Annotated in this window: 63 protein-coding genes, 1 tRNA gene and 1 riboswitch (1 of these 65 running past the window's edge); of the genes, 31 read left to right on the top strand and 33 right to left on the bottom strand. The window is 56.3% G+C overall.

All coding sequences use genetic code 11. From position 1 onward, the window contains the following. The 4 genes from MWU60_RS18695 to MWU60_RS18680 form a co-directional block, all read right to left on the bottom strand. Positions 1–1,060 carry the 5' portion of an ATP-binding protein gene (locus MWU60_RS18695; protein WP_247228946.1) on the bottom strand. It extends 1,637 nt beyond the left edge of the window, so only the first 1,060 of its 2,697 coding nucleotides appear in the window; it begins with the start codon at positions 1,058–1,060; the stop codon falls past the left edge of the window. Beyond that, entirely contained in the window at positions 1,057–1,332 is a 276-nt protein-coding gene (locus MWU60_RS18690) for a hypothetical protein (RefSeq protein ID WP_247228945.1), read from the bottom strand. The genes MWU60_RS18695 and MWU60_RS18690 overlap by 4 nt, the downstream gene beginning before the upstream one ends. After that, complete coding sequence (locus MWU60_RS18685) at positions 1,329–1,697, bottom strand: response regulator (protein WP_247228944.1); 369 nt, start codon at positions 1,695–1,697, stop codon at positions 1,329–1,331. Before MWU60_RS18685 ends, MWU60_RS18690 begins: the two co-directional genes overlap by 4 nt. An 81-nt stretch (positions 1,698–1,778) precedes the next feature. After that, complete coding sequence (locus MWU60_RS18680) at positions 1,779–3,083, bottom strand: XRE family transcriptional regulator (protein ID WP_247228943.1); 1,305 nt, start codon at positions 3,081–3,083, stop codon at positions 1,779–1,781. 217 nt (positions 3,084–3,300) lie between these two features. Between MWU60_RS18680 and MWU60_RS18675 the strand changes: the two genes are divergently transcribed. The 9 genes from MWU60_RS18675 (at position 3,301) to aat (ending at position 11,696) form a co-directional block, all read left to right on the top strand. Beyond that, entirely contained in the window at positions 3,301–4,647 is a 1,347-nt protein-coding gene (locus MWU60_RS18675) for a substrate-binding protein (RefSeq protein WP_247228942.1), read from the top strand. A 134-nt stretch (positions 4,648–4,781) separates the two neighbouring features. Then, a complete protein-coding gene (locus MWU60_RS18670; protein ID WP_247228941.1) occupies positions 4,782–5,813 on the top strand; it encodes a branched-chain amino acid ABC transporter permease in 1,032 nt (343 codons plus the stop codon). Between the two features lie 3 nt (positions 5,814–5,816). Then, positions 5,817–7,016, top strand: coding sequence for a branched-chain amino acid ABC transporter permease (locus tag MWU60_RS18665; RefSeq protein ID WP_247228940.1), 1,200 nt, complete (start codon positions 5,817–5,819; stop codon positions 7,014–7,016). A 12-nt stretch (positions 7,017–7,028) separates the two neighbouring features. Then, on the top strand, positions 7,029–7,787 hold the full coding sequence (locus MWU60_RS18660; RefSeq protein WP_247228938.1) for an ABC transporter ATP-binding protein: 759 nt from the start codon (positions 7,029–7,031) through the stop codon (positions 7,785–7,787). A gap of 72 nt (positions 7,788–7,859) precedes the next feature. Further along, positions 7,860–8,609, top strand: coding sequence for an ABC transporter ATP-binding protein (locus tag MWU60_RS18655; protein ID WP_247228937.1), 750 nt, complete (start codon positions 7,860–7,862; stop codon positions 8,607–8,609). A gap of 116 nt (positions 8,610–8,725) precedes the next feature. After that, positions 8,726–9,073, top strand: a complete 348-nt coding sequence (locus MWU60_RS18650; RefSeq protein WP_247228936.1) for a hypothetical protein — start codon at positions 8,726–8,728, stop codon at positions 9,071–9,073. Between the two features lie 116 nt (positions 9,074–9,189). Next, positions 9,190–9,684, top strand: a complete 495-nt coding sequence (gene accB, locus MWU60_RS18645; RefSeq protein WP_247228935.1) for an acetyl-CoA carboxylase biotin carboxyl carrier protein — start codon at positions 9,190–9,192, stop codon at positions 9,682–9,684. 10 nt (positions 9,685–9,694) lie between these two features. Beyond that, positions 9,695–11,041, top strand: a complete 1,347-nt coding sequence (accC, locus tag MWU60_RS18640) for an acetyl-CoA carboxylase biotin carboxylase subunit (protein ID WP_247228934.1) — start codon at positions 9,695–9,697, stop codon at positions 11,039–11,041. A gap of 4 nt (positions 11,042–11,045) precedes the next feature. Beyond that, complete coding sequence (aat, locus tag MWU60_RS18635; protein ID WP_247228933.1) at positions 11,046–11,696, top strand: leucyl/phenylalanyl-tRNA--protein transferase; 651 nt, start codon at positions 11,046–11,048, stop codon at positions 11,694–11,696. Here the strand turns inward: aat and MWU60_RS18630 are convergent. The 5 genes from MWU60_RS18630 to MWU60_RS18610 all read right to left on the bottom strand — a co-directional run bounded on the left by MWU60_RS18630 (position 11,660) and on the right by MWU60_RS18610 (position 15,091). Next, positions 11,660–12,142: a DUF2155 domain-containing protein gene (locus MWU60_RS18630; protein ID WP_348644709.1), complete on the bottom strand. Its 483-nt coding sequence runs from the start codon at positions 12,140–12,142 to the stop codon at positions 11,660–11,662. The genes aat and MWU60_RS18630 overlap by 37 nt on opposite strands. 9 nt (positions 12,143–12,151) lie before the next feature. Beyond that, positions 12,152–12,535, bottom strand: a complete 384-nt coding sequence (locus MWU60_RS18625) for an NADH:ubiquinone oxidoreductase subunit NDUFA12 (RefSeq protein ID WP_247228971.1) — start codon at positions 12,533–12,535, stop codon at positions 12,152–12,154. 60 nt (positions 12,536–12,595) lie between these two features. After that, entirely contained in the window at positions 12,596–12,979 is a 384-nt protein-coding gene (locus MWU60_RS18620; RefSeq protein WP_247228931.1) for a RidA family protein, read from the bottom strand. Between the two features lie 4 nt (positions 12,980–12,983). Then, entirely contained in the window at positions 12,984–14,249 is a 1,266-nt protein-coding gene (clpX, locus tag MWU60_RS18615) for an ATP-dependent Clp protease ATP-binding subunit ClpX (protein WP_247228930.1), read from the bottom strand. A 221-nt stretch (positions 14,250–14,470) separates the two neighbouring features. Then, on the bottom strand, positions 14,471–15,091 hold the full coding sequence (locus MWU60_RS18610) for an ATP-dependent Clp protease proteolytic subunit (RefSeq protein ID WP_247228928.1): 621 nt from the start codon (positions 15,089–15,091) through the stop codon (positions 14,471–14,473). Between the two features lie 131 nt (positions 15,092–15,222). Here MWU60_RS18610 and MWU60_RS18605 point away from each other — a divergent pair, with 131 nt between their 5' ends. From MWU60_RS18605 to MWU60_RS18595, 3 genes are all read left to right on the top strand, one after another. Beyond that, positions 15,223–15,543 carry a metalloregulator ArsR/SmtB family transcription factor gene (locus MWU60_RS18605; RefSeq protein WP_247228927.1) on the top strand — a complete coding sequence of 107 codons (321 nt, stop codon included), beginning with the start codon at positions 15,223–15,225 and terminating at the stop codon, positions 15,541–15,543. Continuing rightward, positions 15,536–15,985 carry an SRPBCC family protein gene (locus MWU60_RS18600; protein WP_247228925.1) on the top strand — a complete coding sequence of 150 codons (450 nt, stop codon included), beginning with the start codon at positions 15,536–15,538 and terminating at the stop codon, positions 15,983–15,985. The genes MWU60_RS18605 and MWU60_RS18600 overlap by 8 nt, the downstream gene beginning before the upstream one ends. Positions 15,986–16,053: 68 nt before the next feature. Then, the gene (locus MWU60_RS18595) at positions 16,054–16,827 is read left to right on the top strand and encodes a fumarylacetoacetate hydrolase family protein (RefSeq protein ID WP_247228924.1); all 774 of its coding nucleotides are present in this window, start codon (positions 16,054–16,056) and stop codon (positions 16,825–16,827) included. On the opposite strand, the gene folE2 is transcribed toward MWU60_RS18595, so the two are convergent. Together folE2 and metZ are read right to left on the bottom strand one after the other, a co-directional pair. After that, positions 16,824–17,927: a GTP cyclohydrolase FolE2 gene (gene folE2, locus MWU60_RS18590; RefSeq protein ID WP_247228970.1), complete on the bottom strand. Its 1,104-nt coding sequence runs from the start codon at positions 17,925–17,927 to the stop codon at positions 16,824–16,826. The two genes, MWU60_RS18595 and folE2, sit on opposite strands and share 4 nt — an antisense overlap. A 264-nt stretch (positions 17,928–18,191) precedes the next feature. Then, the gene (gene metZ / locus MWU60_RS18585; protein ID WP_247228923.1) at positions 18,192–19,367 is read right to left on the bottom strand and encodes an O-succinylhomoserine sulfhydrylase; all 1,176 of its coding nucleotides are present in this window, start codon (positions 19,365–19,367) and stop codon (positions 18,192–18,194) included. 61 nt (positions 19,368–19,428) lie between these two features. Next, positions 19,429–19,506: riboswitch (SAM riboswitch) on the bottom strand. Between the two features lie 89 nt (positions 19,507–19,595). Here metZ and MWU60_RS18580 point away from each other — a divergent pair. Beyond that, positions 19,596–20,303, top strand: a complete 708-nt coding sequence (locus MWU60_RS18580) for a glutathione S-transferase N-terminal domain-containing protein (RefSeq protein ID WP_247228922.1) — start codon at positions 19,596–19,598, stop codon at positions 20,301–20,303. A 59-nt stretch (positions 20,304–20,362) separates the two neighbouring features. After that, positions 20,363–20,692 carry a PilZ domain-containing protein gene (locus MWU60_RS18575; RefSeq protein WP_247228921.1) on the top strand — a complete coding sequence of 110 codons (330 nt, stop codon included), beginning with the start codon at positions 20,363–20,365 and terminating at the stop codon, positions 20,690–20,692. Positions 20,693–20,694: 2 nt separating this feature from the next. Here MWU60_RS18575 and MWU60_RS18570 read toward each other — a convergent pair whose 3' ends face one another. The 5 genes from MWU60_RS18570 to MWU60_RS18550 all read right to left on the bottom strand — a co-directional run bounded on the left by MWU60_RS18570 (position 20,695) and on the right by MWU60_RS18550 (position 26,116). Next, complete coding sequence (locus MWU60_RS18570; protein WP_247228920.1) at positions 20,695–21,315, bottom strand: inner membrane-spanning protein YciB; 621 nt, start codon at positions 21,313–21,315, stop codon at positions 20,695–20,697. Between the two features lie 11 nt (positions 21,316–21,326). Further along, positions 21,327–22,256 (bottom strand): DMT family transporter, encoded by a 930-nt coding sequence (locus MWU60_RS18565; RefSeq protein ID WP_247228917.1) that lies wholly within the window; start codon positions 22,254–22,256, stop codon positions 21,327–21,329. Beyond that, positions 22,235–23,047, bottom strand: a complete 813-nt coding sequence (locus MWU60_RS18560) for a hypothetical protein (RefSeq protein ID WP_247228916.1) — start codon at positions 23,045–23,047, stop codon at positions 22,235–22,237. The genes MWU60_RS18565 and MWU60_RS18560 overlap by 22 nt, the downstream gene beginning before the upstream one ends. Continuing rightward, the gene (gene ftsY / locus MWU60_RS18555; RefSeq protein ID WP_247228914.1) at positions 23,044–24,354 is read right to left on the bottom strand and encodes a signal recognition particle-docking protein FtsY; all 1,311 of its coding nucleotides are present in this window, start codon (positions 24,352–24,354) and stop codon (positions 23,044–23,046) included. Before ftsY ends, MWU60_RS18560 begins: the two co-directional genes overlap by 4 nt. Positions 24,355–24,424: 70 nt before the next feature. After that, a complete protein-coding gene (locus MWU60_RS18550) occupies positions 24,425–26,116 on the bottom strand; it encodes an NAD(P)H-dependent oxidoreductase subunit E (RefSeq protein ID WP_247228913.1) in 1,692 nt (563 codons plus the stop codon). 143 nt (positions 26,117–26,259) lie between these two features. On the opposite strand from MWU60_RS18550, the gene MWU60_RS18545 reads away from it, so the two are divergent. Both MWU60_RS18545 and MWU60_RS18540 read left to right on the top strand, forming a co-directional pair. Continuing rightward, positions 26,260–27,276 carry an alkane 1-monooxygenase gene (locus MWU60_RS18545; RefSeq protein ID WP_247228912.1) on the top strand — a complete coding sequence of 339 codons (1,017 nt, stop codon included), beginning with the start codon at positions 26,260–26,262 and terminating at the stop codon, positions 27,274–27,276. Between the two features lie 49 nt (positions 27,277–27,325). Then, complete coding sequence (locus tag MWU60_RS18540) at positions 27,326–27,655, top strand: hypothetical protein (RefSeq protein WP_247228911.1); 330 nt, start codon at positions 27,326–27,328, stop codon at positions 27,653–27,655. On the opposite strand, the gene xseA is transcribed toward MWU60_RS18540, so the two are convergent. Together xseA and MWU60_RS18530 are read right to left on the bottom strand one after the other, a co-directional pair. Then, complete coding sequence (gene xseA, locus MWU60_RS18535) at positions 27,652–29,145, bottom strand: exodeoxyribonuclease VII large subunit (protein WP_247228909.1); 1,494 nt, start codon at positions 29,143–29,145, stop codon at positions 27,652–27,654. The two genes, MWU60_RS18540 and xseA, sit on opposite strands and share 4 nt — an antisense overlap. Beyond that, positions 29,142–29,735: a hypothetical protein gene (locus tag MWU60_RS18530; protein ID WP_247228907.1), complete on the bottom strand. Its 594-nt coding sequence runs from the start codon at positions 29,733–29,735 to the stop codon at positions 29,142–29,144. Before MWU60_RS18530 ends, xseA begins: the two co-directional genes overlap by 4 nt. A gap of 163 nt (positions 29,736–29,898) precedes the next feature. Between MWU60_RS18530 and purD the strand changes: the two genes are divergently transcribed. After that, positions 29,899–31,161: a phosphoribosylamine--glycine ligase gene (gene purD, locus MWU60_RS18525; RefSeq protein ID WP_247228906.1), complete on the top strand. Its 1,263-nt coding sequence runs from the start codon at positions 29,899–29,901 to the stop codon at positions 31,159–31,161. A gap of 73 nt (positions 31,162–31,234) precedes the next feature. Here the strand turns inward: purD and MWU60_RS18520 are convergent, their stop codons facing one another. Both MWU60_RS18520 and fdxA read right to left on the bottom strand, forming a co-directional pair. Continuing rightward, complete coding sequence (locus MWU60_RS18520; RefSeq protein ID WP_247228905.1) at positions 31,235–31,741, bottom strand: CarD family transcriptional regulator; 507 nt, start codon at positions 31,739–31,741, stop codon at positions 31,235–31,237. Positions 31,742–31,955: 214 nt separating this feature from the next. Further along, on the bottom strand, positions 31,956–32,291 hold the full coding sequence (gene fdxA / locus MWU60_RS18515) for a ferredoxin FdxA (RefSeq protein WP_247228904.1): 336 nt from the start codon (positions 32,289–32,291) through the stop codon (positions 31,956–31,958). A 222-nt stretch (positions 32,292–32,513) separates the two neighbouring features. Here fdxA and MWU60_RS18510 point away from each other — a divergent pair, with 222 nt between their 5' ends. After that, positions 32,514–33,287: a DUF533 domain-containing protein gene (locus MWU60_RS18510; RefSeq protein WP_247228902.1), complete on the top strand. Its 774-nt coding sequence runs from the start codon at positions 32,514–32,516 to the stop codon at positions 33,285–33,287. On the opposite strand, the gene MWU60_RS18505 is transcribed toward MWU60_RS18510, so the two are convergent. The 3 genes from MWU60_RS18505 to MWU60_RS18495 are packed head-to-tail and all read right to left on the bottom strand — an operon-like array spanning position 33,284 to position 36,994. Further along, positions 33,284–33,655 (bottom strand): RNA-binding S4 domain-containing protein, encoded by a 372-nt coding sequence (locus tag MWU60_RS18505; protein WP_247228901.1) that lies wholly within the window; start codon positions 33,653–33,655, stop codon positions 33,284–33,286. The two genes, MWU60_RS18510 and MWU60_RS18505, sit on opposite strands and share 4 nt — an antisense overlap. Further along, positions 33,652–36,402 carry a helicase-related protein gene (locus MWU60_RS18500; protein WP_247228900.1) on the bottom strand — a complete coding sequence of 917 codons (2,751 nt, stop codon included), beginning with the start codon at positions 36,400–36,402 and terminating at the stop codon, positions 33,652–33,654. The genes MWU60_RS18505 and MWU60_RS18500 overlap by 4 nt, the downstream gene beginning before the upstream one ends. A 31-nt stretch (positions 36,403–36,433) precedes the next feature. Next, complete coding sequence (locus MWU60_RS18495; protein WP_247228899.1) at positions 36,434–36,994, bottom strand: tetratricopeptide repeat protein; 561 nt, start codon at positions 36,992–36,994, stop codon at positions 36,434–36,436. Between the two features lie 73 nt (positions 36,995–37,067). Here MWU60_RS18495 and MWU60_RS18490 point away from each other — a divergent pair, with 73 nt between their 5' ends. Together MWU60_RS18490 and MWU60_RS18485 are read left to right on the top strand one after the other, a co-directional pair. Further along, complete coding sequence (locus MWU60_RS18490; RefSeq protein WP_247228897.1) at positions 37,068–37,358, top strand: SCP2 sterol-binding domain-containing protein; 291 nt, start codon at positions 37,068–37,070, stop codon at positions 37,356–37,358. A gap of 2 nt (positions 37,359–37,360) precedes the next feature. After that, complete coding sequence (locus tag MWU60_RS18485) at positions 37,361–38,308, top strand: alpha/beta hydrolase (RefSeq protein ID WP_247228896.1); 948 nt, start codon at positions 37,361–37,363, stop codon at positions 38,306–38,308. Here the strand turns inward: MWU60_RS18485 and MWU60_RS18480 are convergent. Then, positions 38,305–39,519 (bottom strand): threonine ammonia-lyase, encoded by a 1,215-nt coding sequence (locus MWU60_RS18480; RefSeq protein WP_281493356.1) that lies wholly within the window; start codon positions 39,517–39,519, stop codon positions 38,305–38,307. The genes MWU60_RS18485 and MWU60_RS18480 overlap by 4 nt on opposite strands. Positions 39,520–39,622: 103 nt before the next feature. Between MWU60_RS18480 and MWU60_RS18475 the strand changes: the two genes are divergently transcribed. The 4 genes from MWU60_RS18475 to MWU60_RS18460 all read left to right on the top strand — a co-directional run bounded on the left by MWU60_RS18475 (position 39,623) and on the right by MWU60_RS18460 (position 44,570). Further along, positions 39,623–40,636, top strand: a complete 1,014-nt coding sequence (locus tag MWU60_RS18475; RefSeq protein WP_247228892.1) for a ligase-associated DNA damage response exonuclease — start codon at positions 39,623–39,625, stop codon at positions 40,634–40,636. Then, positions 40,633–42,222, top strand: a complete 1,590-nt coding sequence (locus tag MWU60_RS18470; protein WP_247228890.1) for an ATP-dependent DNA ligase — start codon at positions 40,633–40,635, stop codon at positions 42,220–42,222. The genes MWU60_RS18475 and MWU60_RS18470 overlap by 4 nt, the downstream gene beginning before the upstream one ends. Before the next feature lie 63 nt (positions 42,223–42,285). Continuing rightward, on the top strand, positions 42,286–44,103 hold the full coding sequence (locus MWU60_RS18465; RefSeq protein ID WP_247228889.1) for a M3 family oligoendopeptidase: 1,818 nt from the start codon (positions 42,286–42,288) through the stop codon (positions 44,101–44,103). Between the two features lie 38 nt (positions 44,104–44,141). Then, positions 44,142–44,570 (top strand): GNAT family protein, encoded by a 429-nt coding sequence (locus MWU60_RS18460; protein WP_247228888.1) that lies wholly within the window; start codon positions 44,142–44,144, stop codon positions 44,568–44,570. Between the two features lie 27 nt (positions 44,571–44,597). Here MWU60_RS18460 and MWU60_RS18455 read toward each other — a convergent pair whose 3' ends face one another. The 6 genes from MWU60_RS18455 to MWU60_RS18430 all read right to left on the bottom strand — a co-directional run bounded on the left by MWU60_RS18455 (position 44,598) and on the right by MWU60_RS18430 (position 48,717). Continuing rightward, positions 44,598–44,885, bottom strand: a complete 288-nt coding sequence (locus tag MWU60_RS18455) for a DUF4389 domain-containing protein (protein WP_247228887.1) — start codon at positions 44,883–44,885, stop codon at positions 44,598–44,600. Positions 44,886–44,894: 9 nt separating this feature from the next. After that, the gene (locus tag MWU60_RS18450; protein WP_247228886.1) at positions 44,895–45,869 is read right to left on the bottom strand and encodes a Gfo/Idh/MocA family oxidoreductase; all 975 of its coding nucleotides are present in this window, start codon (positions 45,867–45,869) and stop codon (positions 44,895–44,897) included. Positions 45,870–45,998: 129 nt separating this feature from the next. Further along, positions 45,999–46,895 carry an RNA polymerase sigma factor RpoH gene (gene rpoH / locus MWU60_RS18445; RefSeq protein ID WP_247228885.1) on the bottom strand — a complete coding sequence of 299 codons (897 nt, stop codon included), beginning with the start codon at positions 46,893–46,895 and terminating at the stop codon, positions 45,999–46,001. Positions 46,896–47,057: 162 nt separating this feature from the next. Beyond that, positions 47,058–48,089, bottom strand: coding sequence for an RluA family pseudouridine synthase (locus MWU60_RS18440; protein ID WP_247228883.1), 1,032 nt, complete (start codon positions 48,087–48,089; stop codon positions 47,058–47,060). Between the two features lie 28 nt (positions 48,090–48,117). After that, positions 48,118–48,194 (bottom strand) — tRNA-His (locus tag MWU60_RS18435). A gap of 43 nt (positions 48,195–48,237) precedes the next feature. Continuing rightward, positions 48,238–48,717 (bottom strand): GNAT family N-acetyltransferase, encoded by a 480-nt coding sequence (locus MWU60_RS18430; protein ID WP_247228881.1) that lies wholly within the window; start codon positions 48,715–48,717, stop codon positions 48,238–48,240. 81 nt (positions 48,718–48,798) lie between these two features. On the opposite strand from MWU60_RS18430, the gene MWU60_RS18425 reads away from it, so the two are divergent. Together MWU60_RS18425 and MWU60_RS18420 are read left to right on the top strand one after the other, a co-directional pair. Next, complete coding sequence (locus MWU60_RS18425) at positions 48,799–48,990, top strand: DUF6324 family protein (protein ID WP_247228880.1); 192 nt, start codon at positions 48,799–48,801, stop codon at positions 48,988–48,990. A 26-nt stretch (positions 48,991–49,016) separates the two neighbouring features. Then, positions 49,017–49,862, top strand: a complete 846-nt coding sequence (locus tag MWU60_RS18420; protein ID WP_247228879.1) for an MBL fold metallo-hydrolase — start codon at positions 49,017–49,019, stop codon at positions 49,860–49,862. Positions 49,863–49,899: 37 nt separating this feature from the next. On the opposite strand, the gene MWU60_RS18415 is transcribed toward MWU60_RS18420, so the two are convergent. Then, a complete protein-coding gene (locus MWU60_RS18415) occupies positions 49,900–50,364 on the bottom strand; it encodes an MmcB family DNA repair protein (RefSeq protein ID WP_247228878.1) in 465 nt (154 codons plus the stop codon). A 113-nt stretch (positions 50,365–50,477) separates the two neighbouring features. Here MWU60_RS18415 and MWU60_RS18410 point away from each other — a divergent pair, with 113 nt between their 5' ends. The 4 genes from MWU60_RS18410 to MWU60_RS18395 all read left to right on the top strand — a co-directional run bounded on the left by MWU60_RS18410 (position 50,478) and on the right by MWU60_RS18395 (position 52,392). Beyond that, positions 50,478–50,792, top strand: a complete 315-nt coding sequence (locus tag MWU60_RS18410; RefSeq protein ID WP_247228877.1) for a metalloregulator ArsR/SmtB family transcription factor — start codon at positions 50,478–50,480, stop codon at positions 50,790–50,792. Further along, positions 50,789–51,196, top strand: a complete 408-nt coding sequence (locus MWU60_RS18405) for an SRPBCC domain-containing protein (RefSeq protein ID WP_247228876.1) — start codon at positions 50,789–50,791, stop codon at positions 51,194–51,196. The genes MWU60_RS18410 and MWU60_RS18405 overlap by 4 nt, the downstream gene beginning before the upstream one ends. A gap of 284 nt (positions 51,197–51,480) precedes the next feature. Next, entirely contained in the window at positions 51,481–51,627 is a 147-nt protein-coding gene (locus MWU60_RS18400) for a hypothetical protein (protein WP_247228875.1), read from the top strand. A gap of 261 nt (positions 51,628–51,888) precedes the next feature. After that, positions 51,889–52,392 carry an aggregation factor core gene (locus MWU60_RS18395; RefSeq protein WP_247228874.1) on the top strand — a complete coding sequence of 168 codons (504 nt, stop codon included), beginning with the start codon at positions 51,889–51,891 and terminating at the stop codon, positions 52,390–52,392. Here MWU60_RS18395 and MWU60_RS18390 read toward each other — a convergent pair. Then, positions 52,385–52,714 (bottom strand): hypothetical protein, encoded by a 330-nt coding sequence (locus MWU60_RS18390; protein WP_247228873.1) that lies wholly within the window; start codon positions 52,712–52,714, stop codon positions 52,385–52,387. The genes MWU60_RS18395 and MWU60_RS18390 overlap by 8 nt on opposite strands. 53 nt (positions 52,715–52,767) lie before the next feature. Next, positions 52,768–53,241, bottom strand: a complete 474-nt coding sequence (nusB, locus tag MWU60_RS18385) for a transcription antitermination factor NusB (protein ID WP_247228871.1) — start codon at positions 53,239–53,241, stop codon at positions 52,768–52,770. Positions 53,242–53,847: 606 nt separating this feature from the next. On the opposite strand from nusB, the gene MWU60_RS18380 reads away from it, so the two are divergent. Next, positions 53,848–54,543, top strand: coding sequence for a hypothetical protein (locus tag MWU60_RS18380; protein ID WP_247228870.1), 696 nt, complete (start codon positions 53,848–53,850; stop codon positions 54,541–54,543). Positions 54,544–54,872: the final 329 nt, after the last annotated feature.

Raw genomic sequence — 54,872 nt, 5'->3', positions numbered from 1 at the left:
ACACCATCGTGGCCAAGGCAATCGTTGCAACAATCACCATAGACGTGGCTGATGAAAACCCGCCCAGGAATGACAACACCGCCAAACCGCCGCGTCCTTCGTTCAGTGGGACGGTCAGAACGAACAGGTCGGGGTTGCTGCCCGCTGGCAAAAGATCAAGCCCGACGACCGCGATGGGCACCACAAAAAGGCTCATCGCGAACAGGTAAAGCGGAAAGGCCCAGCTTGCGATATGCAGATGGCGTTCGTCCGCATTTTCAACCACCAGCACCTGAAACATGCGCGGCAGGCACAGGAATGCGGCGCCTGACAGAAAAATCAGGCTGATCCAGCGACCGCTGTCTTCGTTCCAAAGGACAATATCGGACTGGTCAATGCGTGTCAGCATCTGCCCCGGACCCCCGGCAATACCCCAGACGACAAAGACACCAACGGCGATCAGTGCGAGCAGTTTCACAATCGCCTCAACCGCGATAGCCATGACCACACCGTGATGACGCTCATTGGCGTCCAGATTGCGGGTGCCAAAAATCACGGTAAAGACCGCCAGCCCGATCGCAACCCACATTGCAGTTACATTAAAACCGGCGCGATCCCATGCCACCCCTTCGGCTTGTGCAAAAACGGCAAAAGACAAGGTCACGGATTGCAGTTGCAAGGCAATATAGGGTGTTGCCGCGATAACAGAGATGATCGTCACGATCATACCCAACTGGGTCGATTTACCAAACCGCGATGAGATCAAATCGGCAATGGACGTAATCCGTTGCGCGCGCCCGATCCTGACCAAACGGCGCAAGACCCACCACCAACCGATCATCACCAATGTTGGCCCAAGATAGATGGTGACAAACTCCAACCCTGAACGCGCCGCATAGCCCACGGCCCCGTAAAACGTCCAAGCGGTACAATAGATGCTGAGTGATAGCGTGTAGATCAATGGCGATGACAGCCAGTTGGAATGCCCGGCAGCCGCCCGGCGCTCTGCCACAAAGGCAATCGCGAACAGCAAAACCACATAGCCCAAAGCAATCACAATCAGGGCGTTGAAGGACATCATGTGTCTGACGAATCCGTGGCATCCGCAGACACATCAGGCCGGATAAAGCTTGACAGGATGGCCGTCAGCACGATGAGCAGGACCCACACGCCGAAGATATAAATCAGCCCGGATGATCCAATTTTTTCGTCAGGCCCATCGCTGGACCACGCCAGCGGGATTGCCAGCAGTACGACACCCACGAAGGGCAAAAGTTTTGCGCCATCCCGCACCCGCCGTTGCCGATAATTGGCCCGCTGCAAAAAGACCGGCGGGTTCTGCTTCTGGCTCATGCCTCCATCAGGTTGCGGACGTGGTCGCGCACTTCTGTGTTGGAAAATGGCTTGGTCATAAACAGGTTCGCCCCAAGCCGCATGGCAAGTTCACGATCTTTTTCCTGGCCGCGCGCCGTGAGCATCATCACCGGCGTCAGCCGTGTGGTGTCATGACCCCGCAATTCCCGCAGAATATCAAAACCGCTGCGCCCCGGTAGCATCACGTCAAGGATGATCATATCGGGCGGCAAGCCCAACACCTTATCCATAGCCGTGGTGCCATCCTCATGCGTGTGTACGGTCCATCCGTCCCGAGACAGGATGAAACTGATCGCCTCGATGATGTTTGGCTCATCCTCGATCAGAAGGACACGTTTGCCCATCTCATCGCCTCCCTTTTTACGTCTTCTCCTCCGAAGACGCCTCCCCATTGGTTCTAACTATCACGGTAATCCGCACGCGTGTCAAAGCACAGATGCAGGGCCAATCCCCAGCAACGCTGGCTCACGACGGCTGGTGCAGTTCTGGCGTGGGCAAATACGGCAGGACATACCAACAGGATGCGGCGCGTGCGCAGTTTCGGGCGGGTCGGGCATGACAAGCATGATCGTCTGCAAAGCCGGTGGCGCATCAAACGCCAAAGCGCCCATCGGTTCTGCAATGGCGTAGCACAAAAACCGAGTGGCATTGGGAGCTGGCATTTCCACGTGCTGGCACAAAGGTTGCGACGGTCTGCTCAACGCACCGAAAATCGGCCATAACGGGCAAGCCCCGCCCTTCCGTGGTATGGAAAATCCGGGTACAGATTTGATGAAAGTCAACGCCCCTGCCGCATCACCGACAACCAGCCCTATCGGTGGATGACCTTTGCCGGGCGGCAGTTGCGCCATGCGGCGCAGCACTGTTGAAAATGGTACATCAAATACACGTGCGATGGCAGCGGGGTCATAGGCGTTGTCCTTGCACGCCTTCTGAAAAGCGGCCAACGGCAAAGAAGCCGCATCGGATACGTATCGCTTAAGCACCGCGCGCAATACTGTTGCAGCCGCATCGCCCAAATCCGCGTCTTGCAGAACGTCATCGGGGTTTGCACCCTCTTCCAAAGCGGCAAGGTGAAAACCGGTTGTAGCCAAGTAGTCTTCGACCTGCTCAAAAGGTGACCCGGATTGCTCCAGAACGGCCTCTGGCGCTTCAAGATACGTGATCAGCGCCTCGCTGCTCGCGGCCAAACGCACGCTGTCATTGTGAATGTTTTCGTGAAACCGGCGTTGCCAGTCACGATCAAGGTCTTCGGGACCAACCAGAATGGATGCGGACGACCGGATCGCACTCACGGCCGAGATGACCTCGTGCAGCGATCCGGCCAAAAGCGGGTCATAGGCCAGTCGATCCGTCAACATCTGGCTTTTCTCTTCAAGCGCGGCAATCCTGCGGGCCTGAGCCGCGATCAGCGCACCCCAACCGGGATAGCGCGCAGCAAGTTCTTCGGCGCGATCAACCTCTACCGTATCGCCAAGTGTCGCAGCAGCACTGCGTATCTGATCCAACGTCTCGGCATCGACCCCGTCCGCAAGCAATGACATGTCCACATTCAGCACGCGCGCGAGGTCTGCCAGTAGTTTACCACCGATTCTGCGCCGATTGTGCTCAATCAAGTTGAGGTAAGAAGGTGAAATTCCTACCTTTTCCGCAACTTTAGCTTGTCTTAACCCCCGGTCCAGACGCTTTTCGCGAATGCGCGACCCTGCCAGTCTTTGGGTGGGTGCCATGAATTCCTCTATTCATTTCAGTGGCTTTCTGCAGTTGCAAGAAAACCGATTTACTACAATTCAAAACTATTTGTTCATGAATTTACAAATTAGTCCAGTGCGTCCAATGGGTTGTTGGTGAAACAACGTTTCGTCAATGACAGTGACACAGTGCTGTAAAGTGCCAACTGATTGCGCGAGGAGGCGTAGTTAGTGTTAACTTCTAGGGAGGATAATAATGTCCAAATCGAATTTCTCGCGTCGTGGCGTGCTTAAGACTGGTATGGTTGCCAGTGCTGGCCTCGCTTTGCCGCAGTATCTGCGCGCTGACGCACATGCCGGTTTCACCAACGCGCCCGGCGACAGCGAAGTCATCCTTGGCTTCAATGTCCCACAGACCGGTCCTTACGCAGACGAAGGCGCGGACGAGCTGCGCGCATATGAGCTGGCGGTTGAGCACCTGAACGGTGGCGGCGACGGCGGCATGATGCCAACGTTTTCATCACAAGCACTCGACGGCACGGGTATTCTGGGTCGCGAAGTGAAGTATGTCACTGGTGATACGCAGACAAAATCTGATGCGGCGCGCGCTTCTGCACGTTCCATGATCGAAAAAGACGGCGCGGTTATGATCACTGGTGGATCATCCTCTGGTGTGGCCGTTGCTGTGCAAGCGCTCTGCCAAGAGGCGGGCATCATCTTCATGGCCGGTCTGACCCACTCCAACGACACAACGGGTAAAGACAAGCGGGCCAATGGCTTCCGTCACTTCTTTAACTCTTACATGTCTGGTGCGGCTCTGGCGCCCGTGCTTGAAGCCGCTTACGGCAACAACCGGAAAGCCTATCACCTTACCGCAGACTACAACTGGGGTTACACCACACAGGAAGCTGTGCAGTCATCCACGGAAGCCATGGGTTGGGAAACTGTGAACACGGTGCTGACACCGCTGACACAGACGGACTTCTCGTCCTATATCGCGCCTGTTCTGAACTCTGGTGCTGACGTTCTGGTTCTGAACCACTACGGCGGTAACATGGTGAACTCGCTGACCAACGCGGTTCAGTTTGGTCTGCGTGAAGCACAAGCCAACGGTCAGAACTTTGAAATCGTTGTTCCACTGTACTCTCGCCTGATGGCGAAAGGTGCGGGTGCCAACGTGAAAGGCATCTTCGGTTCAACAAACTGGCACTGGTCGCTGCAAGACGCGGGTTCGCAAGCCTTTGTGCGTTCGTTCGGCACCAAGTACGGCTTCCCGCCGTCACAGGCTGCGCACACATGCTACGTGCAGACACTGCTTTATGCAGATGCGGTCACACGCGCCGGTTCGTTCAACCCTTGCGCGGTCGTCGAAGCGCTCGAAGACTTTGAGTTCGACGGTCTGGGCAACGGTCCAACACTCTACCGTGGCGAAGACCACCAGTGCTTCAAGGACGTGCTGGTTGTGAAGGGTAAAGAAAACCCAGACAACGAGTTCGACCTTCTTGAAATCGTTGAAGTCACGCCTGCCGCACAGGTCACATACCCAGCCGATCACCCGCAGTTTGCAGGTGGTGCTTTGGGTACATGTAACCCGGGCGCGTAAGCTTTCTAAAATATCAGGTCACCCAAATCGGGTGACCTGAACCCTATTCAAAGGGTCATGCGACACCAGTTTTTGGCTGTTGCGTGATTTTGAGCACCTAACGCGCATTCCTACAACTGATCAGAGGTCACCACATGGACCAGTTCATTCTTCAGATTCTCAACGGGCTTGATAAGGGCTCCGCATATGCGCTGATCGCGCTGGGTCTGACACTTATCTTTGGTACGCTGGGCGTGGTGAACTTCGCCCATGGTGCTTTGTTCATGCTGGGTGCCTTCGTTGCCGTCACCGTAAGCAACATTCTGACGCTCAGCCATAAAGTCGTTGATGAAACGCGGACCGATTTCCTTGGCAATCCTTTGCAGGTCGATGTCCCCTACCTGTATGACTGGTTCGGTCAGACGGCGGGCGATGCGATCATCGACTGGGCTGTTCCAATCTCAATCATCATTGCGATCCCGATTATGGTCGCCATCGGCTTCATCATGGAGCGTGGGTTGATCAAGCACTTCTACAAGCGTCCCCATGCGGACCAGATCCTTGTGACCTTTGGCCTCGCCATCGTGATCCAAGAGATCGTCAAGTATTTCTATGGCGCGAACCCCATTCCAACACCCGCACCAGAGGCCTTTGTTGGCAGCTTTGATTTCGGCGTCGCCTTTGGGTTTGACCCCAATGCGATCATCTATCCCTACTGGCGGCTTGTGTACTTCTTCTTCTCGATCTTCATCATTGGTGCAGTCTTTGCTTTCCTGCAATTCACGACCTTTGGCATGGTCGTGCGGGCCGGTATGGCTGATCGGGAAACGGTTGGCATCCTTGGCATCGACATCGACAAGCGGTTCACGATCATGTTCGGCATCGCGGCGGCCGTCGCGGGCTTGGCGGGCGTGATGTATGCGCCCATCAACTCACCCAATTACCACATGGGAATGGATTTCCTTGTACTCAGCTTTGTTGTGGTTGTTGTTGGCGGGATGGGTTCATTACCCGGTGCTGTCGCCGCAGGGTTCCTGCTGGGTATTCTGGAAAGCTTTGCGTCCATGTCGGCAGTCATCGACATTTTGCCCGGCATCAACCAGATCATCATCTACCTTGTCGCAATCATCATTTTGTTGACGCGTCCGCGTGGCCTGATGGGCCGCAAAGGCGTGATGGAGGAATAAGCCATGCTCGGATTAGAGAAAAAAGACTTCCGGCTACTGCTGATCGTGATCGGTCTGACCATGCTGGCACCCTTCCTTCTGAACCCCTTCCCTGAAGGCTCAGAGATGGCGCAGTTCAATGCGGGCTATCCCGATCTGATGCAGCGTTTCGTGATCTTTGGCATCTTCGCCATTGGGTTCAACATCCTGTTCGGTTTGACGGGCTACCTGTCATTTGGGCACGCAGCCTTCCTGGGGGCAGGATCTTACGGTGCGGTGTGGATGTTCAAACTGCTCAGCATGAACGTGCTTCCAGCGATTGCCATTAGCGTTGTCATTGCGGGCTTGTTCTCGCTTCTCATCGGATACATCTCGTTGCGGCGGTCGGGCATCTATTTCTCGATCCTGACGCTGGCTTTTGCGCAAATGTCGTTTGCTTTGGCCTATTCGGTTTTGACACCGATCACCGGCGGTGAGACGGGGCTGCAACTGGCCCTCGATGATCCGCGCATCTTTGGTGTCTCGCAGACAGCGACCGGAAACATCCCCGTTCCGGCCCTTTTCGGGCTTGAGATGCGATCAAGCTTTGAGTGGGAAGTCGGCGCGTGGCTGTTCACCTTCAACACAGGCTACTACCTTGCGGCCCTGTTTATGATCTTGGCATTCTACATGTCGATCCGCATCTTCCGCTCACCTTTCGGGATGATGCTGCGGGCGATCAAATCCAACCAGACACGGATGAGCTATACCGGCCTGAACGCAAAACCCTACACGCTGGCGGCCTTTGTAATCTCGGGCATGTATGCTGGTCTTGCTGGCGGTCTGATGGCCTCAATGGATCCGCTGGCCGGGGCAGAGCGGATGCAGTGGACTGCATCAGGTGAGGTTGTCCTGATGACGATCCTTGGTGGTGCCGGTACGCTGATCGGTCCTGTTCTTGGTGCAGGTATGATCAAGTACTTCGAAAATATCTTCTCAAAGATCAACGAGACTATCCTGCACGGCTGGTTTGCTTTCCTGCCCGATGGTCTTGAGAATTTCGTGGTTGCCATGATCTATCCGTTCATCGGGAAAGGCTGGCACCTGACACTGGGTATCGTGTTCATGCTGGTCGTGATCTTCCTGCCCGGTGGTCTTGTCCAAGGTGGTCAGAAAATCGCAGCACTCTTCAAGCGTAGCAAGCCAGAAGACGCCAAGCCAAACGCCACTGAACCGGCCGAATAAGGAGACAGACAGATGGGTTTGTTAGAAGTAAAAGGCATCAATAAGCGGTTCGGCGGCCTGCAAGCATTGGGTGACGTGAACCTGAGTGTTGCAGAAGGGTCGCTGCACGCCATTATCGGCCCCAACGGCGCGGGCAAGTCCACCTTGCTGAACGTACTGGTGGGCAAACTTATCCCTGACAGCGGATCGGTCAGCTTTGACGGACAGTCCGTGCTGGGGCGCAAACCGCATGAGATCAACCAGATGGGGATCAGCCGGGTGTTCCAAACGCCCGAGATTTTCAGCGATTTGAGCGTGTTTGAAAACGTCATGATCCCCTGCTTTGCCAAACGCGATGGCGCGTTTCGGATGCATGCGATTGAAAGCATTTTTGCCGAAAAAGGCATTCAAGCGCAGGCAGACGCGATCCTTGACGACGTGAACATGCTGGAAAAGAAAGATATGCTCGCCTCTAGCCTGTCACGCGGTGACAAACGCCGCCTAGAAATGGCGATGTGTCTGGTACAGGATCCCAAGCTGTTGTTGCTTGATGAACCAACGGCAGGCATGGCACGCGCAGACACCGAAAACACGATCAACCTTTTGAAGGATATTCGGGAAAAGCGCGGGATCACGATGGCCATCATCGAGCATGACATGAACGTTGTCTTCTCATTGGCTGAACGGATCACTGTGCTGGCGCAAGGCACGCCCTTGGTTGAAGATACACCCGACAACATCAAAGGGCACCCAAAGGTCCGCGAAGCCTACCTTGGCGAAGCGCAGGTTTAACCACTCTGAATTTCTAGAAATTCAGAAAGCTCGTCATTTTTCCAGAAAAATGATTTGGCAGGAGACAGAAAAATGAACGCACCATTCAACAAACACGCCAACAACGCGGCCACCCACCCTGCCTACCTCAGCGTATGGGAAATTGAGGCGTATTACGGCGAAAGCTACATCGTTCAAAACGTCAGCTTCAACATTCACGAAGGCGAGATTCTGGCCCTGTTGGGTCGGAATGGTGCTGGTAAAACATCTACGCTGCGCACGATCGCCCGTCTGGATGACCCTGCACTGACACACGGTGAGATTTGGCTGGACCACAAACCACTGCACGAGATGAAAAGCCACGAGGCCGCTGCCAATGGCATTTCGTTGGTACCAGAGGACCGGCGCATCATCCCCGGCCTGACGGTCGAGGAAAACCTGCAATTGGCCCAAATCGCGCCGCCGAAAGGCTGGTCACTGGACCGCATCTATGACCTGTTCCCCCGCCTCAAGGAGCGTCGCAAGCAAGATGGCGTCACCTTATCAGGCGGCGAACAACAGATGCTGTCCATCGCACGCGCATTGGCACGTGACATCAAAGTGCTGCTGCTTGACGAACCTTACGAGGGTCTTGCGCCGGTCATCGTGCAGGAAATCGCCAAAACGCTTGGTGTGATCCGCGATCAGGGCATCACGACCGTGATTGTCGAACAAAACGCGGTTGCCGCGCTGAAACTGGCGGACCGCGCAGTGATCCTCGACATCGGCAAGGTTGTGTTTGACGGCTCCGCGAAAGAGGTGCTGGAGAATGAGAAACTGCGCGCGCAATACCTTGCGATCTGATCTCAGAGGACCGTTAATCTAAAATCCCAGAGAAATCGCAGCCTGCGATTAAACACTTGGTAACCCGAAGCGGCGATTCTGCGGTCATCAGGTCACAGTTTTTCGGAGCCCCTGCAATGGAAACAACGCTCAATCTTCCCTCAACCGCTGCCTCAGCACCATCCATGACGCCAGTTTTACCCCGCGCAATGACCAGCAAGGTGCAAGAGGTTGAAAGCGCGGACGGCAGCGCGACACTTCCAGCGAACAAACCGTTCGTCGCACAGGTTGTTACCGCGCGATTGTCGGGAACAGAATTTCCCGAAAACCCATCAGAAATTGCGCCGCCTGACCGCACCTTGCGGCCTTACGGCGTGCCAATGCTGCCTTATGAAAACGGAGAAGCGCCGACCGTGGAACCCGCAGCAGTTGCGTCTGATCCTTCGGCGACGGTGCCGGACGAAACAGCACAAAGCACCATCTGATCTTTTTCCCACGCCCTGCGCTTTCCACCTTCGCAGGCTTGCCCTATAAGCGTCGTGATGCTTTGTGACGTAACGTCGCGACAGCGCCAATAATATGGGCAACGGCCGAGGAAAACATGGGCAACAAAACCTCTCACGATAGCGACGTCAGTTTTATTGCGGCTTTGGCCGAACTGCTGCGCGACAATGATTTGACAGAACTGCAAGTCAAGCGGGACTATGGTGAAAATGACAGCCTGAACGTGCGTGTCAGCCGTCAGACGCAAACGATTGTGCAAGCAAGTGCTCCTGCAGCAGCGGCCCCGGCCGCCGCACCCAGCGCACCAGCAATGCCTGCGGCAGCACCCGCGTCAGACACCACAGATCCTGCCAACCACCCCGGTGCTGTGACCTCGCCGATGGTGGGCACCGTTTATATGGCCGCTGAACCAGGTGCTGCACCTTTTGCGACTGTTGGTGCAACCGTCGCTGAAGGCGACACGATACTGATCATCGAAGCAATGAAGACGATGAACCACATCCCCGCACCTCGCGCGGGCACAATCAAGCGGATCTTGGTCGAAGATGGTGGCCCTGTCGAATTCGGCGCGCCCCTTGTGATCATCGAATAAGGGCGGACCCATGTTCGATAAAATTCTTATCGCGAACCGCGGCGAAATCGCCCTTCGGGTCGTGCGCGCATGTCGCGAAATGGGCGTGAAATCGGTGGCTGTCCACTCAACCGCTGACGCTGACGCGATGCATGTGCGCATGGCGGATGAGGCGATTTGCATCGGCCCTCCTTCCTCGACCCAAAGTTACCTGTCGTTCCCTGCGATCATCTCAGCTTGTGAAATCACGGGCGCGCAGGCAATCCACCCCGGCTACGGGTTCTTGTCCGAAAATGCTGCCTTTGTGCAGGCGGTCGAAGATCACGATCTGACCTTTATCGGCCCAACGGCTGAACATATCCGCGTCATGGGCGACAAAATCACTGCCAAGGACACGATGAAAGACCTCGGCGTGCCTTGCGTGCCCGGTTCAGCCGGCGGTGTACCGACGTTGGAAGATGCCAAGCGGATCGGCGACGAAGTCGGCTATCCCGTGATCATCAAGGCAACGGCTGGCGGTGGTGGCCGTGGGATGAAAGTGGCGCAAACGGCCGCCGACATGGAGCAGGCTTTTCATTCAGCCCGCGCCGAAGGCAAAGCGGCCTTTGGCAATGATGAAGTCTACATTGAGAAGTACCTGACCACACCGCGCCACATCGAAATTCAGGTTTTTGGCGACGGTAAAGGCAACGCGGTGCATTTGGGCGAGCGTGACTGCTCGCTTCAACGCAGGCATCAAAAAGTCTTTGAAGAGGCCCCCGGCCCCTGCATCACGCCCGAACTGCGCGACCGGATCGGCAAGGTTTGCGCAGATGCGGTTGCGAAAATCAACTATATCGGCGCAGGCACGATTGAGTTCCTGTTCGAAAATGATGAATTCTATTTCATCGAAATGAACACGCGCCTGCAAGTCGAACACCCTGTCACAGAAGCCATCTTTGGTGTTGATCTGGTGCGCGAACAGTTGCGCGTTGCATCCGGCATGCCGATGTCATTCGGGCAGGACGATCTGAAGATCAACGGCCACGCCATCGAGGTGCGGATCAACGCCGAAAAACTGCCAAACTTTGCACCCTGCCCAGGCACCATCACGCAATATCATGCGCCCGGCGGTCTGGGTGTTCGCATGGACTCGGCCCTTTATGATGGCTATCGCATCCCGCCTTACTACGACAGTTTGATCGGCAAACTGATCGTTCATGGACGGGATCGACCCGAAGCGCTCGCGCGACTGGAACGGGCTTTGGGTGAGCTGATCGTTGATGGTGTCGACACAACGATCCCGCTGTTCCATGCGCTTTTGGCCGAACAAGCCGTTCAAACCGGTGAGTATAACATCCACTGGCTTGAACATTGGCTTGAAGAAAACCTGACCTGAGGCGGTGAAGGACAGCGGCCCCACCCTGACAGCGGACCTGCTCTTGCAGGCCTATCAGGCGGGGGTGTTTCCGATGTCAGAAGGACGCGACGACCCGGAAGTGTTTTGGGTCGACCCGCGCCTGCGAGGCGTGTTCCCGTTGGATGGCTTTCGCATATCGCGCAGTCTGGCGCGAACACTGCGCAGAGGCAGGTTCACGATCACCTATGATCACGCGTTTGAAGACGTCGTGCGCGGCTGCGCGGACCGGGACGAGACCTGGATCAACGATACAATTTTCGGGCTGTATTGCACGCTTCACCAAGCCGGTTTTGCCCATTCGATCGAGGTTTGGGAAGATACCCGCCTTGTGGGCGGCGTTTACGGTGTGACCATTGGCGCTGCCTTCTTTGGCGAAAGCATGTTCAGTCGGGCGACCGATGCGTCAAAAGTTGCGCTCGCCTATCTGGTCGACAGGTTACGGCTGGGGGGCTTTCAGCTCTTTGATACGCAGTTCATCACACCGCATCTGGAAAGCCTTGGTGCGGTCGAAATCCCGCGCGCGCAGTATAGGGCCATGTTGGCAGAGGCATTGAACAAGGACGCATCCTTTGACGCGCCGGGTGCGATCCCGCCCGCTCAGGATGTGATACAGCGCAACGCCCAGACGTCATAGCGCGGGTGATCCATCGCATTCAGCGCCGGGGCAGAGGCAAGCATCCAGCCTGAAAACAAGGTGCCATCAGTGTCACGCACAACGATCTGCGCAAATGCATCACCTGACGGGTTGTCGATAGGATAGCGGCACTCATTCAACTTGACCTCCAGAAAGCCCAGGCGCGCGGTCTGCCCGTTTTCCAGCGACAAATCCGTTACCTGACCCGTCAGCTTATCAAGGATACGTAATTCTCCGGCCGTTGCGGTTGCGACGTCCTGCACAACAGCCTCTGATGAGGTGGACAGATAGTCATCGCCTTGCGGTTCGTTGGGTGTCGTCGTCAACTGCCCGATCAATTCGTCCAGCGGCACATCTTCGATGGGTGTCGTGACAATCTCCTGCGCGGCAAGCGGTGCCACCGTCAGTAGGATACTGGCAATGAGTGGTACAGTGAGCGATCGCATTGCTTGCTCCTACTCCGGTGTCCACGCCTCATAGTCGGACCGTTCAGCCGGGGCGCCGCGTCGGATAGAACCAGCGGGCGCATAAGCAGCCACCGTTCCGGTCAAGTTCTCCTGATGCGGTTTTTCCCAGTCCTTACGGGCCAACGCCAGCTCAGTTGGTGGCTGATCCCATGTGCGGTGCAACCAACCGTGCCATTCTGGCGCGACACGAGACGCTTCGTTTTCACCGTTATAAATCACCCAGCGGCGGCTATCGTCACTATTGCGGTAAAACACATTGCCTTCAGAATCTTCGCCTACCTTGGTGCCATTGCGGCTGGTCCACAGCTGCGTGCCAAACGACTGGCCATCCCACCATGTAAAGATGCGTTTAATGTTGTGACCAAGGCCCATGTCGCGTCTCCGATTGCGTCGGCTATCCATGCACCAATAGCCGCAAAAGGTCCAGTAGGTTCAGGCGGGGACCCGCGCAGTCACCTCGATTTCAATCTTCATTTCTGGGTTCTGTAGCTGCGCAGAAATCATCGTTGCCGCCGGCTTCGCCTTTGCGAAAGCCTTGGATGTAATGGGCCAGCAATCCGGCCATTCGGCTGTGTTTGGAACAATGTAGTTGACCCGCACCACATGATCGAGCCCGCTGCCCGCAATCTCCAACGCCTTTGATATTGTCGCCAGCGCGTTGATGCATTGTGCTTCAACACTTTCCGGCATGACCATGCTTTCATAGTCATAGCCCGTCGTGCCGGCTACAAATACCCAGCCGTCTGCGACGACCGCACGGCTGTAACCGATCTGTTCCTCAAAGGGTGATCCGGTGCTGATGTGACGGACGGACAAGTGACTAGCTCGCTGTTGCAGGCTCTTTCTTCTTGCCATCGTCGTGGATCATCAATGGCGCGACATCCGATGTCACTGCCTCTTCATTCACCACGACCTCGGTGACCGTATCCATACCCGGCAGATCAAACATGGTATCCAACAGGATATCTTCCATGATCGACCGCAGGCCACGAGCACCGGTTTTCCGCTCAATCGCACGTTTTGCAATGGCGCTCAGCGCATCTTCGGTAAAGCTCAGCTTTGTGTTCTCAAGATCGAACAGACGCTGATACTGCTTGACCAAAGCGTTCTTTGGCTGCGTCAGGATCGTGATCAGCGCGTCTTCGTCCAGATCAGTCAATGTGGCGATCACAGGCAAACGGCCCACAAATTCAGGGATAAGACCGAACTTCAACAGATCCTCAGGTTCCAGGTCTGTAAAGATTTCACCGATGCCGCGGTCATCGTCTTCGCGCACATCGGCACCAAAGCCCATCGCTGAACCTTTGCCACGTTGTGCGATAATCTTATCAAGACCCGCAAATGCACCACCGCAGATAAACAGGATGTTCGTTGTGTCTACTTGCAGGAATTCCTGCTGCGGATGCTTGCGCCCACCTTGTGGCGGCACAGAGGCCACGGTGCCTTCCATGATCTTCAGCAGCGCCTGCTGCACACCTTCGCCCGACACATCGCGGGTGATCGAAGGGTTGTCAGACTTGCGGGTGATCTTATCGACCTCGTCGATGTAGACAATGCCGCGCTGCGCGCGTTCCACGTTGTATTCGGACGCCTGCAACAGCTTGAGGATGATGTTTTCAACGTCTTCACCAACATAACCTGCTTCGGTCAGTGTCGTCGCATCGGCCATTGTAAATGGAACATCCAGAATACGCGCCAAGGTTTGCGCCAGCAGGGTCTTACCGCAGCCGGTGGGGCCGATCAGCATGATATTGGATTTCGCCAGCTCGATATCAGACTTATCAGCATGGTTTAGGCGTTTGTAATGGTTATGCACGGCCACGGACAGCACGCGTTTGGCATGAATCTGCCCAATGACATAGTCATCCAGAACGCCACAGATTTCAGACGGGGTTGGCACACCATCGCCTGCTTTCAGCCCGGCAGTCTTGGTCTCTTCACGGATGATATCCATGCAAAGTTCGACACATTCGTCACAGATAAAGACGGTGGGTCCGGCGATCAGCTTGCGCACCTCGTGCTGGCTTTTGCCGCAAAAGCTGCAGTATAGCGTGTTTTTGCTGTCGGTGCCGCTCGTATTCGCCATCTCAAACCTCTTGGCCCTCTGGCCGTTCAAACTTAAATCGGACTGCTTTAGCCACAACACTAGGACAGCCCGCCGAGGTCCACAATGTCAAAATGACCTTGCGCACATCGTCGTTAACAACCCAATAACGCAGTCGCCCGACGGCTTAAAACCACATTGGGTCAGAAAAAAGACAAACGCGGCCAAAGCCGCGTTTGATCCAGGCAACGTTGCGTCGTTGCTTAGTCTTCTGCTTTGGTCCGGTTCTCGACGATTTCGTCGATCAGACCCCATTCTTTCGCCTCTTCCGGCGACATGAAATTGTCTCGCTCCAATGCCGCTTCCACCTTTTTCAGCGTATTGCCGGTGTGCTTGACGTAGATTTCGTTCAAACGCGTCTTCAGCTTCTGCGTCTCGGCTGCGTGGATCATGATATCGGTCGCCTGACCCTGATAACCGCCTGACGGCTGGTGTACCATGACACGGCTGTTGGGCAGCGAGAAACGCATGCCTTCGGAACCGGCCGTCAAAAGCAGTGATCCCATTGAAGCCGCCTGCCCGATCACAAGCGTGCTGACCTTGGGACGGATGTATTGCATCGTGTCGTAGATCGACAAACCAGATGTCACCACGCCACCGGGGCTGTTGATGTACATGCTGATTTCTTTCTTGGGGTTCTCGGATTCCAGATGCAGCAACTGGGCCACGATCAACTGGCTCATGCCGTCATGCACCGGACCGTTCACAAAAATGATCCGCTCTTTCAGCAGACGTGAGAAAATATCGTAGGCGCGCTCACCCCGTGCGGTCTGTTCGACCACCATTGGAACAAGGTTCATATAAGTCTCGGTGGGGTCTTGCATATTTACTGCCTCATGTTTGGACGTGACCGTCCTAGTTCAAATATCCTGACAGAGTCTTAGTGTTCGGGGTCAGGGGCTTCAAGGGCGCACGAAAGGTTTGACGAATCGTAAGTGATGACTTACGGTAAGTCATGCCCTACCAAGATGCAATCACTGCCCTCGCCGATCCGACACGCCGCGTGATCATTGACCGTCTGCGCGCCGGTGCGCTGCCAGTCGGTGCCATTGCTGCTGGCATGACGATCAGCCGGCCTGCCGTCAGCCAACACCTGCGTGTGCTTTCGGATGCGGGCCTTTTGAAAGTAACACCGCAAGGCAATCGCAGGCTTTATGCCATCGCACCCGAGGGCGTCGACGAACTGCGCCGTTACCTTGATACCCTTTGGGACGATGCACTTGCTGCCTTTGCCCAAGCCGCCACCGAAAAAGCGAGGGAGAAAGACAATGCATGATCCAATCAAGAAGAGTCTTGTGGTTCCGCTTAGTCCAGATGAGGCTTTCACGCTTTTCACCGCAAACATGGATACATGGTGGCCGACCAAGACGTTTTCCGTGTTTGGCGAAAAGGCTAAGATCGCGTTCCCGGATCACAAAGGCGGCGACATCATCGAAACTGGCGAGAATGGCGAGGTCGATGTCTGGGGGACCCTGATCGCCTATGATCCCGGCGTGTTTTTGTCCTTCACCTGGCACCCCGGGCGTCCAGCCTCTGAGGCGACCGTTGTCACGGTCACGTTTACCCAAACCGAGGACGGCACCCGGTGCGACCTGACCCACGGCGGCTTTGACATCCTTGGCGATACCGCCGACGCAGTCAGCACAAGCTACCTGACCGGTTGGGATATGGTGCTGGGCTGCTATGCGAGCGCCGTAAAGATAACCACCCTCGCCTAACTCCTTGCGATAGAACACTTAGAGTTGCATCCTGTCTGTGATTAATCCGTCAAGGCAGGAGACAAACGATGGAATGGGCGCGTATTGAGACCGCGGGCGGTGATGTCATCACCGGTGTCATCAAAGATGATATGTTGCACCCGCGCATATCACTCGGCTCGGACACCGCTGCGGGGGACCCCGTCGCCCTTGCGGGCGCAACATTTCTTCCCCCGTGCGTGCCGGGCAAGTTCATCGGGCTTTGGAACAACTTTCACGCCGCCGCCGAGCGCAATGGGCAAAGTATCCCCGAACATCCGCTGTTCTTTCTCAAACCGCTGTCATCTCTTGCCGGCCCGGGTGCGACGGTCAATCTGCCTGCGGATATTGGTCGGGTGGTCTATGAGGGCGAATTGGGGATTGTCATTGGTCGGACATGCAGCAACGTCAGCGCCGCAGATGCCGAAAAGGCAATCCTCGGCTACACCTGCGTCAATGATATCACCGCATTGGATATTCTATTCGAAGACCTCTCTTTTCCACAATGGACACGGTCCAAGGGGTTTGATGGCTTTGGGGTCATTGGCCCTGTGATCCAAACCGATGTCGATTGGCGTGAGTTGACGGTGAAAGTGATGGTAAACGACCGCGAACGGCAATCCTACCCCGCATCCGACATGATCATGACCCCTGCTGAAATCGTCAGTCAATTATCCGCAGATATGACGCTTGAACCGGGCGATGTGATCGCCTGTGGCACATCCGTCGGCGCGCGGCCCATCAAGGCCGGTATGGAGGTCGGAGTGGTCATCGAAGGGATCGGTGAGTTGCCGGTCACCATTGCGGCGACCGGCAACGCTTAACCCGTGTGGAACAGCGATTGGAACAGGCGCGGGTCCATGCTTTCGGCGGCGAATGTTTCGCCTTCCGTCAGTACCGAAACCGCATCATGGCTGTGCAGGCTTTCTTGATGGCTTGCGATCACACGGAAGTCCGAAATGCGCGCATCCAACTGTAATTGCTCGGTAAACAGCCGGGCTGCATCCTCGACAAAGATCGGGTTGGCAGCGTTCAGTTCCGCGAACGCCTGCTCATCCTCGCGCTTGACCATCACCTGAGTTTCGGTCGGCACGGCGGCACGCGCCCGGTCGATCAGGTCTTCGAACCAGAGCACATCTGCACCCTCTTCCAACAACACGGAAATCCGCGCAACAGAACGTTGCGAATGTGGCGTCGCAAGCTGGCCGCGAAACTGCCGGGCATGCTCGGATAGTTCCAGTGAACATGGGCAAGTCGATGAATAGACATAATCCAGATGCACGATCTTTTTGCGGATGCCGGCACTTTCCACCAGCTCCAAAGCGATATCATAGTATTGATATCCAGACAGACCCGACCGCAAGCTTTCAACCTTCATCGGAAAGCTGAAGCGCATCTGAATACGTGCATCAAAACTGTCCAGATCGGTCTTATAGGCATCCAGCGCGCGTTCGATCACTTCAAAGCTGAACGTCTCTTCGGCATGTTTGTAGAATGTCCGCATAATGCGGGACATGTTGATGCCCTTCTTTTCGGCCTCCAGCGAAACGGTCCCGGTGACGGATGTTTCAAGCGTCAGGTCGCCGTTGTCACGGGTATGAAAGCGGATTGGCAGGCGGAAATTGGAAATCCCCACGTGCTGAATTTGCTGCTGCGCACCCCGGATCAGGCTGGAGGGGCCATTCTGTAGGTCAGGCATGGACGCTTTGTAGGCGTCATCAACCTCGAAATCCTCTGGATAGGCCCGCGCCAAGGCAGGGTAGTTGGACAGCTCTTGGCCGGGGATCAGGCGCGACACGAGCGGATCAAGCGTTGCGACTTCTTCGGCGGTGACATCAATGGCCCAGCGACGCAGCAATGCCAGCGCGGCCTCTGCCTCGGCCCGCGTTGGTTCACGATCCATATCAGGTGAGTGGATATTCATGTCGTTGCCCCCTATCGGTGCGTTAGACACCCCAAGATGGGGCCGCTCATCGGAATTTCCAATGATTTCTTTATAGATACGTCGTAATTCCGCGCGTGGATCAGTCATAGAAACCGTCTTCCATCAGGGTAAACCTGCATAACTTAACCACTTTTTAAGGCGCGCGTCACCGTGTCAGATCAGCCAAAAAAGGCCGACATCAAAGGTTTTGACCTAGCGGGTCAATCTGCGTCGCGCCGGTCAGTCGCAGCATGGAAAGCCGGATCAGGCGGCTGCTATTGCGCCACGCAGATCATTCAGCAGATCATCAGGATCTTCCAGCCCTACACTCAACCGGATCAGACCCGGCGTGATCCCCAGCATCGCTTTCGTCTCATCCGACAACCGCTGATGGGTTGTTGTGGCGGGATGTGTGCCGATTGATTTCGCATCCCCCAGGTTGTTGGAAATCGTCCAGATATCGAGCGCATTCAACAGCTTGAACGCGCGCTCTTGTGACCCAGCATCAATGGCCAGAACCGTACCACCTGCCCCCATTTGCGCTTGTGTCAATGCATGCTGTGGATGGGTGTCCAACCCCGGATAAATCACTTGGGTTAACGCACCATCAGCTGCCAAATGCTCTGCCAGAAACTGCGCAGTTGCAGTTTGCGCACGCACCCGCAGATCAATCGTCTCTAACCCCTTGAGCATCATCCAGGCAGTGAAAGGTGACATCGAACCGCCCGTGTGTTTCATATAGGGCTCAACCGTGCCGCGGATGAATTCTTTGGTGCCCAGGATCACGCCGCCCAGCGCACGGCCTTGCCCGTCGATATGTTTGGTGGCGGAATAAACCACCACGTCAGCACCTTGCGCGATGGCATCCGAAAAGACCGGTGTTGCAAAGACGTTATCCACGATAACCGTAGCGTCCACCGCATGCGCCAGCTTTGAGACAGCAGTGATATCAATCACTTCCAGAGTCGGGTTTGAGATACTTTCAAAAAAGACAGCCTTGGTATCAGGTCGGATCGCATTCTTCCACGCAACCAGATCGGTGCCATCAACCAAGGTCACCTCGACGCCATAGCGGGTCAGGATTTCTTCCAGAATATACAGACACGACCCAAAGAGTGCCCGCGCCGATACCACGTGATCGCCCGAACGCAACATAGACGTCAGCGCCCCATTAACCGCTGCCATACCAGAGGCCGTGGCAAAGCCATCCTCGGCCCCTTCCAGCGCGGCAATGCGGTCTTCGAACATCGCGACCGTGGGGTTGCCGTAGCGCGCATAGATGAACTCATCATCGCCCGCCTTGATGAACCGGGCTTCGGCATCTTCGGCGGTGTCATAGACAAAACCCTGGGTCAGAAAGATCGCTTCACTGACTTCGTTGTACTGGCTACGCCGGATACCTTCATGCACCGCCTTGGTGCGTTTTTTCCACGTTTTCATTGTCCGTCCTCGCGCGTGCCGCGCAATAAAAAAACCCCGACACCGGGAAAAGGTATCGAGGTATGAACACCTGCAATCCTCTTTAGCGGCATGTTTAACGTGGCCCGCAATCCGGTAACAAATCGCCACAACGACAGCCATACGCCCGGACCAGCCGTCCGTCAAGCAGCCGACACTTGTCCTCGGCCTGCAAAATGCGATGGTGGGTCAGGCAAGTGAGGACACCGTATGACCCAACCCATTGATCTTTATTTTTGGCCCACGCCGAACGGCTGGAAAATCTCAATTGCGCTAGAAGAAATGGGCCTGCCCTACACCCTGCACCTGATTGACATCGGCGCCGGCGATCAGTTCGCACCTGAATTCCTGAAAATCGCGCCTAACAATCGGATGCCAGCCATTACGGATCATGACGGCCCGGATGGCGCACCGATTTCGATTTTTGAGTCCGGTGCGATCCTGCAATATCTGGCCCGGAAGACAGGACTGTTTTACGGACAAACCGAGCGCGACCGGATCAGCGTGGATCAATGGTTGATGTGGCAGATGGGCGGGCTTGGGCCGATGGCCGGGCAAGCGCATCATTTCCTCAAATATGCCCCCGCTATGGACCCACCCAATGACTTGCCCTACGCGAAAGATCGGTATCGGAATGAAACAGCAAGGCTTTATGGTGTGCTGGACCGGCAGCTAGCCCAGAACGCATTTGTGGCAGGTGATTTCTATTCGATTGCCGATATGTCGATCTGGGGATGGGCGTCGCTTTGGGAGGGGCAGCAGCAAACGCTTGAGGATAAACCTCATATGGCGCGATGGCTTGACGCGATGGGGGCAAGACCGGGCGTACAAGCGGGGCGCGCGCTGGCCGCCGAAAAGCGCGCGGATTTTCGCAAGGACAGCGCTGCGCAAAATCTGCTTTTCAAAAAACCGTCGTAACGAATTGTTAGCAATGGGGGGATAAAAATGGGTCAATTCACAAAGGAGTTGGTCCCGCCATGCAGTACCGCCCACATCGCTATCAAACGGAGTTTCCGATCGACCTGCACACACCTGCAGGACCTCAAAAGTGCAAAGTAATTGACGTGAACAACACGGGCGCACGCATCCGCGGGCCGCAAAACCTGCAGCGTGGTCATAAGATACAATTCAATGTTCTTGGCCATCAGGTTGAAGCGATTGTCTGCTGGACATCGGGCGACAGGATCGGGATCAGATTTCGCCCACTTATCAATGACACACAGGTCGATACGCTACGCTACCGACGTGACGCTCGCGCAGGCCACGCTCGTGGCTCTGTCGGCTTTTCATTCGCCGAAATGCGTTAACGCTACTTGGCCTCGTCTTTGGGTGCTTCCGGCGGTTCAATCAAATATCGCTGTAGCTGGTATATCTGGACCCATAGAAACACCATCAAAACGGCCGGAAACGCGAATGTTTCCAGCTTGACCCACAAATCGGTGGACTGCGTCCGCCAGATAATCTCGTTGGCGATACCCAAACCCGCAAACATATAGCAAAGACGGCGAGTGAAGATCATCCAGCCTTCTTTCTCCATAGGCAGGACTTCTTCCATGACATACTGCAAATAGCTTTGGCCGCGCAGCAGACCAATCCCCAGCAAACCGGCCATCACACCATAGACAATCGTGGTCTTCATCTTGAAGAAACGTTCGTCATTGAAATAGGCCGTCAGGCCGCCAAAGAAAATCACCATGAAGGCCGTGAAAACCTGCATCCGGCTTAACTTGCCCGTCAGCATCCAAAGGATACCCATTGCAACCAGCAAGATGGGAACAAAGATCAAAGCCGCAACAATAAAGCCAGTATAGTCGGTCCCGGCAATTGTGTAAGTTTCATCCCTGATACGCAGATAGATCAGAAAAAACGCAAGCGTCGGCCCCAACTCCAAGACCTGTTTTAACACCGGATTGATCGTCTTTTCAGCCATCGCGTGCTCCTTCAGCCCCCCATTTCCACGATGATCGCGCCAAGTGCAACCAGCGTCATCAAAAAGAGCCTGCGTGGCCCCACCTTTTCGCCCAGAATAAACCAGCCAATCAGCGCTGCGAAAACCACGGACGTTTCACGCAAAACAGCCGCTTCACCTACACTGTCCAACCGCGTTGCCAGCAAAATGCCGCCAAAACTGATCCAGGCGATCAGTGCCCCGACAAAACCGCGCCAGACCAGCGGCCCCAAAACCGGCGGGTCCACCAACCTGCGGTAGTGCCACGTTGCAAGCAGGGGAAAATCAATCGCGGTGACAAAGAAAAACCATGCAAGGAATGTAAATGGATCAGGTGACTGACGAATGCCATAAGCGTCGTAAGTCGTATAAAGCGCCACAAGGACGCCGCCCAACAGCGCCCATAGCAAGCCAAGTTTGAGCGCGCGTGGATCAATCACCTCTTCGGCGATATTGCGCACCGCAAGCAACAGGATCCCACCCGAAAGGCACGCCACCCCGACCCATTGTACAGTGGTAAAATGCTCTCCAAAGAACAGTGATGCCGCGATGACGGTGACCAACGGCCCGGTGCCGCGCACGACCGGGTACACAACCGTATAGGCCGCGCGTTCATAGGCCAAAGCCATCGTTACCTTATAGGCGAAATGCACGATGATCGCGCCCACAAGGATCAACGCTGTCGTCTGATTGGGCCAAGGCACCACGAATAAAGCGATGGGTGCCGACAGCACGCAAAGCCAGCCATCAATCGCACCGCGCGTCAGCCAAGGGTCGTAACGCCCTTTTTGCATTGCACCAAATATGGCGTGAGCCAGCGCCGAGATAAGTGCGAGAATTGTCGCCAGCCGTGCGCCCTCGGCAGTGCCCGAGATCGTGACCAGCCATGCGCCAAGATCGTTCACATGCGTCCCGGTTTCCATGCCAGATCAAGTGTCGCATCCGTCAATGCAGCGCCAAGCGCCGCGGCGATAGCAGCATCATCATCCGCCTTATCGAGCCTGACAAAAGTATCCGCGATCTGTGGCACACGCAGGCCAGTTGGCGTGTTCAGGGCAATATCCAATGTGCCACGCACATTCGGCAAAGCCCCGACAAAGCGCAAGAACTCTGCGCGCGACCGGCGGTCGATTTGACGGTCGCTCACCTCGCGCAGCGCGTTATCAACCGTCACACGAGACAGATCCGACAAGTCAATACCGGCATCTTGCAGCATTCCGGGTGTCACAAAGACCGCCACCGAAAGGTTTTGGAAAGCAAGGGCGGACAAAACCTTCTGAAAGTCAGCGCCACCTTCAATACCATCAAGCGATATGTCCGCGCCGGCGCGTACCCCGCGACCATCATCCGCGCGTGCCGAAAATGTATGCAAACGCAGTGCCCCGGTTTCTGCCTGATAGCTTAGCGCGGCGGTCACATCAAACACACCAATACGCGCGTCAACACTTTCCAAAGTGACCTCAATGGATCGCGCATTTTGCGGCGCTTGGGCCAATTGATCAAAGCGGAACCTCGCCTCTACCCTATCGACGTCCAAGGTCGCCGATACGGTGCACCAGCCGTCCTCAGCAGGTGCGATCTGCGCCTCGGTTATCTCTTCGGCCAGCGGTCCGGCGAAGGTTACGATGTCTTCCCACCCGGCTGTACAGGCGTCATCCGCAGCAGCCAGCATGGGGGAAAAGATCAGGGCCGTGGCTGCAATCAATCTTTTCATCTGTCCAACCCAACCAAAGCGGCGGCGAAATCATCAGGGTCGAAGGGGGCAAGATCATCAATCTGCTCGCCCACGCCAATCGCATGGATCGGCAACCCGAATTTGTCGGCTAATGCGACCAATACGCCGCCCTTTGCCGTGCCATCCAGCTTGGTCATGACCAAGCCCGACACATCGGCTAGTTCTTGGAACACCTTCACCTGCTGCACAGCATTCTGCCCGGTCGTGGCATCCAGGACCAGCAGCGTATTGTGCGGCGCGTCGGGGTCTTTCTTGCGGATGACCCGGACGATCTTGGCCAGTTCTTCCATCAGGTCTGCCCGGTTTTGCAGCCGTCCCGCCGTGTCGATCATCAGCAGGTCTGCGCCGTCTGCCTGCGCTTGGGTCATCGCATCGAAGGCAAGGCTGGCTGGGTCTGATCCTTCAGGTGCGGTCAACACAGGGACGCCCGCGCGTTCGCCCCAGACCTGCAATTGTTCTACCGCCGCCGCACGGAACGTATCGCCAGCCGCGATCACGACCTTCTTGCCCGCGGCCCGGAATTGGCTTGCGAGTTTGCCAATTGTCGTCGTCTTGCCGGACCCGTTGACGCCGACCACCAAAACCACCTGCGGTGTTTTGGCGTAAAGCGGCATGGGCCGCGCAACCGGGTCCATGATGCGGCTGACCTCTTGGGCCATCAAAGTTTTGATTTCGTGAACCGACAGTTTTCGCCCCAGACGCCCTTCGGCCATATTCGCGGTCACCCGCAAGGCCGTATCAACGCCCATATCGGCGGTGATCAGCAGCTCTTCCAACTGTTCAAGCATGTCGTCATCAAGGGTCCGTTTGACCACTGTCTTGGCTTCTGCCCCACCAAAGAAGCGCCCCAAAAGCCCCTTCTTTTCGGGTTCAAGTGTCGCTTCTTCCATCAGTGGCGTGGTCAGATCGACATCAAACTGGACGGGTGCCGAAGCGACAGGCGGGGCGTTCTCGGCGACCGGTTCGACAGGATCGTCTCGAGGTTCCGGCTCTGATGTCGCGACCAATCTTTCGTCAGCATCCGGTTCATAGATCTCAGGCTCAGGCTCAGGCTCAGGCTCAGGCTCAGGCTCAGGCTCAGGCTCAGGCTCAGGCTCAGGCTCAGGCTCAGGCTCAGGCTCAGGCTCAGGCTCAGGAATTGGGTCAACTACGGGCGGAACCGGCGCAACCTTTTCCTCCAGGATTTCCTCTTCCTCGCCGCCATCTTGCACGATGGCATCCAATCCTTCGTCAATCTTTGACGAGGATTTGAACATCCGGTCTTTGAGCTTTTTGAAAAATGACATTCAGATCAACCACAACTGCCTTTGGTATCACCTAATGATGCAAGACAGATTTGGAAAGCCTGATCGCGGTTTAACCCGACACCTCATCCTTGAAATGCTGCATCACCAGTTTGATCGGATTAGGTGCCGCCTGCCCCAGACCACAAATCGAGGCGTCGGCCATCGCAGTGCAGAGTTCGTCCAACAGTGGCTGATCCCACGTATCGGCTTGCATCAGCTTGACCGCTTTTTCACACCCAACGCGGCACGGTGTACACTGTCCACAGCTTTCGTCCTCAAAAAACCGCAGCATGTTCAGCGCGGCATCGCGGGCGCGATCATGATCGGACAGAACCACCACGGCAGCAGAACCGATAAACGTGCCCAGCGGTTGTAAGGTATCAAAATCGAGCGGCACGTCGTTGATCGACGCAGGCAACAAGCCAGAGGATGGACCACCGGGTTGATAAGCTTTGAACACATGGCCATCCGCCATCCCACCAGCCGCCTCAATGATGTCGGTGATCGTTGATCCAGCAGGCAAAAGATAGACACCGGGGGCCGCCACACGACCGGACACAGAATACGACCGCAACCCGACGCGCCCGTTCTTTTCGGTCGTGTTCAGCACCTCTGGTCCTTCACGGCAAACGCGCGCAACCCACAGCAGGGTTTCGACATTATGCACCAATGTCGGCCTGTCAAAGATACCAACCTGTGCCACAAAAGGCGGACGGTGCCGGGGCAAACCACGCTTGCCTTCGATACTTTCGATCATCGCGGATTCTTCGCCGCAGATGTAGGCCCCCGCGCCGCGTCGCAGGTCTATATAGCCGTCGGCCACAACACCTGCGTCTTCCAAGGCTTTGATTTCCCGCGCCAAAATTTCGAGCACCGCAGGATATTCGTCGCGCATGTAGATAAAGCAGGTCTCTGCCTCGACCGCCCATGCAGCGATCAGCATGCCCTCAAGAAACAGGTGCGGCGTGCGTTCCAGGTAGTAGCGGTCCTTAAACGTGCCGGGTTCACCTTCGTCGCCATTCACCGCCAGATAACGTGGGCCCGCATTGCCCCGTACAAAGCCCCATTTCTTACCAGACGGAAAACCAGCACCACCCAAACCGCGCAAGCCAGAGGCCAGCACCTTGTCTTGGACAGCTTCCCAATCACCGCCATTGCGCAGCGTGTGAAGTTCGCCATATCCGCCTGCTGCAGTATAAGCGGCATAGTCTTCGTAATCGGGCACATGCGCATGGGTGTCACCTGCCGCGATTGCGGCCTCAACCTTGGCAACAGTCGCATGATCAATATGATTGTGGCCCAGCTCAAGCACCGGGGCGGTGTCACAGCGCCCCATGCAGGGTGCACGCAAAACCCGTACCTCGGACGCATCCAAACCATCTTCAAGCGCTGCCTTGAGTTGCTGCGCTCCGGCCAACTCACACGACAGCGAATCGCAGACACGGATCGTCAAAGCTGGCGGCTTTGGCTCGCCTTCTTTGACCACATCGAAATGCGCATAGAATGTCGCCACCTCATAGACTTCCGCCTGGCTTAGGCGCATTTCCTCTGCCAACGCTCGCATATGTGGGGCGGACAAGCAGCCGTGCGCATCCTGGATCAGGTGCAAAAACTCAATCAGCAAATCGCGGCGGCGCGGGCGGTCACCCAGCAACGCCTGGACCTCTTCCCAAGCGGTGTCATCCAACTGCCGGCCTTTGGGGCGGTGACGCCCTTTGCCTTTGCCAGATTTCCAAACACCTTTGCGGTCGTCCAAAGCCATCGCGCCATTCCCTGTCAGCTCACCGCCAACATAAGCTTCAAAGCATGGTCAAACCATGCAAAAGCGACACGAGAGTGGACCAATACGCGCAGCACTACAATTTTCCCTGCATGGCGTGGAAACCCGTGCTAACTATCCGAAACATGAGAACCGGTCTTTTGCATTTTGGCTTGGCAACGCTGACGCCCGCAGCCCTGTTGGCGCTTGGGGCGATCTGGGGCGGCATATGGGTCGTGGCGGCGGTGCTGTACCTAACCGCAATGACAAGCCTGCTGGACCGCCTGATCGGCGCAGACAGCAACCCACAGGCGCTTGAAGCCGATCAAGCGCTGTCTGTCACCATCGCGTGTACGCATTTCGCGCTGCTGCCGCTGACGGTTTGGGCGTTGGCCGGACAGACGCTGGGTGGTCTGGAAAAACTGGGGCTCTTTTTTGCGGCTGGTCTTTGGTTTGGACAGGTCAGTAACGCCAACGCGCATGAGCTAATCCACCGCCAGAGCCGCGCACTGCACCGGTTGGGCATGTGGTCCTATATCACGCTGCTGTTCGGGCATCATACCTCTGCGCATGTTCTGGTTCACCATCGCCATGTAGCAACAGCGGCGGACCCAAACACATCGCGCAAGGGCGAAGGCCTTTATCGCTATATGATCCGGGCCTGGGCTGGATCTTTTCGACAGGGGTATCTTGCCGAACGCGCGCGCCTCGTCCGCATTGGACGCCCCGCATGGCGCAACCCGTATCTGGTTTATGTCAGCGGGGCTGCATTGTGTTTGATGGCCGCAACAAAGCTGGGCGGCTGGCAGGGGTTGGTCGCCTATCTGGCCCTGTGCGGCTATGCGCAATCACAACTATTGATGTCCGATTATGTCCAGCACTACGGTCTGACCCGCGCGGTGCAGTCTGACGGCAAACCGGAACCGGTTGCGGCGCGTCATAGCTGGAATAGCCCACATTGGTTTTCCTCTGCGCTGATGCTGAACGCGACCCGTCATTCCGATCATCACGCACATCCGGGGCGGCACTACCCTGAACTGACGATCCCGGATGATGCGCCAATGCTACCACGCCCCTTGCCCCTGATGGCCAGTATTGCGCTGATCCCGCCTCTGTGGCGGCGGATCATGGACCCGCGCGTTGAACGGTGGCGCAATGCTTAGGTGGGTCATTCTTTTGCTGCTTGCCACTCCGGTAATCGCCCAAGACGGTATGACAGCTGAAGAATTCGACGCTTATGTCACCGGGCGCACGATCACCTTCAGTACTGCCACAAACCCGACCTTCGGGGTTGAACGTTATCTACCCGGTCGCCGCGTGATGTGGTCCACGTTCGAGGGCACCTGCAAATATGGTGTGTGGTTCGAAAGCAAAGGCGATATCTGTTTTCGCTACGAGGGTGACCCAGAGCATAAATGCTGGACCATCTACGATGAACCGGGCGGTCTGCGCGGTGTTTTCACCACCCGCCCGAATACCACAGTGATTTTTGAGGTCTTGGACCGCGAGGACCCTTTAATTTGCAACGATCTGTCGTCCTAAGGCCGTGCGTCCTTGCCAACCGCAAGCCGCCCATCTGAGAACTCAATCTCAAGCGCCTTCGCTTGCTCGGCGGCGACTTGCGTTGTGACCACGGCGCCATCGCCACGCACAACTGCATAGCCGCGTTTGAGCGTTTCGACATAGCCCAGTGTTTCACGCAACCGGTCCAAGGCTTCAAGCCGCGACAGGCGTTCTGCCTGCTGGCGCGACGCCCGATCAGACAGACGGCGCAACATAGTTTCAAACCGTTCGGATTGCCGCGTCACCCGGTCGTGCAACACCTGTGCACGCAAACCACGGCTGGTCTGTTCAAGTGCGGTGCGCCCGTCCCGTGTTCTGCGTTTCAATGCAGGGCCAAGGCGATCAGCCAACCCATCCAGACGCCGCCGATATTCGGCCAGACGGCGCGAAAGGATGCCGGGGCGCAAAGCGGCTTCGGACATTTGCAACCGCTTCTTGGCCGCAGCCCCCCTTAGTGCCGTGGGCAGTCGTTCGCCCAGATAGTCCAACCGCTGACGCGGCCCTTCGACCAACGCATCCACCTGCGGCAAAGCCCGGCCCAGGTCGCGCACGCGCTGCCCGCGCTGACCCAGACCCGTTGTCAGGGCACGACTAAGCCGCGCGCCTTGCTGGTCTGTCCACGCAAGCAGCTCTAACCGCACGGGTACAGCCAATTCTGCGGCCGCCGTGGGCGTTGGTGCACGCATGTCTGATACGAAATCAATCAACGTCGTATCTGTTTCATGCCCCACAGCCGAAATCAGAGGAATATCAGAGGCAGCGGCTGCCAGCGCGACGATCTCTTCATTGAACCCCCACAGATCCTCAAGCGACCCACCACCACGGGCCACGATCAACAAATCAGGACGCGGAAGCGCACCGCCAGGTGTGAGCTGGTTGAAACCATCAATCGCGGCGGCCACCTCGGGCGCGCATTTTTGACCCTGCACAGCGACAGGCCAGACCAGAACCTTGCGCGGAAACCGGTCGCGGAGTCGGTGCAGAATATCACGGATAACGGCACCAGAGGGTGAGGTAACGACTCCAATGATCTCAGGCAGATAAGGCAGTTCTTTCTTGCGCTCGGGTGCAAAAAGCCCCTCTGCGGCCAGCGCCGCCTTGCGCTTTTCCAGCATCGCCATCAAGGCACCAGCACCCGCAGGTGCGATATCCTCAATAATCATCTGGTACTTGGATTGGCCCGGGAAGGTCGTCAGCTTGCCCGTCGCCACGACCTCCATCCCCTCTTCGGGACGATGGGCCAGACCTTGCGCGCGGCCTTTCCATATCACCCCGGCAAGGACAGCACGATCATCTTTGAGGTCCATGTAGATATGGCCGGACGCAGGTCGCGACACGCGGCCCACTTCGCCGCGGACACGCACATGCGAAAATCCACCCTCAATAGCCTTTTTGACAGCGCCCGAGATTTCAGAAACCGAAAACTCAGGGGTGTTGTCGCTAGGTTCGTCTTCGAATAGATCGCTCAAATCAGTCCTCTTTTGCCCGACGCCCGCAGCGGCAGTGATGAAAACTTCCATCTCAAGAACACTGTTGTCACAAACAAAACGACACCGAAACCGGCAAACATGAGCGAGTTGAACAGTAGCGACAGCAGTATCGCCAAAAGTCCGCTGATCCAGAACAGAATTGTTGAGGTACGCACCGATGCAAAGTCTGGATCTGGCCAGAATTGCACCTGCGGCCTGCCAAACTCTTCCGCGTAGTAGTCGAGTGCGCGCAAATAGGCTGGATCGTCTTCAAAAGTCGGCAAATCGCCGGGATGGTGGATAGTGCGGCCAATGATGCGTGGGCAAAAATCTTCGAAATAGGCTTTGCTATCTTCCACATGCAACTTCCAAACGACGTCAACAATGGGCGATGGGGCAAGCGTTTCACCGGTGCTACCAACAAGATACATAAAGCGCCGATACTCTTCGACCAAGATGTAACAGGTATCGACCGAATGACCTGTCTCTTCTTCCAAACGGTCGATCAGCGAACGCGTCAATGGTCGCTCGTGAAAGCTGTAGCCTTCCAGACGGTGCCATAGCCGTCTGTCCTTTTTTGCGGCCTTCATAGGTGTCACCCATTCATCAATTGCCGCCCCCAGTTGTAAGCCTAAAGGTAAAGCGTGATTCCGCCAAGCACCGTGATGCAAAAACTGACGTCCTGCGACACTTGTGGTTGCCCGGTGCCCGCCCTAGAACTTTGCCAAACACTGGGCATTGGCAGAGGCACGCATGAACATTCTGATCTTGGGCAGCGGCGGACGCGAACATAGTCTGGCGTGGGCCGTTAAACAAAACCCCAAATGCGATCGTTTGATCGTGGCACCGGGCAACGCCGGGATTGCTGCAATCGCCGAGTGTGCCGATATCAACATCCTTGATGGTGGCGCGGTTGCGACCTTTGCAGAAGAGAACACCATTGATTTTGTCATCGTCGGACCTGAGGCCCCGCTTGCAGCAGGTGTCGCTGATCGGTTGCGCGACGCTGGGTTGCTGGTTTTCGGCCCAAGCCGAGCGGCGGCACAATTGGAGGCCTCAAAATCCTTTACCAAAGCGGTCTGCGATGCCGCTGGCGCACCGACAGCCGCCTATGCCCACTTCACCGATGCAGATGCGGCCCGTGCCTACATCCGTGAACAAGGCGCGCCGATTGTCGTCAAAGCCGACGGCTTGGCCGCTGGCAAAGGCGTGATCGTGGCCATGACCGAAGCAGAGGCGCTTGCAGCCATCGACGATATGTTCGACGGCAGTTTTGGTGACGCCGGTGCAGAAGTTGTGATCGAAGAATTCATGGACGGCGAAGAGGCGTCGTTCTTTGTGCTATGCGACGGTGAAACGATCCTGCCGATCGGTACAGCGCAAGACCACAAGCGCGCCTATGACGGAGATACCGGGCCAAATACTGGCGGCATGGGGGCCTATTCGCCCGCCCCGGTGATGACCGATGACATCACGCAGAAGGCACTGGATGAGATTATTCAACCCACGATGGACGAAATGCGCAAACGCGGCACGCCGTTTCAAGGGGTCTTGTTCTGCGGGCTGATGATACAGAACGGTCAGCCGCGTCTGGTCGAATACAACGTGCGCTTTGGCGATCCGGAATGCCAATGCCTGATGATGCGTCTGGGCGGGCAGGTCCTTGATCTGATGCAAGCCTGCGCCGAGGAGCGTCTGTCAGACGTGCAGGCCAATTGGGCAGATGATCATGCGCTCACGATTGTAATGGCGGCTAAAGGGTATCCGGGCAGCTATGCGAAAGGCACGACGATCAAAGGGCTCGACAGCCAACCGGAAGACAGTTTTCACATGGTATTTCATGCCGGAACCGCGCTGACAGACGGTCAGATCACGGCAAACGGTGGTCGTGTGCTGAGCATTACTGCGCGCGGCAATGATTTGGCTGAAGCGCATGAAAAAGCCTATGCGATGGCGCAAGGTGTCGACTGGAACGACGGCTTTTATCGGTCAGACATCGGATGGCGCGCGCTATAAGTTTCCATACTTCAGTCAAAGAAAAGGCCACGTTCGGAACGGAACGCGGCCTTTTCATATCCTAATAACCCGCTTAAGCGGCGCGGCCGACCAAGACAGAGTCGATCTCTGCAGCGGCTGCATTCTCATCATTGCCAGCAACGGCTGCGATTTCACGCGTCAAACGCTCCAACGCGGCCTCGTACAGCTGCCGCTCAGAATAGCTCTGCTCGCGTTGATCGTCTTGGCGGTGCAGGTCACGCACAACTTCCGCAATCGCAATCAGATCACCAGAGTTGATCTTTTGCTCGTATTCCTGCGCCCGGCGGGACCACATGGCCTTTTTGACCTTCGCCTTACCGCGGAGGGTTTTCATCGCATGGCTGACCACATCAGGCGTCGCCAAGGCGCGCATGCCCACGTCGGTGGCCTTATGGGTTGGCACGCGCAGGGTCATTTTATCTTTTTCGAAAGAGATGACGAACATCTCAAGTTCGAACCCGGCAACCTCTTGTGTTTCAATGGAAACAACCTTGCCGACACCATGTGCGGGGTAAACGACAAATTCGTTGGGGCTAAAATCGTACTTTTTCTTGCTCATGATCGTCCTTTCATGGCGATTGAGATGACCGAGCGACAAAAAAACCGCCGGGGGCAACGCGCCTCCGCCGGGTATTGTCGGTCAGAAAATCAAATCAGTTTGTTTGCTTCATCGCCAATAAGCATATCACAAAAACGGCGTTTAAGAAAGCGCTGCACCGCAGCGTCACAAAGCCCAGTGAAATAGGGTGTTTTAACCGATCCGGCAGCCCGAATCAGCCTCCCTCGCCCGCAGCTTCAGAAAACAGTTCCATCTTGCCATCTTTGCCATCCATGTCCTCCGCAGTGGGCAGCGGATCTTTCTTGGTAATGATGACCGGCCACATTTCAGAGTACTTGCGGTTGAACTCCACCCATTTTTCCATATCCGGCTCAGTATCAGGGCGGATCGCGTCTGCAGGACATTCCGGTTCGCAGACGCCGCAGTCAATGCACTCGTCAGGGTGGATCACCAGCATGTTTTCACCCTCATAGAAACAATCTACAGGGCAGACTTCCACGCAGTCGGTGTATTTGCAGGCGATGCAATTGTCGTTGACGATATATGTCATGGATGTGGGTTCCGCTTAACTAACATGGCCTAGCTAGAATAGACTGAAGACGCATTCAAGGTCCAACGGACGCAGTGACGCGGCGAAGCTTTGTTCGCATCACACTTTGATGCAAATGGTGGGTTTTTGTAGCAACCGCTTACAAAGGTGGACTGACGCGCCGGTTTGGCCCATCTTGGTCCGCGAAGTCCAATAAAGGACTGCCAATATGGGGGATAATATATGTCACTGATGAACACTGTTACCAAGATGGCCCTTGGCTTTGCGATGGCCAAAGGCATGGATGCCATGAAGAAAAACGGCGGCCTTGGCGAGATGTTGGGCGGGCTGACCGGCGGCGGCAGCGCGGCCCCACAACAGGCCAGCGGTATGGGCGGTTTGGGTGATATGCTTGGCCAGCTTGGCGGTGGCGGTCCGGCGTCTGGCGGTCTTGGTGGCATGCTGGGGCAATTGACGGGCGGCGGCGGATCAACCGGTGGGCTGGGCGACATGCTGGGCCAACTTGGTGGCGGCGGTGCTGCCGCTGGTGGATTGGGTGGTCTTGGCGCGCTTTTGGGTGGCTTGGCCGGTGCACGCGGTGGTGCCGCAGGCGGGGGGCTTGAGGCGATGTTGAACCAAGACAATCCCGCCGACGAACCCGATGAAGACGAAGTTGCCACACTTATGCTGCGCGCCATGACGCAGGCGGCGCGCGCCGACGGTGATCTGGATGCAGGTGAAAAGGCCAAGCTGACGGAACTCCTCAGCGAAAGTGATCCCGGCACGATGGAAGTCCTGCAAGACATCCTGTCATCCCCTGTCAGCGCTGCCGGACTTGCAGCAGACACACCCAAGGGTCTGGAAACACAAGTCTACACCATGTCGGTCAATGCCATCACGCCGGACAACAAAGCCGAGGCGCAATACCTGCATGACCTTGCAAGCGGTTTGGAAATTCAGCCGCAGACAGCAAATGCAATCCACGACAGCTTGGGCGCACCACGCTTATATAGCTAATCAATCCCCATATCGCGGCGGTCTTTCTTGGTTGGACGACCGCCCTTTTCGTATCTGGGATTGGCCCCCTTGGCAGCCGTTGGCCGTTCCTTCGGGGCTGGCGTGAGGTCCTCGTAGAGTGCTTGCGCCTCGGGGGCAGGACCGCGCCGTTCGCCGCATTCGAGGATACGCACAACCTTAGTGTCATTGGCCTGCACGAAAGTCAGCACATTGCCCGGTCCGACAGCACGCGCGGGTTTACTGACAGGTTGGCTATCGACGCGCACCTTTCCGCCTGTCACCACACCCGCAGCGATACTGCGCGACTTGAAAAACCGCGCATGCCAAAGCCATTTATCCAGCCGGATTGTCGGGCGCGGGTCGGTCAATCCTTCTTGAAGCCAGCCAAGGCCGCTGCAAAGGGGTTGTCAGGATCAATCTGTTTTTCGCGCTTGGGCTTGGCTTGGAAGGTTTGCGGCTTGTTACCGCCGCCTTGCGGTTTGCCTTTGCCCTTTGGCTTGCCCTTGCTACGGGGGCGTCCATCGCCCTGCGGGCGCGACTGACGCGGCGCGCGACCACCCCAGGTGAATGTATAAAACACTTCCATCTCGGGGCCAGTATCAGGGACTTCCAAGGTCGTTTCAGCGGGGGCCTCGTCCGTCGGCGGCACAACTTCGGCTGGCGCGTCGGCCGGGATTTCGGCAGGGGTCTGCTCAGCCGCCTCGACGACAGGATCGGCGACAGCCTCAACCGCGACCACTTTGACTTTCTCGCGCTCGCCCTTTTCGGCCTTGTACCCAAGCCCTGTCATCAAGTCGGCAAACTGTTCGAGCGTCATGCCCGTGATTGACAGCATGTCAGGGTTCGCTTCAAACCCGCTCCGGCTATCTTTGTCGCGCAGCATGTCGGCCAGTCGTTCCAGCATATCAATACGGATCGCGCGTTCACCAGCGGCGCGGTAGCCCGCCATGGCGTAATATCCGGGCACGCTGTCCTTCGCAGTTGGCACGGTGACCAAACCGGGCGGCGGGCTTTCGGGAAACTCGCCAAGGTCCTTGGACAGTGACCACAGAACCAAACGCAAGCGCGTCGGTGCGGGCTTCAATAACAGCGGCATGAAGATCGTGAACTGGCCGAAGCGAACGCCATGTTTGCGCAGCGCACCACGAGCATCCTGGTCCAGCGCCTTCACGTCATCGGCCACCTCGCCACGCGGAATGATGCCAAAGCCCTCGGCCATGCGGAATGCAAACCCCTTGGCGGACCCCGTGAGCGTTTCATCATTCTTCAGCGCCAACAATGGCTCAAACCCGGCGGCGATTTTGCGGTCAATGAAATGCTGCAAACGGCGCTGCACTTTGGCAGCCACATCGGGGCCAGCCTCATCGTCAACAAAGGCTTCGATGCTTGGCTTGAACGGATCGTCACTCTTGACCAGTTTGCCAACCGCCTGATCGCCCCACATCAGGCCACCCTGCTCGGTGAAATCAATCTCGGGGTCCGGCGCGTTATAAAACCGATCGGCCAGCAAATGAAACTGCGGCACCAGCGCCTGCACCGAAGCCTGGCGCAGCGTCTTGGCCTCATCCGGGCTACCTGCCTTGTCCATTCGAAAACGGAAGCCTTCCAACCGTCCGACGAATTCGCCCTCGACGGTCACCTCACCCTTGTCATTTACGTCAGCCAAAAGGCTCTCCTTCTGTTTGAGCCGGCGAAGCAAAATGCTGGTCCGCCGGTCCACAAATCTTTGCGTCAATGCGCCATGCAGCGCATCTGATAATCGGTCTTCTACAGCGCGCGTCTCATCGCGCCAATGAGATTCGTCAATCAGCCAGCCGTTTCGTTGGGCCACATAGGTCCAGGTGCGAATATACGCGAGCCGTTTGGACAGCGTATCAATGTCCCCGTCGGTGCGGTCAATGCGACGCACCTGAAGACCGAACCAATTGGCGGACACATGCCCAAGCTGGTGCAGATCGTTGTAGATATGGGTCAGCAGGCCCGCATGTTCGCCTTTGCTGATACCACGAAAATCCGGAATCCGGCAGACATCCCAAAGCAGCTTAACCGACGGTCCATCCGTCGCCCGTGCCGCGACCTCATCATCCATCGCCAGCGCTTTGAGCGCGGCAAGGTCATCGCTTTCACGTACCCGCGTCAGCCAAAAATCATCTGTCCGTTCCTCTAGCGTCGCAATAAGCCGTTTGACCGACCCGAACTGCAAACGGCTATTGCGCCATTGCAGTTTTTTGACCGGCTGAAACCGATGATCACAAATTGCTTGCGCCACACCCTCGTCCAAAGGCGGCGCTTCACCCGTCACACCAAAAGTTCCGTTATCAATGTGCCGCCCAGCGCGGCCCGCGATTTGCGCCAACTCATCAGGCTGCAAATGCCGCATACGGCGACCGTCAAATTTGGTAAGAGACGAAAACGCGACATGGCTGATGTCAAGGTTCAGCCCCATACCGATGGCATCAGTCGCCACCAGATAGTCAACATCACCGTTCTGATACATCTCGACCTGCGCATTGCGTGTCCTGGGCGACAGAGCCCCCATAACCACCGCGGCACCACCTTTGGTGCGGCGTAACAGCTCTGCTATCGCATAGACATTTTCAACCGAAAACCCCACGATTGCGGCCCTTCCGGGCATCCTGCTTATCTTTTTCGAACCTGAGTAGGTCAACTGCGACATCCGCTCGCGGCGCATGAAATGCACGTCCGGCACCATCGCTGAAATGGCATCGCGCATCGTCTCGGCACCCAGAAACAAGGTTTCATGCAGACCGCGCGCATTGAGTAATCGGTCGGTAAATACATGCCCGCGCTCAGGATCACCGCAAAGCTGTATCTCATCCACAGCCAGAAAATCGCAGCCCATGCCATCTGGCATCGCCTCGACCGTGCACACCCAATATGCAGCGCGGGGTGGCACGATCCGCTCTTCACCAGTGATCAGCGCCACAACACCGGGGCCCCGTACCGCAACGATCCGGTCATACACCTCGCGCGCCAGCAAACGCAGCGGCAACCCGATCACACCCGTTCGGTATGACAGCATCCGCTCAATCGCGTAATGTGTTTTGCCAGTGTTCGTCGGCCCAAGCACGGCCGTGATCCGGGAACCCGTCATATTCTTCCCCGAAACTTCGGAGCGCCACCGCTTACAGCGACTGGCCCTCTTGCTGCAATTTCAAACGATCCACGGCTGCCAGCACTTCGGCAGAATTGGGGTTCATCGTCAGGATCATCTCGTAAAGCTCAAGCGCATCATCGGGACGCGACAGTTCTTCCATGATGATCGCAAGACCACGCATCGCCTCAAAATGGCGGGGGTTCAAGGTCAGCGCGCGCCGAATATCATCCAACGCGGGTCCAGTCAGGCCAAGCAGATAGTAGGATGAGGCACGGCCATAGTATCCTTCGGCAAATTCAGGCGCATGATCAATCAAAGCGGTGAAATGTTCCGCCGCAGCATCAGGCGCGCCATCTTCGAGCGCGTCCTTGCCCCGGCGCAGCAGCAAGTCCATGGCGGGCGAGCCGCTTTTTTCCCACTGCGCAATAATTTGCCTTTCAATGCGCACATATGTGCCTTCATCAGCTTCCGCCAACTCTTGATAAAGCTCGTCAAGCGGCGTTTGCTGGGCCGCGACAGGTAGGGAAAACCCGACTGCCAGAAAAAGTGCCGTAACGATACATTTGAAGCGATGTCTTTGCGTAACCATAATCGGTAATGTAGCGCACTGCGCGGCCAACACCAGAGGTCCGCAGTCACATCAATGAATAGAGGACGAAAAAATGAGTGATGTCGTAAACGAGGCCGTCGCCCAACTGAACGCAAAAATGGATGGGGCCGGTTTTGACGGTACTGCCAAATTCGCCATCGAAGGCGAAGGCAGCATTATCATCGACAGCGATGGCGCACGCGCCAGCGACGAAGATGCCGATGTCACCCTGACCGCCACAACGGATGTGTTCAAGGCGATCCTTGATGGCGAAATGAACCCGACAACAGCGTTTATGACCGGCAAGCTGTCTGTCGACGGCGATATGGGTCAGGCAATGAAACTGTCAGGCGTATTGGCGTAACCATGGATAAGGCCCCCCTTTTTGACGATGTCGCAAACGGGCCCGCTGGGGGGGCTGCCCATTGGCTGATCACGTCCGATGGTTTGCGCATTCGCGCAGGCCACTGGAGTTTGGCAGATGCCAAGGGGACGGTCCTGATCTTCCCCGGACGCACCGAATTTATCGAAAAATACGGTCGCGCGGCCCAAAGCTTGCAAGAACGGGGCTATGCCAGCCTTGCTATTGATTGGCGCGGCCAAGGCATTGCCGATCGCATGACCCCAAATCGGGCGATTGGTCATGTCGGCGAATTTCACGATTATCAACATGATGTCGAAGCGGTGATGGCCTATGCTGAAGACATTGGCTTGCCGCGGCCCTATTTCCTGTTGGGTCATTCGATGGGTGGCTGCATTGGCCTGCGATCTTTGATCGAAGGGCTCAATGTTGAAGGGGCGATGTTCTCGGCACCCATGTGGGGCGTGCAGATGGCCGCACCACTGCGCCCTGTTGCCTGGGGGCTTTCGGCGATGAGCACACCATTTGGTTTCGACCAATCCATCGTGCCGGGACAGTTTGAAGAGGGCTATGTGCTGCGGGCACCTTTTGAAGAAAACACGCTGACCAACGACAGTGCCGTCTGGGACGAAATGGGCGAACAACTCAAGGCGCATCCTGACCTTGGGTTAGGCGGTCCGTCTTTGCGCTGGCTCAACCGGTCTTTGCACGAAATGCAACAGCTCAGCACCATGCCTGCGCCGAATGTACCCTGTCTGACCTATCTGGGCACAGAAGAGGCGATTGTCGATCCGTTCCGCATCCGCAGCCGCATGGGCAATTGGCCCGATGGCATTTTGCGGGTGATCGAGGGCGGACGGCATGAAATGCTGATGGATACGCCCGCCATGCGGAACATGATCTTTGACGAAACGGCGGCGTTCTTTGACGCGCGGTTGGCGCAGGCAGCCTAGCCTAAATCGCTGTCCGCTCGGACTTTGAACCCTGCATCGCGTAACTGCCGCACAGTTTCGGCCACATGGGCCTTGTCGCGCGCCTCGATCACGATCTCCAACTCTGCTTGTTTCAGCGATACGGATTGCATCATGCGCTGGTGAATGACTTCGATCACATTGGCACCGGCATCACCGATAATCCGCGAGATATTTGAAAGCTGGCCGGGTGTATCATCAATCTCAAAGGTCAGCCGCGTGATGCGGCCATCACGGACCAACCCGCGCAGGATGAGGGTCGAAAGCAGACGCGAGTCGATATTGCCGCCGCAAACGACCAAACCAACCTTTTTCCCATGCAAATCCTGCGCATGTTTTTCGATGACTGCGAGGCCTGCTCCTGCGGCACCCTCGGCCACGATCTTTTCATAAGACAAAAGGTCAAACACGGCCGCTTCAATCTCGGCCTCCGTCGCGGTCTCAACCCGATCAACATGGGATTTGATAACCGCCAGGTTTGCCGCCGCCGGTTCGCGCACCGCGATCCCTTCCGCCAGGGTAGAGCCGCCGAAATTGGTGCTGACCGCATCAAAATGCGCCTTTACCGCGTCAAAGTTGGCCGCCTGCGCGCCAATAACCTGCACCTCCGGCTTTACCGATTTCGCGGCCACCGCCATGCCCGCAATCAGGCCTCCACCGCCAATTGGCACGACAATGACATCCAGATCAGGTTCTTGCTCCAGCATCTCCAAGGCCACGGTCCCCTGCCCCGCGGCGACAACTGGATCGTCAAACGGATGCACAAAGGTCATCCCCTTCTCGGCCGCCATATCCAGCGTGAACTGCACGCTTTCATCAAAACCCGTGCCATGCAGCACGACCTCTGCGCCAAAGTCCTTGGTCCGTTTCACCTTGTTGAACGGCGTCCCCTCGGGCATCACGATGACCGCGGGAATGCCCAGCCGGCTGGCATGATAGGCCACACCTTGCGCATGGTTACCCGCGCTACAGGCGATAACACCCGCTGCCCGCTGCGCATCGGTCAGCGTCAACAGTTTGGCCAATGCCCCGCGCGCCTTGAACGCGTTTGTGTGCTGCAAGTTTTCCAGCTTCAGATAAAGATCAATGCCCAGATGCAGCGACAAACGCGCAGCATGGACCGTTGGCGTCCGCATGGTCGCAGGTTTGATAGCCTCATAAGTCTTTGCAATCAGAGCAGGATCAAGGGCCATGGGCCACCTCGTTCATTCATAATCACCCACCGATCTACACGGTAAGGTGGCTGAAACCCACCCCCGCCATTGGCCCGCGCGTCGGACGCCCTATAGTCGGATCATGGCCGACGTTCTTACCTTCACCGACCGGGGCATCTATTGCCCTGCTGGCGATTTCTACATTGATCCGTGGAGACCCGTTGATCGGGCCTTGATCACCCACGGGCATAGTGACCACGCGCGGCCCGGCATGGGACGTTATCTGGCGACCACTGGAACGGCGCCCGTGATGCGGCACCGTCTGGGCGACATCACGTTGGAGACCATCGACTACGGTCAGGAAAAACAAATCGGCGATGCCTGTGTTTCCTTCCACCCCGCAGGCCACGTTCCGGGCTCGGCCCAGATCAGGGTCGCGGTGAAAGGTGAGGTCTGGGTCGTCTCAGGCGACTACAAAACCGTGGCTGACGGGCTGTCCGAACCCTTCGAACCCGTCAGATGCCACGCCTTCATCACCGAATGCACCTTTGGTCTGCCGATCTTCAAATGGACGCCGCAAAACGTTTTAACGCAGCAGATCAACGACTGGTGGACGGCTAACGCAGCAGCCGGACGCACGTCGATCCTTGGGGCTTACGCGCTGGGGAAGGCGCAGCGCCTGCTGACCACCGTCAACCCGGATATCGGCCCGATCCTGACCCACGGTGCTATTGAGAACACCAATACCGTCCTACGGAGCCAAGGCTTCACCCTGCCCAAAACAACCCTCGTCACCAAAGAGATCAGTCATAAAACCCACCCCGGCGCGCTCGTCCTCGCCACCCCCAGCGCGCTTGGGACCACTTGGGCGCGGCGGTTTGGCCCCGCCTCCACCGCCTTTGCAAGCGGGTGGATGGCCTTGCGCGGCGTGCGCCGCAGACGTGCTGCGGATCGCGGCTTTATCGTATCGGACCATGCCGACTGGGAAGGGCTGAACAGCGCTATCAAAGCCACGGGCGCCACTAAAATCTTTGCCACCCACGGTTACACCTCCGCCTTCCAGAAATGGCTGACCAGCCAAGGCTACGACGCCCATATTGTCAGCACCGACTACCAAGGCGAAGGCTTCGATCAAGCAGATGAGGTCGAAGCATGAAAGACTTCGCCACCCTCTTCACCCGCATAGACGAAAGCACCAAGACGACGGTCAAAACCGCCGCCCTCGCTGATTACTTCCAAACGGCAACCCCCGAAGACCGCCTTTGGACCATCGCCTTGTTCACCGGACGCCGCCCCAAACGGACGATCACCGCTACGCGCCTGCGCGAATGGGCGGCAGAGGTTGCGGGGCTTCCTGACTGGCTGTTCGAGGAAAGCTACAGCATCGTCGGCGATTTGGCAGAGACGATTGCACTGGTCCTGCCGCCCGCCACGGAAAGTGAAGATCAGACGCTCACCCATTGGATCCGATACATCAAAACCCTCTCCACACTCGAAGATGATGAGCGCAAGGCAGGCATTTTAGGCGCGTGGAACAGCCTGCCCAACACCGAACGCTTCCTTTTCACCAAACTGCTGACCGGCGGTTTCCGCATCGGCGTCAGCGCCAAACTGATCACCCGCGCTCTTGCGCAAGCAACCGGCCAACCCGAACCGCAACTGACCCATAAATTGATGGGTAACTGGACGCCAGACACGACCACATGGGAGGCACTGATCGAGGCGGATGATCCCACCGCCGACCTTTCACGCCCCTACCCATTCTATCTGGCCTACCAACTGGACGGTTTCGACGACCTAGGCGCCCCCGCCGATTGGAACGCCGAGCGCAAATGGGACGGCATCCGCGGCCAACTGATCATACGCGGCGGCGAACATCACCTGTGGTCACGTGGCGAAGACCTGATGACCGACCGTTTCCCCGAATTCGCGCAACTCCGCGACTACCTGCCCGACGGCACAGTGATCGACGGCGAAGTACTGGCCTTTGCGGATGAAAAACCCCTTTCCTTCAACGCCTTGCAAAAACGGATCGGGCGCAAAACCGTGCCGAAGAAACTGCTGACCGAAGCACCCGTGATCCTCATGGCCTATGACCTGCTGGAACATGAAGGCAAAGATATCCGCGACCAGCCACTCAAAGACCGACGCGCAATCCTCGAAACGCTGACGCAGGCGACACCGCCAGAAGCCCCCTTCCGCCTCTCGGCCTCTGTCCCGTTTCAGACGTGGGATGACCTGAGCGCCGCGCGCGACCAATCACGCGACCTTAACGCGGAAGGCCTGATGCTGAAACGCCGCGACAGCCCCTACCTGTCGGGCCGCAAACGCGGCGATTGGTGGAAATGGAAGATCGACCCGCTGACCATCGACGCGGTGATGATATACGCCCAAGCAGGGCACGGGCGGCGCGCGAACCTATTCACCGATTACACATTCGCAGTGCGCGACGGCAATGATCTGGTGCCGTTCACAAAGGCCTATTCCGGCCTGACCGACGCCGAATTCCGTCAGATCACAGCTTGGGTGCGCAAAAACACCCTGCAACGGTTCGGCCCCGTGCGGCAGGTGCCCGCCGAACATGTGTTCGAGATCGCGTTCGAAGGCATCCAGGCCAGCCCCCGCCACAAATCCGGCGTCGCCCTGCGGTTCCCACGCATGCTGCGCTGGCGGCAGGACAAACCGGTGGATGAGGCCAATACGTTGGATGATCTCAAAGAGATGTTGGCGACCTATGGCTGACGGGGTTTTCACTGCGCCCAAGCGCACCTATGTTCCACCCAACTCTTGATGAAAGGTCTGCCTATGCAATTCCCCCAGCCCGTTTTCGACGCCAACACAAGCGGTGGAAAGGACCTCGGCAATCTGCCCGAGTGGGACCTGAGTGATCTGTACCCCGCGACGGACAGTCCCGAATTGGCCCGGGATATGGCGTGGCTGGAAAAAGAATGCGCGGATTTCGCGGCGACCTTTGAAGGCAAGCTGTCTGATCTGGATGCTGCAGGGCTTCTGAATGCCGTAAAACGCTATGAACAGATCGACGTCATCGCAGGGCGTATTATGTCTTTTGCTGGCCTGCGCTACTATCAAAAAACCACCGACAGTGACCGTGCCAAATTCATGGCCGACTGTCAGGACAAGATCACCAATTACACCACGCCGCTAGTGTTCTACGGGTTGGAATTTAACCGGCTGGACGATGATCACCTTGCCGATCTGCTGTCGGCAAATGCCGACCTTGCCCGCTACAAACCTGTCTTCGACCGCATGCGCGCGATGAAACCACATCAACTGTCGGATGAGTTGGAAAAGTTTCTGCACGACCAGTCTACTGTGGGTGCTGCCGCATGGAACCGTCTATTTGATGAAACCATGGCTGGGCTTGAATTCACCGTCGATAGCGAGACGCTCAACCTTGAAGCCACGCTGAACCTGCTGACCGAACAGGACCGCAGCAAACGCGAGGCGGCAACGCACGCACTGGCGACCGTCTTTCAGGAAAACATCAAGATTTTCTCTCGCGTGCACAACACGCTGGCCAAGGAAAAGGAAATCGAGGACCGCTGGCGCAAGATGCCAACACCGCAAACCGGGCGACACCTGTCCAATCATGTCGAGGCAGAAGTGGTGGAGGCCCTGCGCAACGCCGTTGTCGCCGCCTACCCCCGCCTGTCGCACCGCTACTATGCGCTGAAAGCCAAGTGGATGGGGCTGGAGCGGATGCAGGTCTGGGACCGCAACGCGCCACTGCCGATGGAAAGCGACAAAATCGTGGGCTGGGATGAGGCAACCAATACGGTGATGACGGCCTACGCCGAATTCGACCCCAAAATGGCCGAGATAGCTAAGCCCTTCTTCACCGATGGCTGGATTGACGCGGCGGTGAAACCGGGTAAAGCGCCGGGCGCATTCGCCCATCCGACAGTCACGACGGTGCACCCCTACGTCATGCTGAATTATCTGGGAAAACCCCGCGATGTCATGACCTTGGCGCATGAACTGGGGCACGGCGTGCATCAGGTTTTGGCGGCAGAACAGGGCGAACTCTTGTCGTCGACGCCGCTTACATTGGCGGAAACCGCTTCGGTCTTTGGCGAAATGCTGACCTTCCAGAAGCTGCTGGACGGAGCCAAGACCAAAGAAGAACGCAAGATCCTGCTCGCCGGCAAAGTCGAAGACATGATCAACACGGTCGTGCGCCAGATCGCGTTTTATGACTTCGAATGCAAACTCCACGCAGCCCGCGCCGAAGGCGAGTTGACACCCGACGACATCAACGCGCTGTGGATGTCGGTGCAGGCCGAAAGCCTTGGTCCCGTGTTTGATTTCGCCGAAGGGTATGAAACCTTCTGGGCCTATATCCCCCATTTCGTGCATTCACCGTTCTACGTCTACGCCTATGCGTTTGGCGACGGGCTCGTGAACGCGCTTTATGCGGTCTATGCCGAGGGTGACCCCGATTTCCGCGAGAAATACTTTGATATGTTGCGCGCTGGCGGATCCAAGCACCACACTGAATTGCTCGCACCCTTTGGGTTGGATGCCTCTGATCCCAAGTTTTGGGACAAGGGTCTGTCAATGATCAGCGGAATGATTGATGAGTTGGAGGCGATGGAAGATTGATCAGCTTACACGCGCTATCGCGTGAAGCGGTAGCGCAAGTGGCACATCTAGAGCTACCCCGCGCGCAAGTCGATTTTGTTGGCGATATTGCTGAGATGTCAGATGACCCTGATCCGCTGATCAGGATGCATTACGCCTCTTATCAAACTAAGGTTATTGGGTTTTTTAAGGTCGACCTAGACATAAGTCGACGTATTCCCCATCTTGCAGCGGGGACCTTTGGCATTCGTGGTGTTCTTGTTGGAGGGCAATATCAAGGGCATGGGTACGGCACAGCGATGCTGAATGCGCTGCCCGATTACCTGCGCGAAACCTATCCTGGTGCCAATGAATTCTGGCTTTCAGTTGACGCGCACAATCATGCTGCGCGTCAGTGTTACGAAAAAGCGGGTTGGGTTCAAATCGGGCCGGACCGCGACGGGAGATGTGGCAAAGAAAATGTCATGCGGCTTAGTTTAGAAGAATAGATTAGCTGGCTCTGCACTTCGATCAGCTCAATCCAACTCTGTCCAAGGCCATGGCTTCACTTCGCTTGCAGCGGTTTGATAGCGCGCAGCCTTTGCCATCCAGACACCCATCGTGGTCCCCAGCTCGGCTAATTGTTCATTCGGTTCACGCTTGTTGAACAGCATGATCAAGAATTGCGCGACCGTCAGAAGGCCCAAGATCGTGCTTGCCATGCTCATCAGCACAGCGATGATCACCATGTGTAGCAGACGCACCCAAATGCTTTCGAAATCCTCTTCGACTTCCGTGTCAGCCGTTTCGTGATCCTTGGCCATCATCAACTCCTACGTCGGGTGCCCACCAGCGGCAAAAACCATATCCATCATGTGCTGTGTACCGCGCGAAAATTCAAGCGGGCATGGGTAATCTGCCCCAGTTTGCACTGATTTGCAGAAGTTTTCCACCTGTTGCACATAGTGATTTACCGCAGGCCATCTTTCAGACACAACAGTCAGCCCATCATTTTCGAGCGTGAGTTGCGCCACATCAAACACATTGGCATTAAACGGGCAGGTCAGGCGCAATACGCCTTTGTCCCCGTGAATGGTCACCCCTTGCCGTGGGAACATCCGGGTGGAAACCGTTGCGGCATAGGTGAAATTTTCAAACTCTGCTGCGACCTGTGCAAAAACATCGACACCGTTTTCGATACGCAGCCTGGCGTAGGGCACGGCTGTTGGTTCCTGCCCCGTGACAAATCGTGCGGCACCAAAGGTATAACAGCCAATGTCGCGCAAACCGCCGCCGCCGACATCGGCGCGGTTGCGGATGTTGGTCATATCATCGTTGAAATACGTAAAGACGGCATCAACATGCACGACGTCACCAATCGCACCGCCCTGCACCAGTTCTCGGGCGCGGATGAACTGCGGGTGATGAACAATCATGAATGCCTCTGCCGCAAGCTTGCCTGACTGATCCCGCGCTGCAATCAGTTGGTCGAATTCAGACGCGGCCAACGTCATCGGCTTTTCGCACAGCACGTGTTTTCCGGCAGCAAGGGCTTTCAGTGACCATTCCACATGCAGGTGGTTCGGCAAGGGAATATAGACCGCATCAATGTCAGGATCAGCCAAAAGCGCATCATAGCTGTCATAGACCTGAAGACCGGGCGCGAAGGCCTGAAAGCCCGCGACCTTGTCGGAGTTTGACGTCGCCAGCCCAACAAGATCAGCCCCTTTTGCCGCATGAATGGCAGGCCCCATGTGATTTTGCGCAAAGTTCGCGGCACCCAGAATGCCCCAACGAATTGGTGTCATGATGTAATCCTCTTTGCGGCTAATGTTAGCGCCAACACATCAAAGAAGGAAACCAAGACCTGAGTCAAAACATGAAAAAACCCCGCCAGAAAATCTGGCAGGGTTTCTGTTTAGAATTAATAAGTGGCTTCACGCGTCGGCCAGCATACCTTTTTGGCGCGCAAGCTCTTGCATCTTGGCTTGCAACTTTTCAAACGCACGCACCTCGATCTGGCGGATACGTTCGCGGCTGACGTCGTACTGACCGCTTAAGTCCTCCAGCGTCACGGTTTCTTCGGACAAGCGACGCTGCATCAGAATGTCCTTCTCGCGGTCATTCAGCACTTCCATCGCCTCGGCCAGAAGCTCACGACGGGCGTCAAGCTCATCACTCGCTTCATAGTCAGCCGCCGTATTGGCGCTTTCATCCTCAAGCCAGTCCTGCCATTGGGCGGCACCTTCACCATCAGCACTGACAGTGGCGTTCAGGGATGCATCACCACCGGACAAGCGGCGGTTCATCGAGATTACTTCGTCCTCGGTCACACCAAGGTCCGTCGCAATACGCTGCACGTTTTCGGGGCGCAGATCGCCATCTTCCAGCGCACCGATCCGGTTTTTTGCCTTGCGCAGGTTAAAGAATAGTTTCTTTTGCGCAGACGTCGTCCCCAGCTTGACCAAAGACCATGACCGCAGGATATATTCCTGGATTGAGGCGCGGATCCACCACATCGCATAGGTCGCCAGACGGAAGCCCTTTTCAGGGTCAAAGCGCTTCACGGCCTGCATCAGGCCAACGTTGGCTTCCGAGATCACCTCGGCCTGCGGCAAACCATAGCCGCGATAGCCCATCGCTATTTTGGCGGCCAATCGCAGATGCGATGTCACCATTTGATGTGCAGCATCCGTATCTTCATGGTCGACCCAACGCTTGGCGAGCATATATTCCTGCTCAGGCTCCAGCATGGGGAACTTGCGGATTTCCTGCATGTAACGGTTCAGACCACCCTCTGGGGTTGGTGCTGGTAAATTCTTATAGTTACTCACTGTATCTGCCCTCCTATGTTTAAAGGCTTAACATGGATATGGTAGCGCTCGCATCGGGTTTCAAGAGGAGCCCTATCCGATTTCCGTAAAAGCAATATGAACTATCCGGTTTAGTTTTACGAGGCACGTTTCCGTGCGCTCACGCACATGGGATGAATTATTTCAGCCCTGAGAGCCAAGCGCGCGCAGTAATTCGCGCATATCTTTGGGGATTTCCGCCTCAAACTGCAAAAACGCGCCCGAAACCGGGTGTGCAAAGCCCAAAGTGGCCGCATGCAGCGCCTGACGTGGAAAAGCAGCCACTGCCGCAACACCCGCCTCGCCAATCGCTTTTGGTGACAATTTGCGCCGCCCGCCATAAACCGGATCGCCAATCAACGCATGCCCGCAATGGGCCATATGCACGCGGATCTGGTGGGTGCGGCCCGTCTCTAGCCAGCATTCGATCAAAGCGGCACAAGCAGGACTGCCCAGCCCTTCAACAATGCGCGACCGTGTTACCGCATGACGACCAGCCGTGAAAGACACCGCCTGACGCTGGCGATCCGTCCGGTGACGTCCCAGAAACGTCTGTATCTTCAGGATGTTTCCCGGCTCAAAAGAAGTGCCCTTGATCCCGCGCAGTCTTGGATCGTTCTGATCAGGCAAACCATAGCAAACGGCCAAATAACGGCGTTCCACCGAATGGGCCGCAAACTGGTCAGCCAAATGATGATGTGCGCGATCCGTTTTTGCAGCGACGAGCAAACCAGTCGTCTCTTTATCAATCCGATGCACGATACCGGGGCGTTTCATGCCACCAACACCTGAAAGCGTTTCACCACAATGATGAATCAGCGCATTCACCAGCGTGCCGCCGGGCGTGCCGGGGGCAGGATGTACGACCATGCCGCTCGGTTTGTTCACAACGATTAGATCGTCATCCTCGAAGACCACATCCAACGGTATTTCTTCACCAACGATATGGCTTTCTTCGGCAGCCGAGACGGTCACTGCAACAACAGCACCTTCCGTCACGCGATGACGCGGATCGGTCACCACCGCCCCATCCACGCGCACAGCACCTTCGGCAATCAGCTTTGCCAAACGCGACCGGCTGAGTGCTGCATCCTCTGGCACATCGCGCCCCAGCGCTTTGTCCAAACGTGATGCTGGGTTCGGCCCGATTTCAAATGTAATGAGTGTCTCACCCATGATCGTCTCCGGTGCCGCATGGGAGGGATGGTACCGCCTCCCCGGCTTGAACGGGGGACCCCTGGTTCCACAAACCAGTGCTCTAACCAACTGAGCTAAGGCGGCAACAGGGCTGATCTAGCGGGATGAGATCACGATTGCAAGTCCCCTAGAAGGCAATCTGCCACGTCTCTTCCACCAAATCGACGCCAAAGGAATGCACAGGCACAGCATGGGTGCGGGTCAATCCGTTGCGGGTATAGATGCGACCGGCAGCCGCATGGCTTTCATGGGTCCAGAGGGTCAGCCCGGCGTATCCCGCACTTCGGGCAAAGCTGAGGCATTGATCCAGCAAGGCTTGCGCAACCCCTGTGCCCCGCGCCTCAAGTGTGACGTAAAACAAGCGCAGCTTGGCGGTCGTTTCATCGAAACGGACGCAAAAGATGCTGCCCAGACGGGTCTCCCCCCGATGTGCAATCCATCCGGCCTCGCACATAGTATCATGATCTGTCAGAAACGACTGGACGATACTGTCGACCAACGGACCGAACGTCTCGTCAAACCCCTCGGCCTGTGCGTAGTGGTCGGCGTGCTGAGCGACAAGCCAGTCGGCATCGGCACGGTCAAAAGGGCGCAGGGCAAACTCCATTCCACCACTCTGCCCGCCCTGCCCTTGCCAATCAAGGGCTGCGCAAGGTACTGAAACAGCCAGCAAACCACGAGGACCGACATGGGTATCAACAACGAGCGCGACATCGAAGCGAACATGCAAATCGGGCCAACCGACCTGGGCATGGTGCGGATATTCATTGAGGCGGACGGGATCGAGATCCCGATGGATTTCGAGCCAGAAGAGGCGGATGAAATCGCAGAAGAGATCAAGGCGGCGGCGATGGCGGCACGGGCTGTGAAGAAGCCCTGACGACCTTCATCAGAAAATGAGATAAGATGCTTTGCAAAATTGGTGAGATTGAGGTTTGGCGGATTCTTGAGATTCACTCGCCGTTCATGACACCGGAAGAGCTCTACCCAAACGCCGGTCCCGATGTTCGGCAGATCATCGAAAACCTCGTTCCCGGCGGTATCTGCGCCCAAACGGGACGTCTGATCCTCCCGGTCCAAGGGTTCTTGCTGAAGACGCCATCACATAACATTCTGGTTGATAGCTGTGTGGGCAATCATAAAAACAACCCCAACGATCCTGATTGGCATCAGCGTTCAGACGGGCGGTTTATGGCGGCTCTTGCGGCAGCTGGCATCGGCGTTGAGGACATTGACTATGTGCTATGTACTCACCTTCATATCGACCATATCGGATGGAATACGCGGCTTGAAGATGGCCGCTGGGTGCCGACATTTCCGAATGCCAGCTACCTGATGCCCGCAGCCGATGAAGACGTGCAACGATCCCGTGGCAGCCCGGCATACAGTGAAAGCGTTTTGCCCGTAATCGAGGCAGGACAGGCGGAGCTTGTGAGCGCAGGTCATATGCTGGGTGACCATGTCACGCTGGTTCCGACCCCCGGGCATACGGCGGGCCACGTATCGGTCATGGTGAAAAGCCGCGACCGCGAAGCCGTGATCACGGGCGATGCCATTCACTCAACCGCGCAATGCTGGCACCCTGATTGGCATTTTAAGTATGATGCTGACCCAGATTTGGCCGTCACGTCGCGCAGACAACTACTAGAGCAGTGCGCCGCATCAAACTGCGTTGTCTTGGGCAGCCATTTCGCGTTGCCGTCACTGGGCCGTATAAAAGCCGAAAAGGCTGCTTTTCGCTGGGAAGACTAGGGATGGCATAGTGTTTTTGTGGGAAGCTTCGCGTGATTCAATAAAACTGCTCACTGACAAACCCCGGATCACGCGCTGCCTGTGCCCTGACCGCTGCATGGCGCGCAAATTTCTGGATCATCACCTTGCGACGTGCGCCTGCCAGCTTGGCCTCTGGCCCCATGCGGATGATCTCTGCATCATAGCCATCGGCAATGATCAGCCCGGTATCATCGGGCAGCAATTCGGTCGGGAAATCGCTGTCGACAGCCCAGAAGAAGCGGTCGCACCATTCCAGATACCCGTGCCATTTGTGGTCTGATTGAAAATCAGCACGGCTTGATTTGCATTCCACAATCCAGACCTCGCCTTTTGGCCCCATGGCCATCACATCGACACGCAGACCTGATGCGGGCGTCAGCTCCTCTACACTGACAAAATCGTGGCCGCGCAGTGCACGCGACACACCACGGGCCAGCAATTGGCCGGGCATCAGGCTGGATGTGACGACATCGTCTGGCATGCACAATACCCTGAACAATACGTGAACAAAACTCAAGAAGAAAAACTTGTTGACGTAATACCAAAAGGTTTCATATAAAAATGAAACCAAATTGTATCACTTAGGAGACCCCAATGGAGTCACAACCGACCTTCCGCGCCCTCGCTGATGCGACGCGTCGCGACATCCTGGTGATGTTGCGCAGCAAAGAAATGACAATCGCCGAAGTTGCCGAGAATTTCGACATGACCCGTGCAGCCGTCAAAAAGCATCTCACGGTCTTGTCTGACGGCGGGCTGATCACGGTGCGCGCGCAAGGACGCGAGCGCATTAACGCGTTCAACCCTGCTGGCATGGCCCCTGTTCTGGACTGGCTGACCTTCTTTGATGCCTTCTGGGATGACCGCCTGAACGACCTGAAATCTGCGATTGAAAAGGACGCAACATGACATTGCAAAAATCAATTTACCTCAAAGCCAGCAAAGCTGACGTCTGGGCATTTCTGACAGACCCTGACAAGTTGGCACTTTGGTTTCATAAGCCAGCTAAAACACTTTCAAAGGGACAACCCTATAAGATGTTTGGCACGGAGTCCGGTAACAAGCTGATGTGGGGCGAGGTGATCACGGCCGATCCACATGACCATCTTTCCTACACCTTCACGATCGGCCCAATGGGTGACGCAGTCAGCACAGTGACCTGGACACTGGAAGACGTGCCCGGCGGCACGCGCCTGTCTCTCTTGCATGAGGGTCTGCCTGATGGCGAAGCGGCCTTTGACCTGACTTTGGCGCTTGATAAAGGCTGGGATGACCATCTGGCCCGGATGCGTGCGGCAGCGCACGACGGCTGAAACGACTCAGCCAATTCACCTTGGGCCGTGGCACTACACACGGCCCAAGGTTAACGAAGAAACAATCATTGCCAGAATGTGCCATTGGCGAAGCGGTTTTGGATTAATTATTTGGTAACAGTGCGTTAGAAAAACGCCATTAACACCGGTTCATCCAAACCGGACAGCTTTGTGACACAACTGGGGCCTGACGCGGCGTCACGTAAACCCAAAAGCCTTGCCGCCGTCACCTTTTCGACCGCATTGCCGCGTAGATATTAAGCATCGAATAGGGAATGCTGCTTATGTCACTGTTTACGAATATCTCATTTTTTGAAGTCTCGATGGCCCTGCTTTTTGTTGGCATGGCCGAGCGTTTGCTTCTTGCCTACGCCCCTGCTGAAATGGTCGGCGCCAAAGGCTGGCTGATCCGCGGCGAGATTGAAGAATAAGCTGACCGAAGGGCTTGCCCTTCACCACCCGCCCGCCTACCTGTTGGGGGACGGGCTCTGCGCTTCTCGTATACCATAGGTACAAATCCAGCGGCCTTACGCAAATCCTAGGGGGCTGGCTCTGTTCTGACCCTGGTCTGATTACCTGGCGCCCACCTGTACATACAGGTCCTCAGGATTAGCTACCTCTACGGTCGCCGTGGTCCCCGTCACCTTCCACCGCAGAATTGACCACCACCTTCGCAGCGCTATCTTAGATTTATGAGAAACATCGCATGCGCCACAGCACTCCTGACCATACTCGCCCAATCTACTTTTGCGGATATTACCGTTCGCTTCGAGGAAAGTGCGCCCAAGGATCGTTTCATTGTCATGAGCGATACCTGCCCCTTACAGGACGTCGATGTCTTAATTGATCTTGCGCTGTCTGCTGGCGGTCTTATTTTTGATGTCACACCCCAAGGGGCCGGGGTCGAGGTGTTTCAACCTGTCGAGGTCCAAAGCGGTGTTGCGACGGCCCGACCTGTCGTTGACGGCGACCAACAGCTGTCGTTCCAAATCAGTGATTTACGCGCAGGCGCTGATGTCGTGATCTCTGCCGATCTTGACGACGTGCTGACCAATAGCCGTTTGGGACAGATCCGTGTCGCCGGGTCAGAGCTTGATGGCGCGGTTGTTCAGATCAGAATTGCTGGTGAAAACCAAACCGCTACTTTTTCGGATGGCGCGAACATTGTCGTCCTCTCACACAATTGTATCAGCTAGATCGGCGCGAAAGCCTGCGTGAGGGTGATTTGGCTTCGACCCGCACCGGGATCAGCATCCCGCGCTTTGGGCCATCATCATCGTCATCATCAGCTTGCGACATGATCACGATCGCAAATTGCACGCTGCCAAATACCGTTCCGTTGAAGAACCACAGCAGGAATACAGCCAGCCAGCCGATATCAGATCCCATGACAAGGCCGCGCAGGCCAACAACATCAAACCAAAGGATCAACCCGACAAAAACCGCCGATAAGGCAAACCCAACCGCGCAATGGCGCAGGTAAAGCCGCATCAGGTCAGGTTCCGGTTTCTGGTTCATTCTTCCGCTCATGCGGCAAAGTTAGCCTGCAATTGCGAAATAGCAAATCACATCTACCCGCCGAATGCCTCAGGCTGAGCTTCGCGCGCCATATGATCGAGCACCGCATTGACGAATTTAGGCTCTTTGCCATCGGCTGAAAACGCCTCGGCGACGCCAACGAATTCGCTGATGACAACCTTGGGGGGCGTCTGTTTCAGCGTCAATTCGGCCCCTGCTGCGCGAAAGAGCGCCCGCCATGTCGGATCAATCCGTGCAATCGGCCATTTCGCTACCAGCGCGCGGTCCGTCATCTGGTCAATCGCCGCCTGATCATCGACCGCTTTTTCCATCAGCGCGCGGAATGTATCCACATCGCCTTCAGTCATCTCAGCATCGTCATATACAGCCCCAAGACGGTGATCTTCAAACTCACGCGTGACCTGATCGACGGTCTGGCCCGACGCCTCCATCTGGAACAGTGCCTGCACAGCGTAAAGCCGGGCGGCTGTTTTCATCTTGCGCTTTTGGTTATTCGAAAGGGTCATAAGGGCGTCTTATATCAGGTGAGCAGTGCGCCGCTAGGTGACATCAACGTGAGGCTTTGTCGAGGGTGAAGTCGCGACGCGCGAAGACGAAGGGTAGATCACATGGGAGTGCTTTAAAACGAACCAAATGCAGGGCGAAACTTTTGGTAGAACCATGGCGTTGCATGGATGGTCAGCGAATGTCATAGACTATGAGGCGAATGACTGCGAAGAGCCCAAACTGCAAAATGCTGCGCTTACGACGAAAGTCTGCTTCTGTGTAACATCGCTTGCGCCTAACGATCAACACGACGACTGGAGCAGGCATCGCCCGTCTTCTGTTTCGATACAGTTCGAGCGACTGGTCATGGCCGCACCCTTTGAGTAATACTAGCATTCGGATGCCAGAGTGGTATAATGTGTTTCTGCGGCCGTGGAGCGATGCAGGCGAAGAAGCCGGACCCATGCCCAACAAGAAGCAGGGCAAATCAGCCTATTGATGTAACAGTCTGACTGGCCACCTCAGAAGTTCTGTGAGATCTAGCGGCTAAGGGCTGATTGTTATCGCTTATCAGCCAAACGCTCGCTAGCAGGAAAGTCTCTATCCACTCTGCAAGGGTCCTTGCCATGGAAATTCTTACTGAAGCCTATCGCAAGCTCGTAAATGACGCTTCGGAAGTCGCAGATGCTACTGAACGAAGTAAACTGTTTAAGGCTATTTCTTCAGAATTGCAGCAGCAAATAAAGCTGAACCCATCGGCTGAGAAGGACTATCAAGATCTATTTCTGTTAAGCCTTGACAAACTGGTAGAGGCTGACGCTCAGATTGAACAGGAGTTCATTCAACGACAAGTCGGTGAAGCATCTGATCCGATACAGAGCTATCGCAACCTTATTGAAAGAGCTTCACAAATCAAAGTTAGGACAAAACGCAGCGCCAGACTGAATGAACTTCTATGGCCAGCAAAACGACTTGATGAGAGCCTCTTTTCCCTTTGTTTTGATAAGATTCATGAAGGCTCTCGAAGCATGAAGGCAGATTGGTTCGCACTTCGGCCAGATTTGCAAACAACAGAGTATCGCAAAAAGACGATAGCACAAAAGGCCGCCTTGTTTGGTGATGCAGTGCATAGAAGCATGCGTAGCCAGGCCGAGAGTGGATATGACGAATTGGCCTACTTCTCTGAAGACTGGATTAAATCCATGCAGCATCACGAACCCGATTTTCTTCAGATTATGGAACGCATTTACGCAAATTGGGCTGGGCAATGGGATGTGCAGGCTATTCGCCAGCGCATTTCGTCGGCCATGCGTGACACCTAGGCTTAAGACTAGGGTCCGCTTATCTTGCGATTTTTCTATTATCGTCTGCTGCACTTGTGTCCTGTCTGAAGTCAGCGCCTACGACAATTAGGGGAAATCATACGGTAGGCATGTTGCGCCGAACCAATGCGCCAAAGCAGACACTCCATTCACCTTTGCGGATGTCCGTTTTGTCCGCGACTCAGTCATCCATCTACACGATTGCTTGAACCGCGCCGGGTTTGCCGGAGGCTCCAACTCATGAGTAGGATGGAGCATCATGACAAAGACAACGAACAAGTATTCACCAGAAGTCCGCGAACGCGCTGTACGGATGGTATTGGATGGCG

The organism is Yoonia sp. F2084L (assembly GCF_023015625.1).
Classification (GTDB): domain Bacteria; phylum Pseudomonadota; class Alphaproteobacteria; order Rhodobacterales; family Rhodobacteraceae; genus Yoonia.
The sequence above is the reverse complement of the archived record's forward strand: the minus strand, read 5'-3'. Positions and strand labels throughout refer to the sequence as shown.

Excerpts from the sequence above, each read along its gene's own strand:
- MWU60_RS18690 (WP_247228945.1), bottom strand. The coding sequence starts at position 1,332 with ATGAGCCAGAAGCAGAACCCGCCGGTCTTTTTGCAGCGGGCCAATTAT.
- MWU60_RS18685 (WP_247228944.1), bottom strand. The coding sequence starts at position 1,697 with ATGGGCAAACGTGTCCTTCTGATCGAGGATGAGCCAAACATCATCGAG.
- MWU60_RS18680 (WP_247228943.1), bottom strand. The coding sequence starts at position 3,083 with ATGGCACCCACCCAAAGACTGGCAGGGTCGCGCATTCGCGAAAAGCGT.
- MWU60_RS18675 (WP_247228942.1), top strand. The coding sequence starts at position 3,301 with ATGTCCAAATCGAATTTCTCGCGTCGTGGCGTGCTTAAGACTGGTATG.
- MWU60_RS18670 (WP_247228941.1), top strand. The coding sequence starts at position 4,782 with ATGGACCAGTTCATTCTTCAGATTCTCAACGGGCTTGATAAGGGCTCC.
- MWU60_RS18665 (WP_247228940.1), top strand. The coding sequence starts at position 5,817 with ATGCTCGGATTAGAGAAAAAAGACTTCCGGCTACTGCTGATCGTGATC.
- MWU60_RS18660 (WP_247228938.1), top strand. The coding sequence starts at position 7,029 with ATGGGTTTGTTAGAAGTAAAAGGCATCAATAAGCGGTTCGGCGGCCTG.
- MWU60_RS18655 (WP_247228937.1), top strand. The coding sequence starts at position 7,860 with ATGAACGCACCATTCAACAAACACGCCAACAACGCGGCCACCCACCCT.
- MWU60_RS18650 (WP_247228936.1), top strand. The coding sequence starts at position 8,726 with ATGGAAACAACGCTCAATCTTCCCTCAACCGCTGCCTCAGCACCATCC.
- accB (WP_247228935.1), top strand. The coding sequence starts at position 9,190 with ATGGGCAACAAAACCTCTCACGATAGCGACGTCAGTTTTATTGCGGCT.
- accC (WP_247228934.1), top strand. The coding sequence starts at position 9,695 with ATGTTCGATAAAATTCTTATCGCGAACCGCGGCGAAATCGCCCTTCGG.
- MWU60_RS18630 (WP_348644709.1), bottom strand. The coding sequence starts at position 12,142 with ATGCGATCGCTCACTGTACCACTCATTGCCAGTATCCTACTGACGGTG.
- MWU60_RS18625 (WP_247228971.1), bottom strand. The coding sequence starts at position 12,535 with ATGGGCCTTGGTCACAACATTAAACGCATCTTTACATGGTGGGATGGC.
- clpX (WP_247228930.1), bottom strand. The coding sequence starts at position 14,249 with ATGGCGAATACGAGCGGCACCGACAGCAAAAACACGCTATACTGCAGC.
- MWU60_RS18610 (WP_247228928.1), bottom strand. The coding sequence starts at position 15,091 with ATGCAAGACCCCACCGAGACTTATATGAACCTTGTTCCAATGGTGGTC.
- MWU60_RS18605 (WP_247228927.1), top strand. The coding sequence starts at position 15,223 with ATGCCCTACCAAGATGCAATCACTGCCCTCGCCGATCCGACACGCCGC.
- MWU60_RS18600 (WP_247228925.1), top strand. The coding sequence starts at position 15,536 with ATGCATGATCCAATCAAGAAGAGTCTTGTGGTTCCGCTTAGTCCAGAT.
- MWU60_RS18595 (WP_247228924.1), top strand. The coding sequence starts at position 16,054 with ATGGAATGGGCGCGTATTGAGACCGCGGGCGGTGATGTCATCACCGGT.
- folE2 (WP_247228970.1), bottom strand. The coding sequence starts at position 17,927 with ATGAATATCCACTCACCTGATATGGATCGTGAACCAACGCGGGCCGAG.
- metZ (WP_247228923.1), bottom strand. The coding sequence starts at position 19,367 with ATGAAAACGTGGAAAAAACGCACCAAGGCGGTGCATGAAGGTATCCGG.
- MWU60_RS18580 (WP_247228922.1), top strand. The coding sequence starts at position 19,596 with ATGACCCAACCCATTGATCTTTATTTTTGGCCCACGCCGAACGGCTGG.
- MWU60_RS18575 (WP_247228921.1), top strand. The coding sequence starts at position 20,363 with ATGCAGTACCGCCCACATCGCTATCAAACGGAGTTTCCGATCGACCTG.
- MWU60_RS18570 (WP_247228920.1), bottom strand. The coding sequence starts at position 21,315 with ATGGCTGAAAAGACGATCAATCCGGTGTTAAAACAGGTCTTGGAGTTG.
- MWU60_RS18565 (WP_247228917.1), bottom strand. The coding sequence starts at position 22,256 with ATGGAAACCGGGACGCATGTGAACGATCTTGGCGCATGGCTGGTCACG.
- MWU60_RS18560 (WP_247228916.1), bottom strand. The coding sequence starts at position 23,047 with ATGAAAAGATTGATTGCAGCCACGGCCCTGATCTTTTCCCCCATGCTG.
- ftsY (WP_247228914.1), bottom strand. The coding sequence starts at position 24,354 with ATGTCATTTTTCAAAAAGCTCAAAGACCGGATGTTCAAATCCTCGTCA.
- MWU60_RS18550 (WP_247228913.1), bottom strand. The coding sequence starts at position 26,116 with ATGGCTTTGGACGACCGCAAAGGTGTTTGGAAATCTGGCAAAGGCAAA.
- MWU60_RS18545 (WP_247228912.1), top strand. The coding sequence starts at position 26,260 with ATGAGAACCGGTCTTTTGCATTTTGGCTTGGCAACGCTGACGCCCGCA.
- MWU60_RS18540 (WP_247228911.1), top strand. The coding sequence starts at position 27,326 with ATGACAGCTGAAGAATTCGACGCTTATGTCACCGGGCGCACGATCACC.
- MWU60_RS18530 (WP_247228907.1), bottom strand. The coding sequence starts at position 29,735 with ATGAAGGCCGCAAAAAAGGACAGACGGCTATGGCACCGTCTGGAAGGC.
- purD (WP_247228906.1), top strand. The coding sequence starts at position 29,899 with ATGAACATTCTGATCTTGGGCAGCGGCGGACGCGAACATAGTCTGGCG.
- MWU60_RS18520 (WP_247228905.1), bottom strand. The coding sequence starts at position 31,741 with ATGAGCAAGAAAAAGTACGATTTTAGCCCCAACGAATTTGTCGTTTAC.
- fdxA (WP_247228904.1), bottom strand. The coding sequence starts at position 32,291 with ATGACATATATCGTCAACGACAATTGCATCGCCTGCAAATACACCGAC.
- MWU60_RS18510 (WP_247228902.1), top strand. The coding sequence starts at position 32,514 with ATGTCACTGATGAACACTGTTACCAAGATGGCCCTTGGCTTTGCGATG.
- MWU60_RS18500 (WP_247228900.1), bottom strand. The coding sequence starts at position 36,402 with ATGACGGGTTCCCGGATCACGGCCGTGCTTGGGCCGACGAACACTGGC.
- MWU60_RS18495 (WP_247228899.1), bottom strand. The coding sequence starts at position 36,994 with ATGGTTACGCAAAGACATCGCTTCAAATGTATCGTTACGGCACTTTTT.
- MWU60_RS18490 (WP_247228897.1), top strand. The coding sequence starts at position 37,068 with ATGAGTGATGTCGTAAACGAGGCCGTCGCCCAACTGAACGCAAAAATG.
- MWU60_RS18485 (WP_247228896.1), top strand. The coding sequence starts at position 37,361 with ATGGATAAGGCCCCCCTTTTTGACGATGTCGCAAACGGGCCCGCTGGG.
- MWU60_RS18480 (WP_281493356.1), bottom strand. The coding sequence starts at position 39,519 with ATGGCCCTTGATCCTGCTCTGATTGCAAAGACTTATGAGGCTATCAAA.
- MWU60_RS18475 (WP_247228892.1), top strand. The coding sequence starts at position 39,623 with ATGGCCGACGTTCTTACCTTCACCGACCGGGGCATCTATTGCCCTGCT.
- MWU60_RS18470 (WP_247228890.1), top strand. The coding sequence starts at position 40,633 with ATGAAAGACTTCGCCACCCTCTTCACCCGCATAGACGAAAGCACCAAG.
- MWU60_RS18465 (WP_247228889.1), top strand. The coding sequence starts at position 42,286 with ATGCAATTCCCCCAGCCCGTTTTCGACGCCAACACAAGCGGTGGAAAG.
- MWU60_RS18455 (WP_247228887.1), bottom strand. The coding sequence starts at position 44,885 with ATGGCCAAGGATCACGAAACGGCTGACACGGAAGTCGAAGAGGATTTC.
- MWU60_RS18450 (WP_247228886.1), bottom strand. The coding sequence starts at position 45,869 with ATGACACCAATTCGTTGGGGCATTCTGGGTGCCGCGAACTTTGCGCAA.
- MWU60_RS18440 (WP_247228883.1), bottom strand. The coding sequence starts at position 48,089 with ATGGGTGAGACACTCATTACATTTGAAATCGGGCCGAACCCAGCATCA.
- MWU60_RS18430 (WP_247228881.1), bottom strand. The coding sequence starts at position 48,717 with ATGGAGTTTGCCCTGCGCCCTTTTGACCGTGCCGATGCCGACTGGCTT.
- MWU60_RS18425 (WP_247228880.1), top strand. The coding sequence starts at position 48,799 with ATGGGTATCAACAACGAGCGCGACATCGAAGCGAACATGCAAATCGGG.
- MWU60_RS18420 (WP_247228879.1), top strand. The coding sequence starts at position 49,017 with ATGCTTTGCAAAATTGGTGAGATTGAGGTTTGGCGGATTCTTGAGATT.
- MWU60_RS18415 (WP_247228878.1), bottom strand. The coding sequence starts at position 50,364 with ATGCCAGACGATGTCGTCACATCCAGCCTGATGCCCGGCCAATTGCTG.
- MWU60_RS18410 (WP_247228877.1), top strand. The coding sequence starts at position 50,478 with ATGGAGTCACAACCGACCTTCCGCGCCCTCGCTGATGCGACGCGTCGC.
- MWU60_RS18405 (WP_247228876.1), top strand. The coding sequence starts at position 50,789 with ATGACATTGCAAAAATCAATTTACCTCAAAGCCAGCAAAGCTGACGTC.
- MWU60_RS18400 (WP_247228875.1), top strand. The coding sequence starts at position 51,481 with ATGTCACTGTTTACGAATATCTCATTTTTTGAAGTCTCGATGGCCCTG.
- MWU60_RS18395 (WP_247228874.1), top strand. The coding sequence starts at position 51,889 with ATGAGAAACATCGCATGCGCCACAGCACTCCTGACCATACTCGCCCAA.
- MWU60_RS18390 (WP_247228873.1), bottom strand. The coding sequence starts at position 52,714 with ATGAACCAGAAACCGGAACCTGACCTGATGCGGCTTTACCTGCGCCAT.
- nusB (WP_247228871.1), bottom strand. The coding sequence starts at position 53,241 with ATGACCCTTTCGAATAACCAAAAGCGCAAGATGAAAACAGCCGCCCGG.
- MWU60_RS18380 (WP_247228870.1), top strand. The coding sequence starts at position 53,848 with ATGGAAATTCTTACTGAAGCCTATCGCAAGCTCGTAAATGACGCTTCG.